The sequence below is a fragment of the Microbacterium sp. NPDC079356 genome (genome assembly GCF_049545465.1).
Taxonomy (GTDB): Bacteria; Actinomycetota; Actinomycetes; order Actinomycetales; family Microbacteriaceae; genus Microbacterium; species Microbacterium gawkjiense.
The window spans coordinates 54,976-111,525 of the sequence record NZ_JBMWDN010000004.1 but is presented as its reverse complement, the minus strand read 5'-3'; the positions used below and the strand labels follow the sequence as shown (position 1 = coordinate 111,525).

52 protein-coding genes, 1 tRNA gene and 1 pseudogene (2 of these 54 cut by a window edge) are annotated in these 56,550 nt (G+C 68.6%); 38 read left to right on the top strand and 16 right to left on the bottom strand.

The window, feature by feature from the left end; all coding sequences use genetic code 11:
* Both ACPEH0_RS10985 and ACPEH0_RS10980 read left to right on the top strand, forming a co-directional pair.
* Window positions 1–1,368: the 3' portion of an alpha/beta hydrolase family protein gene (locus ACPEH0_RS10985; protein WP_366214542.1), read on the top strand. 423 nt of this gene lie to the left of the window's left edge; the window shows 1,368 of its 1,791 coding nt (coding positions 424–1,791); the start codon falls outside the window, past its left edge; it ends in the stop codon at window positions 1,366–1,368.
* A gap of 508 nt (window positions 1,369–1,876) precedes the next feature.
* Window positions 1,877–2,182 carry a glycoside hydrolase family 66 protein gene (locus ACPEH0_RS10980; protein ID WP_366214541.1) on the top strand — a complete coding sequence of 102 codons (306 nt, stop codon included), beginning with the start codon at window positions 1,877–1,879 and terminating at the stop codon, window positions 2,180–2,182.
* A 492-nt stretch (window positions 2,183–2,674) separates the two neighbouring features.
* Here the strand turns inward: ACPEH0_RS10980 and ACPEH0_RS10975 are convergent, their stop codons facing one another.
* Window positions 2,675–3,031 carry a transposase gene (locus ACPEH0_RS10975; protein WP_366214540.1) on the bottom strand — a complete coding sequence of 119 codons (357 nt, stop codon included), beginning with the start codon at window positions 3,029–3,031 and terminating at the stop codon, window positions 2,675–2,677.
* Between the two features lie 237 nt (window positions 3,032–3,268).
* Here ACPEH0_RS10975 and ACPEH0_RS10970 point away from each other — a divergent pair, with 237 nt between their 5' ends.
* The 3 genes from ACPEH0_RS10970 to ACPEH0_RS10960 all read left to right on the top strand — a co-directional run bounded on the left by ACPEH0_RS10970 (window position 3,269) and on the right by ACPEH0_RS10960 (window position 6,160).
* Window positions 3,269–4,387, top strand: coding sequence for a tyrosine-type recombinase/integrase (locus ACPEH0_RS10970; protein WP_233486705.1), 1,119 nt, complete (start codon window positions 3,269–3,271; stop codon window positions 4,385–4,387).
* Window positions 4,347–4,724 (top strand): helix-turn-helix domain-containing protein, encoded by a 378-nt coding sequence (locus ACPEH0_RS10965; RefSeq protein ID WP_423719460.1) that lies wholly within the window; start codon window positions 4,347–4,349, stop codon window positions 4,722–4,724. The genes ACPEH0_RS10970 and ACPEH0_RS10965 overlap by 41 nt, the downstream gene beginning before the upstream one ends.
* A 341-nt stretch (window positions 4,725–5,065) precedes the next feature.
* Window positions 5,066–6,160, top strand: a complete 1,095-nt coding sequence (locus ACPEH0_RS10960) for a hypothetical protein (RefSeq protein ID WP_157543490.1) — start codon at window positions 5,066–5,068, stop codon at window positions 6,158–6,160.
* Between the two features lie 3 nt (window positions 6,161–6,163).
* Here the strand turns inward: ACPEH0_RS10960 and ACPEH0_RS10955 are convergent, their stop codons facing one another.
* Window positions 6,164–6,523 carry an ArsR/SmtB family transcription factor gene (locus ACPEH0_RS10955; protein ID WP_061015170.1) on the bottom strand — a complete coding sequence of 120 codons (360 nt, stop codon included), beginning with the start codon at window positions 6,521–6,523 and terminating at the stop codon, window positions 6,164–6,166.
* 83 nt (window positions 6,524–6,606) lie between these two features.
* Here ACPEH0_RS10955 and ACPEH0_RS10950 point away from each other — a divergent pair.
* From ACPEH0_RS10950 to ACPEH0_RS10930, 5 genes and pseudogenes are all read left to right on the top strand, one after another.
* Window positions 6,607–6,747 (top strand): annotated as a pseudogene (locus ACPEH0_RS10950) (FAD-dependent oxidoreductase); the annotation flags it as partial.
* A gap of 138 nt (window positions 6,748–6,885) precedes the next feature.
* Window positions 6,886–7,245, top strand: a complete 360-nt coding sequence (cmtR, locus tag ACPEH0_RS10945) for a Cd(II)/Pb(II)-sensing metalloregulatory transcriptional regulator CmtR (protein WP_016465417.1) — start codon at window positions 6,886–6,888, stop codon at window positions 7,243–7,245.
* On the top strand, window positions 7,242–9,155 hold the full coding sequence (locus ACPEH0_RS10940) for a heavy metal translocating P-type ATPase (protein WP_366214539.1): 1,914 nt from the start codon (window positions 7,242–7,244) through the stop codon (window positions 9,153–9,155). Before cmtR ends, ACPEH0_RS10940 begins: the two co-directional genes overlap by 4 nt.
* Entirely contained in the window at window positions 9,152–9,712 is a 561-nt protein-coding gene (gene lspA / locus ACPEH0_RS10935) for a signal peptidase II (protein ID WP_016465415.1), read from the top strand. Before ACPEH0_RS10940 ends, lspA begins: the two co-directional genes overlap by 4 nt.
* Window positions 9,709–10,023 carry a hypothetical protein gene (locus ACPEH0_RS10930; RefSeq protein WP_016465414.1) on the top strand — a complete coding sequence of 105 codons (315 nt, stop codon included), beginning with the start codon at window positions 9,709–9,711 and terminating at the stop codon, window positions 10,021–10,023. Before lspA ends, ACPEH0_RS10930 begins: the two co-directional genes overlap by 4 nt.
* Before the next feature lie 16 nt (window positions 10,024–10,039).
* Here the strand turns inward: ACPEH0_RS10930 and ACPEH0_RS10925 are convergent, their stop codons facing one another.
* Both ACPEH0_RS10925 and ACPEH0_RS10920 read right to left on the bottom strand, forming a co-directional pair.
* Window positions 10,040–11,347, bottom strand: a complete 1,308-nt coding sequence (locus ACPEH0_RS10925; protein WP_366214538.1) for an RNA-guided endonuclease InsQ/TnpB family protein — start codon at window positions 11,345–11,347, stop codon at window positions 10,040–10,042.
* 302 nt (window positions 11,348–11,649) lie between these two features.
* Window positions 11,650–12,876, bottom strand: a complete 1,227-nt coding sequence (locus ACPEH0_RS10920; protein WP_366214537.1) for a DUF2130 domain-containing protein — start codon at window positions 12,874–12,876, stop codon at window positions 11,650–11,652.
* 192 nt (window positions 12,877–13,068) lie between these two features.
* Here ACPEH0_RS10920 and ACPEH0_RS10915 point away from each other — a divergent pair, with 192 nt between their 5' ends.
* The 8 genes from ACPEH0_RS10915 to ACPEH0_RS10880 all read left to right on the top strand — a co-directional run bounded on the left by ACPEH0_RS10915 (window position 13,069) and on the right by ACPEH0_RS10880 (window position 24,818).
* Window positions 13,069–15,045, top strand: coding sequence for a hypothetical protein (locus tag ACPEH0_RS10915; protein WP_366214536.1), 1,977 nt, complete (start codon window positions 13,069–13,071; stop codon window positions 15,043–15,045).
* Window positions 15,046–15,053: 8 nt separating this feature from the next.
* Window positions 15,054–16,676 (top strand): type I restriction-modification system subunit M, encoded by a 1,623-nt coding sequence (locus ACPEH0_RS10910; RefSeq protein WP_366214535.1) that lies wholly within the window; start codon window positions 15,054–15,056, stop codon window positions 16,674–16,676.
* An 11-nt stretch (window positions 16,677–16,687) separates the two neighbouring features.
* Window positions 16,688–17,839 carry a restriction endonuclease subunit S gene (locus tag ACPEH0_RS10905; protein WP_366214534.1) on the top strand — a complete coding sequence of 384 codons (1,152 nt, stop codon included), beginning with the start codon at window positions 16,688–16,690 and terminating at the stop codon, window positions 17,837–17,839.
* Window positions 17,840–17,909: 70 nt separating this feature from the next.
* Window positions 17,910–18,524 (top strand): hypothetical protein, encoded by a 615-nt coding sequence (locus tag ACPEH0_RS10900; protein ID WP_366214533.1) that lies wholly within the window; start codon window positions 17,910–17,912, stop codon window positions 18,522–18,524.
* Between the two features lie 35 nt (window positions 18,525–18,559).
* The gene (locus tag ACPEH0_RS10895; RefSeq protein ID WP_366214532.1) at window positions 18,560–19,705 is read left to right on the top strand and encodes a hypothetical protein; all 1,146 of its coding nucleotides are present in this window, start codon (window positions 18,560–18,562) and stop codon (window positions 19,703–19,705) included.
* Entirely contained in the window at window positions 19,702–22,884 is a 3,183-nt protein-coding gene (locus ACPEH0_RS10890) for a type I restriction endonuclease subunit R (protein ID WP_366214531.1), read from the top strand. Before ACPEH0_RS10895 ends, ACPEH0_RS10890 begins: the two co-directional genes overlap by 4 nt.
* Before the next feature lie 754 nt (window positions 22,885–23,638).
* Complete coding sequence (locus ACPEH0_RS10885; protein WP_366214530.1) at window positions 23,639–23,923, top strand: hypothetical protein; 285 nt, start codon at window positions 23,639–23,641, stop codon at window positions 23,921–23,923.
* A 22-nt stretch (window positions 23,924–23,945) separates the two neighbouring features.
* The gene (locus ACPEH0_RS10880; protein WP_366214529.1) at window positions 23,946–24,818 is read left to right on the top strand and encodes a hypothetical protein; all 873 of its coding nucleotides are present in this window, start codon (window positions 23,946–23,948) and stop codon (window positions 24,816–24,818) included.
* Here ACPEH0_RS10880 and ACPEH0_RS10875 read toward each other — a convergent pair.
* Window positions 24,815–25,297, bottom strand: a complete 483-nt coding sequence (locus tag ACPEH0_RS10875; protein ID WP_366214528.1) for a helix-turn-helix domain-containing protein — start codon at window positions 25,295–25,297, stop codon at window positions 24,815–24,817. The genes ACPEH0_RS10880 and ACPEH0_RS10875 overlap by 4 nt on opposite strands.
* A 119-nt stretch (window positions 25,298–25,416) precedes the next feature.
* Here ACPEH0_RS10875 and ACPEH0_RS10870 point away from each other — a divergent pair, with 119 nt between their 5' ends.
* The 5 genes from ACPEH0_RS10870 to ACPEH0_RS10850 all read left to right on the top strand — a co-directional run bounded on the left by ACPEH0_RS10870 (window position 25,417) and on the right by ACPEH0_RS10850 (window position 31,248).
* Window positions 25,417–26,298: a hypothetical protein gene (locus tag ACPEH0_RS10870; protein WP_366214527.1), complete on the top strand. Its 882-nt coding sequence runs from the start codon at window positions 25,417–25,419 to the stop codon at window positions 26,296–26,298.
* On the top strand, window positions 26,295–28,121 hold the full coding sequence (locus ACPEH0_RS10865; protein WP_366214526.1) for a hypothetical protein: 1,827 nt from the start codon (window positions 26,295–26,297) through the stop codon (window positions 28,119–28,121). Before ACPEH0_RS10870 ends, ACPEH0_RS10865 begins: the two co-directional genes overlap by 4 nt.
* A gap of 57 nt (window positions 28,122–28,178) precedes the next feature.
* The gene (locus ACPEH0_RS10860) at window positions 28,179–28,976 is read left to right on the top strand and encodes a metallophosphoesterase family protein (RefSeq protein ID WP_366214525.1); all 798 of its coding nucleotides are present in this window, start codon (window positions 28,179–28,181) and stop codon (window positions 28,974–28,976) included.
* A gap of 207 nt (window positions 28,977–29,183) precedes the next feature.
* Window positions 29,184–30,011, top strand: coding sequence for a hypothetical protein (locus ACPEH0_RS10855; protein ID WP_366214524.1), 828 nt, complete (start codon window positions 29,184–29,186; stop codon window positions 30,009–30,011).
* 277 nt (window positions 30,012–30,288) lie between these two features.
* Complete coding sequence (locus tag ACPEH0_RS10850) at window positions 30,289–31,248, top strand: hypothetical protein (protein ID WP_366214522.1); 960 nt, start codon at window positions 30,289–30,291, stop codon at window positions 31,246–31,248.
* A gap of 198 nt (window positions 31,249–31,446) precedes the next feature.
* Here ACPEH0_RS10850 and ACPEH0_RS10845 read toward each other — a convergent pair.
* From ACPEH0_RS10845 to ACPEH0_RS10835, 3 genes are all read right to left on the bottom strand, one after another.
* Window positions 31,447–31,520 (bottom strand) — tRNA-Gly (locus tag ACPEH0_RS10845).
* Window positions 31,521–31,593: 73 nt separating this feature from the next.
* A complete protein-coding gene (locus tag ACPEH0_RS10840; protein WP_366214521.1) occupies window positions 31,594–31,914 on the bottom strand; it encodes a hypothetical protein in 321 nt (106 codons plus the stop codon).
* Window positions 31,915–31,941: 27 nt separating this feature from the next.
* Window positions 31,942–33,114 carry an MFS transporter gene (locus ACPEH0_RS10835; protein ID WP_366214520.1) on the bottom strand — a complete coding sequence of 391 codons (1,173 nt, stop codon included), beginning with the start codon at window positions 33,112–33,114 and terminating at the stop codon, window positions 31,942–31,944.
* Between the two features lie 69 nt (window positions 33,115–33,183).
* Between ACPEH0_RS10835 and ACPEH0_RS10830 the strand changes: the two genes are divergently transcribed.
* Together ACPEH0_RS10830 and ACPEH0_RS10825 are read left to right on the top strand one after the other, a co-directional pair.
* Entirely contained in the window at window positions 33,184–34,056 is an 873-nt protein-coding gene (locus tag ACPEH0_RS10830; protein ID WP_366214519.1) for a LysR family transcriptional regulator, read from the top strand.
* A gap of 53 nt (window positions 34,057–34,109) precedes the next feature.
* The gene (locus tag ACPEH0_RS10825) at window positions 34,110–35,147 is read left to right on the top strand and encodes a zinc-dependent alcohol dehydrogenase family protein (protein WP_366214518.1); all 1,038 of its coding nucleotides are present in this window, start codon (window positions 34,110–34,112) and stop codon (window positions 35,145–35,147) included.
* Here the strand turns inward: ACPEH0_RS10825 and ACPEH0_RS10820 are convergent.
* Window positions 35,128–35,736, bottom strand: coding sequence for a TetR/AcrR family transcriptional regulator (locus tag ACPEH0_RS10820; protein ID WP_366214517.1), 609 nt, complete (start codon window positions 35,734–35,736; stop codon window positions 35,128–35,130). The genes ACPEH0_RS10825 and ACPEH0_RS10820 overlap by 20 nt on opposite strands.
* A gap of 61 nt (window positions 35,737–35,797) precedes the next feature.
* Here ACPEH0_RS10820 and ACPEH0_RS10815 point away from each other — a divergent pair, with 61 nt between their 5' ends.
* Complete coding sequence (locus ACPEH0_RS10815) at window positions 35,798–37,819, top strand: beta-galactosidase (protein WP_366214516.1); 2,022 nt, start codon at window positions 35,798–35,800, stop codon at window positions 37,817–37,819.
* Window positions 37,820–37,847: 28 nt separating this feature from the next.
* Window positions 37,848–38,453, top strand: a complete 606-nt coding sequence (dcd, locus tag ACPEH0_RS10810; protein ID WP_311861183.1) for a dCTP deaminase — start codon at window positions 37,848–37,850, stop codon at window positions 38,451–38,453.
* Between the two features lie 12 nt (window positions 38,454–38,465).
* Here dcd and ACPEH0_RS10805 read toward each other — a convergent pair whose 3' ends face one another.
* Window positions 38,466–39,320 carry a helix-turn-helix transcriptional regulator gene (locus ACPEH0_RS10805; protein ID WP_366214515.1) on the bottom strand — a complete coding sequence of 285 codons (855 nt, stop codon included), beginning with the start codon at window positions 39,318–39,320 and terminating at the stop codon, window positions 38,466–38,468.
* A 110-nt stretch (window positions 39,321–39,430) separates the two neighbouring features.
* Here ACPEH0_RS10805 and ACPEH0_RS10800 point away from each other — a divergent pair, with 110 nt between their 5' ends.
* Both ACPEH0_RS10800 and ACPEH0_RS10795 read left to right on the top strand, forming a co-directional pair.
* Complete coding sequence (locus ACPEH0_RS10800; protein WP_366214514.1) at window positions 39,431–40,408, top strand: aldo/keto reductase; 978 nt, start codon at window positions 39,431–39,433, stop codon at window positions 40,406–40,408.
* Between the two features lie 35 nt (window positions 40,409–40,443).
* Window positions 40,444–41,298 carry an aldo/keto reductase gene (locus tag ACPEH0_RS10795; RefSeq protein WP_366214513.1) on the top strand — a complete coding sequence of 285 codons (855 nt, stop codon included), beginning with the start codon at window positions 40,444–40,446 and terminating at the stop codon, window positions 41,296–41,298.
* A 58-nt stretch (window positions 41,299–41,356) separates the two neighbouring features.
* Here the strand turns inward: ACPEH0_RS10795 and ACPEH0_RS10790 are convergent, their stop codons facing one another.
* Window positions 41,357–41,881 (bottom strand): hypothetical protein, encoded by a 525-nt coding sequence (locus ACPEH0_RS10790; RefSeq protein ID WP_363380063.1) that lies wholly within the window; start codon window positions 41,879–41,881, stop codon window positions 41,357–41,359.
* Window positions 41,882–42,025: 144 nt separating this feature from the next.
* Here ACPEH0_RS10790 and ACPEH0_RS10785 point away from each other — a divergent pair, with 144 nt between their 5' ends.
* Together ACPEH0_RS10785 and ACPEH0_RS10780 are read left to right on the top strand one after the other, a co-directional pair.
* Window positions 42,026–42,547, top strand: a complete 522-nt coding sequence (locus ACPEH0_RS10785) for a MarR family winged helix-turn-helix transcriptional regulator (RefSeq protein WP_366214512.1) — start codon at window positions 42,026–42,028, stop codon at window positions 42,545–42,547.
* Window positions 42,548–42,617: 70 nt separating this feature from the next.
* Entirely contained in the window at window positions 42,618–44,288 is a 1,671-nt protein-coding gene (locus ACPEH0_RS10780) for a BCCT family transporter (protein ID WP_366214511.1), read from the top strand.
* An 18-nt stretch (window positions 44,289–44,306) separates the two neighbouring features.
* On the opposite strand, the gene ACPEH0_RS10775 is transcribed toward ACPEH0_RS10780, so the two are convergent.
* Genes ACPEH0_RS10775 through ACPEH0_RS10760 form a run of 4 tightly spaced genes read right to left on the bottom strand, consistent with a single transcriptional unit; the run spans window position 44,307 to window position 47,515 of the window.
* Window positions 44,307–44,669 (bottom strand): hypothetical protein, encoded by a 363-nt coding sequence (locus ACPEH0_RS10775; protein WP_366214510.1) that lies wholly within the window; start codon window positions 44,667–44,669, stop codon window positions 44,307–44,309.
* Window positions 44,666–45,424, bottom strand: coding sequence for a glucosamine-6-phosphate deaminase (locus ACPEH0_RS10770; protein WP_366214509.1), 759 nt, complete (start codon window positions 45,422–45,424; stop codon window positions 44,666–44,668). Before ACPEH0_RS10770 ends, ACPEH0_RS10775 begins: the two co-directional genes overlap by 4 nt.
* The gene (locus ACPEH0_RS10765) at window positions 45,421–46,365 is read right to left on the bottom strand and encodes a BadF/BadG/BcrA/BcrD ATPase family protein (RefSeq protein ID WP_366214508.1); all 945 of its coding nucleotides are present in this window, start codon (window positions 46,363–46,365) and stop codon (window positions 45,421–45,423) included. The genes ACPEH0_RS10770 and ACPEH0_RS10765 overlap by 4 nt, the downstream gene beginning before the upstream one ends.
* Window positions 46,358–47,515, bottom strand: a complete 1,158-nt coding sequence (locus ACPEH0_RS10760) for an ROK family transcriptional regulator (RefSeq protein ID WP_366214507.1) — start codon at window positions 47,513–47,515, stop codon at window positions 46,358–46,360. Before ACPEH0_RS10760 ends, ACPEH0_RS10765 begins: the two co-directional genes overlap by 8 nt.
* 199 nt (window positions 47,516–47,714) lie before the next feature.
* Between ACPEH0_RS10760 and ACPEH0_RS10755 the strand changes: the two genes are divergently transcribed.
* Complete coding sequence (locus ACPEH0_RS10755) at window positions 47,715–50,063, top strand: glycosyl hydrolase family 95 catalytic domain-containing protein (protein WP_366214506.1); 2,349 nt, start codon at window positions 47,715–47,717, stop codon at window positions 50,061–50,063.
* Between the two features lie 59 nt (window positions 50,064–50,122).
* The gene (locus ACPEH0_RS10750) at window positions 50,123–50,758 is read left to right on the top strand and encodes an NADPH-dependent F420 reductase (RefSeq protein WP_366214504.1); all 636 of its coding nucleotides are present in this window, start codon (window positions 50,123–50,125) and stop codon (window positions 50,756–50,758) included.
* An 81-nt stretch (window positions 50,759–50,839) separates the two neighbouring features.
* On the opposite strand, the gene ACPEH0_RS10745 is transcribed toward ACPEH0_RS10750, so the two are convergent.
* Window positions 50,840–52,246, bottom strand: a complete 1,407-nt coding sequence (locus ACPEH0_RS10745) for an MFS transporter (protein ID WP_366214503.1) — start codon at window positions 52,244–52,246, stop codon at window positions 50,840–50,842.
* A 191-nt stretch (window positions 52,247–52,437) separates the two neighbouring features.
* Between ACPEH0_RS10745 and dnaK the strand changes: the two genes are divergently transcribed.
* From dnaK to ACPEH0_RS10720, 5 genes are all read left to right on the top strand, one after another.
* A complete protein-coding gene (dnaK, locus tag ACPEH0_RS10740) occupies window positions 52,438–54,297 on the top strand; it encodes a molecular chaperone DnaK (RefSeq protein WP_217528520.1) in 1,860 nt (619 codons plus the stop codon).
* A 2-nt stretch (window positions 54,298–54,299) separates the two neighbouring features.
* The gene (locus ACPEH0_RS10735) at window positions 54,300–54,899 is read left to right on the top strand and encodes a nucleotide exchange factor GrpE (protein ID WP_217528511.1); all 600 of its coding nucleotides are present in this window, start codon (window positions 54,300–54,302) and stop codon (window positions 54,897–54,899) included.
* A gap of 15 nt (window positions 54,900–54,914) precedes the next feature.
* Window positions 54,915–55,895 (top strand): DnaJ C-terminal domain-containing protein, encoded by a 981-nt coding sequence (locus ACPEH0_RS10730; RefSeq protein WP_064002621.1) that lies wholly within the window; start codon window positions 54,915–54,917, stop codon window positions 55,893–55,895.
* 10 nt (window positions 55,896–55,905) lie between these two features.
* The gene (locus tag ACPEH0_RS10725) at window positions 55,906–56,346 is read left to right on the top strand and encodes a heat shock protein transcriptional repressor HspR (protein ID WP_366214502.1); all 441 of its coding nucleotides are present in this window, start codon (window positions 55,906–55,908) and stop codon (window positions 56,344–56,346) included.
* 164 nt (window positions 56,347–56,510) lie between these two features.
* Window positions 56,511–56,550 carry the beginning of a hypothetical protein gene (locus ACPEH0_RS10720; RefSeq protein WP_366214501.1) on the top strand. Its footprint extends 887 nt past the window's final position, so 40 of the gene's 927 nt are visible here — the first part of the coding sequence; its start codon is at window positions 56,511–56,513; the stop codon falls past the right edge of the window.

The following is a 56,550-nucleotide window of genomic DNA, read 5'->3' as shown; positions in this document are numbered from 1 at the left end:
GACAATGAAGCCGAGACGCCCCTCATCGCCTCGGTTCTGCTCGTCGACAACGACCCCGTCTACGTCGACGACGCGGGCGCGTTCACGAACATCTACGGCAGCCGCGACACCGGCGTCATCCAGGCGCAGTACGACGAGTTCTTCTTCCGCAGCTACGACGCCGAAGGCAACGCACTGACCCCGCCGCGCGAGTACCTCTCCACCCCCAACGCGCAGTCGTTCCTGCACTTCGGGCAGGACCCGGCCGAGGCGACAGATGTGCGCGAGGCAGGCCAGGTTTACACCCAGGCCGTCGACGGGACCGAGGCGATGCGCGTCATCTGGTCGCTGCCGCAGACGCACCCGTGGTCGACGATCTCGAGCACGGCGGTGGGGCACCTGGTCGACTTCTTCGACGAGTCCCTCGGCGCACCCAACTCGCTGCCGGCGGGCGACCAGAACTGGCAGTTCAAGGAAGTCCTCACGACCTTCGGTCTCATCGGCTTCGGCATCTTCCTCGTCGCGTTCACGCGTGCGCTGCTGGCGACCCGGGCCTTTGCGGGACTGCGCGTCTCCGAGCCGATCGCGGCAGTGGCGACCACGCGCCGCGGGCTGGTCTGGTTCTGGGGAGGGCTGGTCGTCACGACGGTTTTCTCAATTCTCAGCTACGTGCTCCTCAGCCAGGCGGAGTGGGCCGGCGCGATCGCCTTCGGTTCGGTGAACCTCATCGCCCCCGGTGTCCCGTGGTTCATCGGCATCTGGGCTGCGATCAACGGTGTCGCTGGCCTGGCGATCATGGTCGTCTCGTACCTGCTGTTCGGGCGACGCAGCGGTCAGGACCTCCGGGCCGTAGGCGTCTTTCCGGGCTGGCGACGCTTCGGGCTCGGAGTGGCGCTCGCGCTGACGACGACCGTCGCCGCGTTCGGCATCGTCTTCGTGCTGGACTACTTCTTCAAGACCGACTTCCGGTTCTGGGTGCTCGCCGTGAAGGCTTTCAACCCCGAGATGATCGGGTACTCCCTGATCGTCCTGCCGCTGTTCCTCGTGTACTTCGTGGCGAACTCGGTGGCGATCAACTCGTTCAACCGATTCACGCTCCGGGGACGGGAATGGATGAACACGGCCCTGCTGGCGCTGTTCAACTCGCTCGGACCGATCGTGCTCGTCGTCGCGCAGTACACGACGTTCTTCATCACCGGTGAGACGATCGACGGCTTCGGTGGCATTTTCAGCATCTGGCTGTTCCCGGTCATCGTCATCCTGGCCGTCGCTGCGGTCATCAGTCGAAAGATCTATCGGGAGACGAACAACCCTTACATCGCCGGTTTCCTCAATGCCGCGGTCGTCACGGTCATCAGTGTCACGAACTCGCTCGTGATCGCATACTGACCGGAGTGTGTGGGTCGGCCCGCCTCGAGGCGGGCCGACCCGCGCTCGGATCTTGTGTCGCCTCACGTCGGACAGCCCAAGGGGTGTGCCCTCAGCCCGCGACGCAGCGTAGGCACGCTGACGAACAGGACGGCTTCAGCGCGTCGAGGGGATCGTGCCATAGCGGAAATCAACCAGTAAGTTCTCTCTAGTGCCCCGTGATCCAGAACGGCACAGCTCCGCTCCGGCGGCCCCACAACGGAATCTACGGTGCTGACGCGTAGCCCCGGTTGAGAACAAATCGCTGTGGCACTGGCACCGCGGCACCACTCTTCGGTCGAGTCGTGGCGAGGCTCACCGGCACGTGGGACGCTCGGGGGTCTCGCTGTTGGAGGACGGCTGCCTCGACAGTAGGGAGCGTGTCTCTGACGAGCCCGACCCCCTCACCTCCGACGATGACGAGTTCGGGGGCGGTGAGGTTCGCCAGGCCGCTACGAGCTTGCCGAAGGCCAGTCCGGCGCGCTCGAAGATGCTCCTGACCTCCGACTTCACCGGGTACATGGTGCACGTCGACGCGGGGACCACTGCGACCCAAACGGCGATCGATGTCTCCAGCACCTGGACACGATTCCCGAGGATGGGCTACCTCGGCGAATACCCCGCCGGCATGACCGCGGCTGAGCGGGAAGAGGTCGTTGCCGAGCTGTCTGAGAAGTACCACCTCAATGCGTGGACTTCTGGCACGTTGACGGAGCAGGCGCGTCACTTAGCCGATCTCGCACCCGTCCCCATCGTGACGTACGCCGTGGATGCCGCTACATGGGCAGGCATCTAACGATGCGGGTGAGGTGTTCTTGGCCGAGTTCGATGCTGGGGCGAGGAGCGGGACCTCCGCGTCTGATTTGGCAGCACCGATGATCGAGTGCTGATCGGCGCGAGTGAGGGCGCATTGCAGAGCGCTTTCGGGCAGCGTCCTCGGCGACTCATAAGGAAGACGACTTTACGGTTCGCGCGGACGCTCAGCCCGGTCGAGTGTCCGCGTTCGATGTCGGAGCCCCCGACCTAGGCGGAGCGGCGTCAGCGCGACGGCGGCTCTCCGAATTGCTCAGCCACGGTGTCACCTAGATCGAGAAAGTGACATCTTGCGCGAGAAGTCACAGTGGAGGGGTGTTCGCTTTAGTGCGAGAAGCCGCGTATTTCCGCGGCTTTTCGAGGCCCCGAAATGAGCCGATCCTCTCGCATCCTCGAGAAAATCCTCTCGGATCCTCCGAGGCGTCACGAACACTATCCACGCCCGCTGTTGCGGGCGTTCCGTCTACGGGTCCGTTCACGACGGGACCTCGTTCCGGTGGGTTCCTGCTTCGCTCGAGACCGCTCCGGCGAGCCGGAGTCTGATGCCTCGTCCACAGGCGTTTAGCCTCTCCACCTTTCCTGGGGCGAGGGCGAGAACCATGAGGTTCGTCGCGGCGTTGTAGTCGCGGTCGAGGTGGATGCCGCAGGGGCATGTCCATTGGCGCACGTCGGTGCTCCTCGGCCCGGACTTGGTGTTGCAGATGGCGCACAGCCGAGTCGACGGGAAGAACCTGTCGGCTCGGACGACGGTGCGGCCGTGTGTGGCGGCTTTGGCTTCGAGTTCGGACCAAGCAGTATCGACATCAGATGCATCACTTGCTTGCGATTGCATGGTTGATCTGGAGTTTCTCGGTCGCGGCAGGAGGCTCGGCGGGAGCTGGCCGCCGAGCCCAGGAGTGGATCACGGGCGGCGTGGCTGTCGCGTATGGTGCCGACAAGGGTGATTCGGCTACCAAGTCACCTTCTTGCCTGCTGGGGTGGTGCTTCACGAACGTGTCCAACAGCCTCTGCGGGTGAAGATCATGGAGAGTGGTTGCAACAATGATGCAACTGCTGCAACCATGGAGGGGTGCGTTCTGGTTCAGATGTTGATGGTCGCTCTTCGCTGCGGCTGACAGGAAATGTCGTCGCCCTCGATGAGGGGAAGTACGTCTTCGAGTCGATGCTGGATGGCTGGGCGAACCAGCAGACAAGTCGCGGTTTGCAGGCGACCACCATCGATTCGCGCCGGCGGTTCATCGAGGATTTCGCCGAGTTCTGCGCGGCGTACCCGTGGCAGTGGCAGCCGCGGGATCTCGAGGACTATTCAGTGCGCGTGCGACCCGGCAAGGGTCCCTTGAAGCGGTCAACGATTCGGGGGTATCAGACGAGGATCCGTCTGTTCTGCGACTTCCTCACTGACCCGCGGTACGGCTGGCAGGCGGAGTGTCTGGCTCGGTTCGGGGATGCGCCGCAGCAGATCTGCCATGACTGGAACACGATCTCGCACCTGCTCGACCATGAGGGGGATCCCGGGCGACGTGCCCTCACTTTCGATGAGCTGGAGCGGTTCTTCGATGCTGCGGATGCTCGGGTCGAGGCGATCGTACGTGCCAGGAGGAAGGGTGCGCTTGCTGCGCTCCGGAACGCGCAGATGTTCAAGACCATCTACGCCTTTGGGCTGCGGCGTTCCGAGTGCATTGGGCTCGACGTTGCCGATCTGCGGTCGAACCCGGTGGCCCCGGGGTTCGGGAGTTTCGGAGCGGTGTATGTCCGGCACGGGAAGGGCAGTCGGGGCACCGGTCCGAAGCGACGGACCGTGCTGACTCTGCCCGAGTTCGACTGGGTCGTTGACGGCCTCACCCATTGGGTGGACCAGGGCCGGCCGCGGGTGGTCGGTGATTGGGAGACGGACATCCTCTGGCCGACGGAGCGCAGGACCAGAATCGGTGGCCGCTACCTGAACGACCGTTTCGCCGAGCTGCGCGACGAAGCCGGACTTCCGGAAGAGCTGGTTCTGCACTCGCTGCGGCACACCTATGTGACGAACCTCATCGAGTGGGGCTACAGCGAGAAGTTCGTGCAGGATCAGGTGGGCCACACGTTCGCTTCGACGACGGCGATCTACACGTCTGTCGGGGACGACTATAAGAACCGGGTGCTCGCTGATGCGCTCAAGAGGAACACGGAGGACCGTGATGGGGACTGACTCGAAGGGGCCGATCGACTGGCACCTGCGTGCTCTGATGGCCGAGGCTGGGATGTTCCAGACCACGGAGCTGCTCGCGCCGCTGCGCGAGCAGGGCATCGTCTTGTCCCGCGAGCAGGTGTATCGACTGGTCACCAAAGCACCGGAGCGGTTGAACGTCGAAGTTCTTGCGGCGCTGTGCCGCATCTTCGGATGCCAGCCGAACGACCTCATCACTGTCGTGGCGCGACCGGCAGCGGCGAAGAAGACGGGCACTGGGCGGGGGCGTGACACGGCGATCGGGGACCTTCGTCCTGTGCGTGCGCGACTTCATCGTCCCGCCGATCCAGGCCGATGACGGCTACGCCGTCACAGACGTGTGACCGTTGCGGGCGTTCGAGCGCGGGCCGTTACTCGCTGCTCGGCGAGAAGATCTGCAACGTCTGCTACAGCGCGCTCCGCAGGAACCCGTCAGAGTGTCCGTTGTGCGGGAACATCCGAGTCCTCGCATTTCGCACCGATGAAGGCGTAATCACCTGTGCGATCTGCGCCGGACACCCGCCACGGTTCGCGTGCCGCACGTGCGGCAGTGAGGAGTTCCTGACCGGAACGCACTGCGGGCGATGCCGGCTGCAGGCACGACTGGACGAGCTCATCGGACCCAAGGGATCGGCTCCGATCGAGCTGACCAGGCTTCGCGTGTACCTTGCGAACGCGCCGATGGACCCGCGTTCGGTGGTGCGCTGGCTGCGGCGGCCGCACGTCACAGAGACCCTGCGCGGCATGGCCACGGGCGCGCTGCCCGTTGATCACTCGTCTCTTGATCAACTCCAGCAAAGGCCAGCAACGCGGTATTTCCGGCGTCTGCTCATCGAAGCCCAGGTGCTGCCGAACATCCACGTGCTGCAGCACGAGCTCACGCTGCACGTTGCCGCGGTGGCTGCGACTCTCGAGCGCCCGACCGGGAACAAGCTCCGCCGCTTCTACAGATGGGACGTGTTGCCCAAGCTTCACAGGCGCTATCGAGACCGCGATCGAGACCTGTCCAACGAGGCCTTCATCGGCCAGCGCGGGAAACTGGCCGCGGTCGTCCGGTTCCTGACCTGGATGGATGCTCGCGGGCTCGCCGTCAGTGACCTTGATCAACGCACGCTCGATCACTACATCGCCCGCGTCAAGACGCGAGAGCCCGTGGAGCACTTCGTGCGGTGGGCGACCAAGACGCGGCTGACGGGCGACCTCGCCACCAACGTCCGGGCTGCACGGAACACGATGTCGAACGTGACCGAGGAGGAGCTGTGGCGCGATATCGACCTTCTGCTCAACGGAGAAGATGTGGAACTGGAAGTGCGCGTGGCAGGGCTGTTCATGCTCCTCTATGCGCAGATCCTCGGACGCGCCGTCAGTATGACTCGCGACCGAGTAGACGCCACCGGGGCGCAGGTGACCGTGCGGTTCGGGGTCACGCCCGTCGTGCTCGATGACCGGGTCGGGGACATCGTCAGACGGCACCTCTCCGCCGCGCCGCGACGGGGATACGCCGCGGGGGAATCGAGCTGGCTGTTCGAGGGACTCTCGCCCGGCGCTCACATGACTGCGGCCTACATCAGGCTGCGCCTCACGGAACTCGGGATCCGTCCACGCGTGTCACGCGAGACCCGGATGAACCTGCTGAGCATGCGGATGCCCTCGGCCGTGGTTGCCGACGTCATCGGAATCGGCAACCACACGGCGGACCGGCGTAAGAGCAAAGCCGGCGGGATCTGGTCGAACTACCCAGCCGTGCGTCGATGACTACTAGTTCGCACTGCCCAGCGCGGCAGGTCGCAGCGCATCCGCGGCCGCCTCGAGCGCCCCGTCGTTGAGCGCGAAGTACGCCCACTTCCCGCGCTGTTCGCGGGTGACAAGCCCGGCGTCGGTGAGGAGCTTCATGTGGTGCGAGACCGTCCCCTGTGACAATCCGACCGGCTCGATGAGGTCGCAGATGCAGGCCTCGCCGCCTTCGGTGCCGGCGATAAGGGAGAGCAGCATCACGCGGGTCGGATCACCGATGGCCTTGAACACCCGAGCGGAACGCTCGGCCTCCTCGGGGGTGATCGATGCGGTGATGCGCGGCACGCAGCACGTGCTCTGCTCGATGGTCACGGGAAGGCTCATGCGGATAGTCTGACACGTATTGACAAACTTCGATAGGTAAGCGAGTGTTCTCGTATTGAAGTTTTTCGATCTGAGGAGATGTGATGTCTGAGCTTCCTGTCGTCGTCATCGGTGCCGGTCCGCAGGGCCTGGCTGCAGCCGCCCACCTGACCGAACGCGGCGTTGACGCCGTGGTCGTCGAGCGGGGCGGCTCGGCCGGTGCTGCCGTGTCCGAGTGGGGACACGTGCGACTGTTCTCCGGGTGGCCGGAGCTCACCGATGCCGCAGCGCGACGCCTTCTCGAGCCGACCGGCTGGACGGCGCCAGCAAGCGGCTACCCGACCGGGGCTGAGTGGGTCAGCAAGCACTGTATAAATCAGTGCATGCTGACTATTGCTTCTCGCCTCGACGTCATGAACCGGCTCGGCCGGGCCATGGCGGACCCGACGCGTTCCCGGATCCTGATGACCTTGCTCGGCGGCCCGAGCTATCCGGCCGTGCTGTCGCGCGAGTTGGAGCTGACCCGCTCGAACGTCTCGAACCACCTGACCTGTCTGCGCGACTGCGGCATCGTGGTCGCCGAGCCTGAGGGGCGGCAGACGCGCTACGAGATCGCCGACCCGCACCTCGCGGCGGCGCTCACCGCACTGGTGGACGTGACGCTTGCTGTCGACGAGCACGCTCCCTGCGTGGACTCTTCGTGCACCGTGCCGGGCTGCTGCGGGACGGGAGCAGGCGAGTGAGCGCGGCGTGCGGCTGCGAGCACGACGAGCCCGAGACTGTCATAGGCGATGAAGCCGAGGAGGCGGAGCACCCCTGGTGGCGGGACCGCGGGATCATGGTCCCGGTCTTCTCCGGCGTCGCCATCCTCACCGGCCTGGCGCTGGAGTGGTCCGGGATGGAGATCCCGGCACTGGTGGCGTTCTGGATCGGTCTGCTGCTGGGCGCGTCGACGTTCACCCCGGGCGCGATCCGGAAGCTGTTCAAGGGCAAGCTCGGCATCGGCCTGCTGATGACCATCAGCGCCGTCGGCGCGGTGATCCTCGGCTACGTCGAGGAGGCCGCCGCCCTGGCGTTCCTGTACTCGATCGCCGAGGCGCTGGAGGACAAGGCGATGGACCGTGCTCGCGGCGGGCTCCGGGCGCTGCTCAAGCTCGTCCCGGAGACCGCGACCGTCCGCCGCGACGGCGTCTCGGTGGAGGTCGCCGCGAAGGACCTGGCTGTCGGTCAGTTGATGCTGGTGCGGCCGGGCGAGCGGATCGCGACCGACGGCGTCGTCCGCACGGGACGTTCCAGCCTGGATACGTCCGCGATCACGGGGGAGTCGATCCCGGTCGAGGTCGAGCCCGGCGATGCCGTGTCGGCGGGTGCGATCAACACCGCGGGGGCGCTGGAGGTCGAGACGACCGCGGCCGGCACGGACAACTCGCTGACCACGATCGTCGACCTGGTGGAGAAGGCGCAGGCGGAGAAGGGAGACCGCGCCCGTCTCGCCGACCGCATTGCCCGCACGCTCGTGCCCGGCGTGCTGATCCTCGCCGCTCTCGTCGCGATCATCGGGTCGCTGCTCGGCGACCCGGAGCTGTGGATCACCCGCGCACTCGTCGTGCTGGTCGCGGCATCGCCCTGCGCGCTGGCGATCTCGGTCCCGCTGACCGTGGTGGCCGCCATCGGGTCAGCGAGCAAGTTCGGCGTGATCATCAAGTCCGGGGCCGTGTTCGAGCGGTTCGGCGTGATCCGCCACGTCGCGGTCGACAAGACCGGCACCCTGACCCGCAACGAGCCCGCCGTCACCGCGGTGCTCACCGCCGACGGCGTGACCGAGGCGCAGGCGCTGGCGTGGGCGGCGTCGTTGGAGCAGCACAGCACCCACCCCCTCGCGGCCGCGATCACCGCTGCAGCGCCTGAGGCCCCTGCAGCCGAGGGCGTGACCGAGCAGGCAGGTCACGGCATCGAAGGCGAGCTCGACGGCGCGCGGATCACGGTCGGCAGCCCGCGTTGGCTCGACGCCGGATTCCTCGGCGACCAGGTCGCGGGGCTGGAGGAGCAGGGCATGACGGTCGTGATCGTCCACCGCGACGGCGAGCCGGTCGCCGCGATCGGCGTCCGCGACGAGCTGCGCCCGGAGGTCCCCGAGGTCGTCCGTACCCTCGCCGCGCAGGGCATCGGGGTCACGATGCTCACCGGCGACAACGCTCGCACCGCCCGCGCCCTCGCCGCCCAAGCGGGGATCGAGGACGTCCGCGCCGAACTGCGCCCGGAGGACAAGGCCGCTGCGATCGCAGAGCTCGGTGCGAAGGGCTCGGTCGCGATGATCGGCGACGGCATCAACGACGCCCCCGCCCTGGCCGCTGCCGATATCGGCATCGCGATGGGCGCGACCGGCTCCGATGCCGCGATCGAGTCCGCCGACGTGGCCTTCACCGGCCACGACCTGCGGCTGCTGCCGCGCGCGTTCGACCACGCCCGCCGCGGACGGCACATCATCAACCAGAGCATCATCCTGTCGCTGCTGATCATCAGCGCCCTGCTCCCGCTCGCCCTCTTCGGCGTCCTCGGCCTCGCCGCCGTGGTGCTCGTGCACGAGATCGCCGAGGTCGTCGTGATCCTCAACGGTCTGCGCGCCGCCCGGACCCGGAAGACCATCGCGTGACCGTGCAGGACGTCGCCGCGACAGTCGGCGAAGACCGTACGGGCCCACGGCCGCAGGCGAGGAGAGCCCTTGGCTTCACCTTGGTCGTGGCCGTGCTCGCTGTGGTGCTCGACCAGGCCTCGAAGGCCCTCGCCGTGGCACAGCTGGCCCCGGGGGAACGGATCCCGCTGGTCGGGGACCTGTTCGGCCTGTCCCTGGTCTACAACCCCGGAGCCGCGTTCTCGCTCGGCTCCGGGGCCACCTGGATCATCACCCTCATCGGCGTACTCGCCTCCGCCGCGGTGGTCATCTTCGCCATTCGGCTGCGCGGTGCCCGCTGGGGCCTCGCGCTGGGGCTGGTCCTCGGCGGCGCGGTCGGCAACCTCATCGACCGAATCATGAACCCGCCCGCGTTCGGCCGCGGCCACGTCACCGACTTCCTCGCCTACGGCGACCTCTTCGTCGGGAACGTCGCCGACGTCTTCGTCGTGATTGGGGTCGGACTCGTCTGCCTGAACCTCCTCCTGCCGAACGCTCGCACGATGACCAACAGCGAGAGAACGGAAAGCGCCTCGTGAAAGTGGAATTGCTGCACATCGTCGACTGCCCCAACACGGACATCGCCGAAGCCAACGCACGCGCGGCGCTCGACGCTCTCGGGCTCGGGGGCGTCGCCGTCGAGCTGGTGACGATCCACACCGAGGCCGAAGCGGCAAGCCTCGGGTTCGGAGGATCGCCCACGCTCCTGGCCGACGGCGTCGACCTATTCCCGACATCTCCTGTACAGGCACTTGCGTGCCGCGTCTACACAACGGAGAACGGGTTCGCTGGGGCACCAACCACGTCCCAGATCGAACGGGCGATCCGAGCATTGCCCGAGCAGGCGTAACCGGCGGACACGATCATCACCTGGTCAACATGGAGCCCACCAAGCCGTGGTGCGAATACTGCCTCCCGAAATACTGCTCTCCACCGACAGTGACGAACTGACTCCAGCCGGCGTCGGTGATGGACTTGCCGTATCTGCCGCGGACCATGGCGCTGACACTCAACGTCTCGAGACTGATCGTTTGGTTCTCACGGATCAGCCTGGAGATGAGTTGGCGGGCGTGGTCGCGTCGCAGATTGGCGGTGCGGGCGTGGATGCGCGCCACCTCGACGCGCAGCTTCTCCCGGTTCTTACTTCCGCGCTGGGCGCGAGAGAGCTTCTTCTGAGCGCGGGCGAGCTTCCGCTCGGCTGCGCGGTAGTGCTTAGGCGCCGCGATCTTCTCGCGGGTGCCGTCGCTGTAGGCGATGGTCGCGAGGTCGGTGAGTCCGAGATCGATCCCCGCGACCCGCTCGGGGTGGGTGGGTGCCATGGGTGCGGGCACCGGCACGGAGACGACGAACGAGGCCCACCATGTTCCGTCAGCGGCTTTGATGATGGTGACGCTGGAGGGATGGCTGGGCAGAGGGCGGTGCCAGTTAACCGAGACGGTCCCGACCTTGGAGAGGTAGAGGCGTCCGCCGCCGCGCTTCGTGTTCTGCCATCCGCCACGAATGCGGAACCCGGCTTCGTAGAAGCGTGCGGTTTGGCGTGCGTGACGGCGCTGGAAGACGGGACGTCCGACTGAGCGCCCCTGTCGGCTCCCGGTCACGCTCGAGAAGAAGTTCTCGTACGCCTGGACTGCGTCCTTCAGCGCTCCGCGTAGGGCGATGGTGGGGAGCTCTTTGAGCCAAGGAGTGTCGGGGTTGGCTCGGCCCTGGGTGATGAGGGCCTTCGCGGCCTCGCCGAGGGTGGGGTGGGGATTGCCGCCGGCGAATGCGTCGCGGGCCATCGCGACGTACGAGTTGTGGATGAAGCGGCATCCGCCAAAGACCCGCATCAGTGCGGCTCGCACCGCGGGCGTCGTGTCGATCCGGTACCGGTAACGGCGCGTGACCGTTGGTCCTTTGGGTGTCGGGCCGCGTCGCGCGTCGCGCCGTTGGTGTGCGGCTGTTCGGTTCGCGAGAATGCAAGCGTCGCAGCGGCATTCCCAGTACCGGTAGCCGGCGCGGGTTGCGTGCGCGGTGTCCGGGATCGGCCCTCGCTCGGTGCTGGGGCGCCGGTAGGCGAGGTCGGCTCGGGTGCACGCATCGCAGCGGCAACCCCAATAGGTGTAGCCGCTGCGCACGCCGTGCTTGTCGGCGGGCATCGTCGCGAATCGTTCAGCGGGTGTCTTGGTGCGTCCCATGTCCTACACATGCACGGCGACGCGCCGACTTTGTCAGTTATGCCACCAGGCTCGTGAGATGGAACCCGCGACAGGCCTCGCATTGGTAGCTGCGCACCTCGCGCCTGCGCGTGGGTTGCGCGGCCTCCTCCGCTCGCAGTCGGAGCATGACGACGTTGTGGAGCGCGGTCACGGCCTCGCGGTGATCGCGGAAGCGGACCTTCCTGCAGGTACGTGTTCTGGGCCGTGCCATCAGCTTCCCTCCCTCGGGTGACGCCGGGGTGGGGAGCCCTCATGGCCGGAGGGCTCCCCACCGCGAAGTGCTAAGCGGCGTCCTGCTCGTCGGCCGCATCCAGCTCGGCGAACTTGGCCGCCATGGTCGGGTTTCCCCGGGTCAGCTTCTTGACCGTCAGCGCGGTCGCCTTGTCGTTCGCGAGGCGGAGGTTGTTCTCGGATCCGAGGAGGTTGTCCTTGACCTTCTGGAGCCGGTCGATCGCGTTGTCGATCTCTTTGATCGCAGTGTCGAACTTGCCCTTGGCGAGCTGGTAGTTGCGCCCGAACGCCGTCTTGAATCCCTCGAGCTCCGACTCGAAGTCAGTGATGTCGATGTTCTGCTTCTTGATCTGTTCCAGCTCAGCCTTGACCACGATGGTGTCCTGCGCGGCGTTGCGCAGTAGGGCGATGATCGCCAGGAAGAACTGCGGGCGGACGACGAACATCTTCGGGTACTCGTGCGAGACGTCGGTGATGCCGGCGTAGAGCTCGGAGTCCTCTTCGAGCATCGAGACGAGAACGGCGTACTCGCAGCCCTTGTCGTTGCGGTCCTTGTCGAGCTTGGCGAAGAAGTCGCTGTTCTTCTTCTTCGTGGCGGTGACGTCGGACTCGTTCTTCATCTCGAACATGATCGAGACGTACTCCACGTTGTCGTCGCTGAAGTCCCGGAAGACGTAGTCCCCCTTCGTGCCAGCTGATGTGTCGTTGTCCTTCCCGAACGTGGCGTTGGGGAAGGCGAGGGAGCGCATGCGGTTGAACTCGATCTCGCAGTGCTGTTCGAGGGTCTCGCCGAGGAGCTTCACCGAGAGCTTCGCCTTCATGTCCTTATAGCGGGCGATGAGCTCATCCTTGAGAGCGAGCTCTTTGGTGTGCGACTCCTTGAGTGCGGCGTCCTTGACCTTCTGCTCGGCCGCCTGGAGGTCGAGTTTGTTCTTCGCCTCGGTGAGGTTCTTCTCCGCCGCCGCGACCGCCTTCGCGACGGCAAGCTCCTGCTCGGTCGCCGCCGACGTGAGCGCGGAGGTGAGCTGCTGGATCTCGGTGTCCTTTGCGGCGCTCACCTTCTGCGCCTGCTGTGTTGCTTTGGCGACAGCGAGGGCGATCTCGGTGGCCTTGGTCTTCTCGGCTTCCGCGAGACGTGCGTGAAGTTCGTGCTCGAACTCCGTGGTGCGCACCTGCTGCACGATGTCGGCGTACTGCGCCTCGTCGATGGTGAAGAGGGTGCCGCAGTGCGGGCACTTGATCTCGTTCGCAGCGGTAGTCGGTGTGATGTGGGTCATGGGTTTCTCCGAAGGGGCGGGGAGTGGATCCCGCAGGCGGGGCGGCCCCCAGCAACGCCCCGCCTGCGACAGCGACGTGATGCCGCCGAACAGATCGTGAATGAAATTGCGGCAGCAGTCGCACACACAACTGATAAGCGTCCTTATCAGCAACGTCGGCAGAACATGGGGTACGCGGAGTACGTTTGCCATATGTCCACAGCGCCCCCGCTTCTCCTCGACCTCACCGGCGTCGCCCGGCTGGCCGGTGTGCAGCGTCCCGTGGCATCGATGTGGCGTTCGCGGTTCGCGTCGACGCCGGATCCCTTTCCGTCACCCATCACCGACGTGAGGGGCCGGCCGTGCTTCGAGGCGGCGCAGGTCGCCGACTGGCTGATGCGCACCAGGCATGGGAACAATCCCGAGGCACGTGAGGACGCCGCGGCCGCTGCAGCTCCCTCGGACTTCTCCTTCTCCGACGCGAGCGCGGTCGCCGAACTGCAGGCGCTCGTTGCCCTACACGCGCGGGCCGACGACCTCGACGAACTCACGCCTGCACAGATCGAAGAGGCGGCCGCCAGTGTCGACCCGCTCGATCGCGTGCTCCGACGCGAGATCTCCGCACACGTGGACCGCGGTGCGCCGTGGCTCGCCTACGCGGCACGCCTGGTCGACGCGGCATACTCGCCGTCGGCTGCGCTGGCGCTCATCGCCCGTCGCCACGCCGCATCGAACCGCGCTGCAGGGTCCGCTGGACCGCTCCTCGCCGACGCGATCGACCTGGTTGTAGATGCCACGCTCGCCCTCGCCGGCGATGACGCCACAGTGACTCTGGATGCCGGTGATGCCGCGTTGTCCTCGACGGTCGCGGGCAGGCTCGGCGACAGTGCGAGCATCGTTCTGCCCGCCGGCGCAGACTCCCGCCGGGTCCGCCGCCAACTGCTCGTCGAGGGGCATTGGATCGACGAAGCAGCGGAGCCGGCGGCACGCTCGGTCGTCGTCGCCCGTGTCCCGTCCGTTGCAGGCGAGGATGTGGCCGGCATCTTGAGAGCAGTCGACGAAGTCTCGTTGTCCCTGCGGGATTCTGACGCGGGGGTCGTGATCGGCCCCGCGCGTGCACTCGTTGACCCGCTGACCCCCACCGACGAGCGGGCCCGCACCGACATCCTTCGCTCCGGCCGCGTCAGAGGAATCGCGCGTCTGTCGGCCGGTCTCGTCGACAGCGCCGTCCGCGAATCCCTCGCGCTCTGGATTCTCGGGGAGCCAACAGTCGAGACCGCACACGCGCAACGGATCACCGCCGTTGCAGATCTCACCGGCGTGCAGCTCACTCCCGCGACGCGCGCCGACCTGATCTCGGACCTGATGGCGGGCATGGGAACCGCTCGCGATCTGCGTGCCCACCAGTTCCGGTTCGCGGCATTCGTGCGTACGGCCTCGCTCCAGGCGCGGAGCGGATCATTGGTGGCATCGGTGACGCGGAAACCCGCTGCCACAACCGAGGAGGCGGCAGAACTTCCCGCCCTCCTCGACATCGCGGCCGAGGCAGTCCGTGCCGACCTCGCCCCAATCGAGATCGCCCCGGAGCCGCACGATGTCCCGCGCGCCGCTTCCGTAGCAGAGCTGATCAGGGACGGACACGTTAGGAGGATTCAGGGCACCCGCCTCGATCCTGACCTGCTGGGCTCGGAAGGACTCGTCGTTGTGACCGCAGCCCACCTCGACCAGCCCGCGTCGATCGGCCGTGCGCGCGTGGACCAGTTCGCGTTCGCGACCCAGCATCCGTCCGCACAGCTGACACGCCCCGGCGACGTGATCTTCCGCACCAGCCCCACCGCAGCCGCCTGGGTCGACCCCGACGGCTCGAAAGTTGTCGCCTACCCGGCCCGTGTGCTGCGCATCACGGCCGCTGATCCCGGCGGCCTTGTGCCCGAGGTCGTCGCCGCAGACATCACGGGAGCGCCCGCCGGGCCCGGAGCATGGCGGCGATGGACGCTGCGTCGCGTCGCCCCGCGCACGATCGCACCGCTCCGACAGACAATCGCCGACATCACGACCGCCCGCCGAGACCTCGAGGCCCGTGCCGCGCGCCTCACCGACTATGCCGCCCTGATCGTCGCCGGTGCGACGTCGGGCGCGGTGACCATGATCGACTTGGACCACGCCGCGGACGCGGCAGACACGCAGTAAGGAACACCATGCCTCGCACACCGAAAGCCGCGCCCGCGGCGCCGTCGACCATGAAAGAGCTGAAGGACACGCTCTGGAAGGCGGCCGACAAGCTGCGCGGCTCGATGGATGCCTCGCAGTACAAGGACGTCATCCTCGGCCTCGTGTTCCTGAAGTACGTGTCCGACGCGTTCGACGAGCGCCGCGCCGGCATCCGCACCGAACTTTCCGCCGATGGGTACGACGACGGTCAGATCGCGGAGCTCATCGACGACACCGATGAGTACACCGGCCGCGGAGTGTTCTGGGTGCCCGAGCAGGCACGGTGGGGCTTTCTCGCCGAACACGCGAAGGGCGGCGCGGTCGACGGGGTCGACAAGACGATCGGGCTGCTCATCGATGAGGCGATGGATGCCGTGATGCAGGCGAACCCGCAGCTGTCGGGCACGCTGCCGCGCATCTTCAACCGCGACAACGTCGACCAGCGCCGGCTCGGCGAGTTGATCGACCTGTTCAACTCGGCGCGATTCACGACGCAGGGGCAGGGCGGGTCGGACGGGCGTCGCGCCCGCGACCTGCTCGGCGAGGTGTACGAGTACTTCCTCGAGAAGTTCGCCGCCGCCGAGGGCAAGCGGGGTGGAGAGTTCTACACGCCCGCCGGCGTCGTGCGCGTGCTCGTCGAGATGCTGCAGCCCACGCGCGGGCGCGTCTACGACCCCGCGTGCGGGTCGGGCGGCATGTTCGTGCAGGCCGAGAAGTTCATCGACGCCCACCACGGGGAAGGCTCCGACATCTCCGTCTACGGGCAGGAGCTCAACGAGCGCACCTGGCGGATGGCGAAGATGAACCTCGCCATCCACGGGCTCACGGGCAACCTCGGTCCGCGTTGGGGCGACACGTTCGCCCGCGACCTGCACCCCGACCTGCAGGCCGACTTCGTCATGGCGAACCCGCCGTTCAACATCAAGGACTGGGCGCGCAGCGAAGACGACCCGCGCTGGCGCTACGGCGTCCCCCCGGCGGGCAACGCGAACTACGCGTGGATCCAGCACATCCTCTCCAAGCTCGCTCCCGGCGGGCAGGCCGGCGTCGTCATGGCGAATGGCTCTATGTCGTCGAACTCCGGCGGCGAGGGTCAGATCCGCGCCGAGATCGTCGAGGCCGACCTGGTGTCGTGCATGGTCGCCCTGCCGACGCAGCTGTTCCGCTCCACCGGTATCCCCGTGTGCGTCTGGTTCTTCGCGAAGGACAAGGGGGCTCGGGCGGGTGAGGTGCTCTTCATCGACGCCCGCAACCTCGGCCATATGGTCGACCGCGCCGAGCGCGCGCTGTCGGATGAGGACATCGCCCGCATCGCGGGCACGTTCCACGCCTGGCGTGGACGTGCCCTCTCGGTCCCCGGGCTTGTCGAGGGGTCATCGTTGAGCTACTCGGACGTTCCGGGCTTTTGCTACTCCGCGAGCCTCGCCGAGATCAAAGCCGCGGACTACGCACTGACCCCCGGCCGCTATGTCGGCGCCCCCGAAGCGGAGGATGACGGCGAGCCGATCGAGGACAAGCTCGCCCGGCTGCGCGCCGAGCTTGAGTCGCAGTTCGCGGAGTCGGCGCGGCTGGCTGAGGTCGTACGCGAGCAGCTAGGACGCGTCTCGTGAGAAGTGTCCGATTGGGCGATGTCGCGACGATCGAGGTTGGACTCCCGTTCCGAAGTGCTGAGTTCTCGAGAGATGTCGCCGACGTTCGCCTCCTTCGTGGAGACAATGTGAGCCAGGGTCGACTCGACTGGTCGGGTGCCGTCCGCTGGCCGCTGTCCGCATCCGTCGATCCCAAGTACGACATGGCTGTTGGCGATGTTGTTCTTGCGATGGATCGACCGTGGGTCGGCGCGGGGCTGAAGCGCTCACGAGTCCGGCCCGCGGACGTTCCGTCCTACCTTGTACAGCGAGTCGCACGACTACGCGCAAACCCTGGCCTGGACCAGGGGTACCTGGCCTACGTGATCGATAGTGCGGGCTTCTCGGAATATCTGTTGTCGGTTCAGACAGGCACAGCCATCCCACACATCAGCGGGACCCAGATCGGCGGTTACCACTTCAACCTGCCCCCCCTCGCAGAGCAGCAGGCGATCGCCGAGGTGCTGGGCGCCCTCGACGACAAGATCGCCGCCAACACCGCCCTCGCCAGCCGGGCGGATGAACTCATGCGCCAAACCTTCCGGAGCCTGACCGCTGACAGTGGAGTCCCGCTGTCGGAAACGGCTGACTTCGTGAACGGCAAGGCCTTTACCAAGGGGGCGAGTGGAACTGGTCGAGTGGTGGTGAGGATCGCGGAGCTGAATGGGGGTATTGGTGGATCTACCGTCTATTCGGATGCCGAGGTCGATGACAAGCACGTGGCGCGCCCCGGGGACATCCTCTTTGCTTGGTCGGGTTCGCTGACTCTCCACCGTTGGTTTCGCTCCGAAGCGATTGTGAACCAGCACATCTTCAAAGTCGTACCCCAGCGGGGGTACCCCGCGTGGCTCGTCTACGAACTTCTGAGGCGGAAGCTTGCCGATTTCAAAGCAATCGCTGCGGACAAGGCGACGACGATGGGCCACATACAACGGCACCACCTCGATGAGGTCGTGGAGGTGCCATCCATGAGTGATATCGATCGACTGAACCCGCTGATGTCCGCACTCTGGGATTCTGCGCTCAACGCCGAACAGGAATCGCTGACCCTCGCCGCGACGCGCGACGCGCTGTTGCCGCAGCTCATGTCGGGCAAGCTCCGCGTCCGCGACGCGGAGGATCTGATTGTTCAGGCGGGCGTGTGAACGAGCACTCTCGCGCAGGCTTTAGGTTCGAAGTACCAATGCACCGTTGCATCCATCTGGGGAGATCTTCGTGAAGTTCTTTCGTGCCAAGGTTCTCATCTGGCCGTTCGTTGTTCTGTTGGCCGCCGCGTTGGCGCTCTCGATCCTCGGAGCCGTCCAGGGCTGGCGGCTGCCGAGCTTCCTGGGTGGCAGCGCGTACGATCGCGACTCGCAGGTCGTCCAGTCTGTTGAGACCAAGGAAGAAGTTGCGCTCGTAAGCCTTGGGATCCAGGGCATCAAGCGCCGCGAAACCACCGGCAATGCCTTCTGGGGGAAGATTCCGGGCGCGACGCGGGTCTCGCTTCTGCAATACGAGTTCCAAGCAAAGCTCGGCCTCGACGGCTCACGCGTCAAAGTCGTCCCCGATGGTGACGGCAGATTCACGGTGACCATCCCGGACTTCATCTTTATCGGGTATGACAAGCCGCACTTTGAGGCGGCCATTGACCAGAACGGCGCCCTGAGCTGGTTCGCTCCAGAGATCGAAGAGACAGACCTCATCAACGCGGTTCTGGGCGAAGCGTCGCAACAGGACTACTTGGTCAAGTACAAGGAAGACCTGAGGGAACAGGCGAAGGTGTTCTACACGGGCATCATCAACGCGATCGATCCCGACGTCGCCCTCGATTTCCAGTTCGCCGACTGATCCCGGAGACACTCATGAGCCAAAAGAAGGACGCCGTGGCGACAACCAAGCCCGCGATTGCGTTACCCGATGACTTCCAAGATCGCGTGTTCAAAGCAATCGCCGTGCAGCGGCCAGCGGCGACCGCTTACATCAAGGAGATCCGTCGCAAGAAGCCGAGCGCGACGCCCGCCGAGGTCATGAAGACCATCGAATCGCAGTACGTCGCGACGACGACGGCCGCGAGCGCAGCGATCGGCGCTTCGGCGTCCATCCCCGCCGTGGGTGTGCCTGTTGCCATCGGGCTCGGCGTCGGCGACTTGATCTTCTTCTACGAGACCACGGCGCTCTTCGCGCTGTGCATGGCAGAGCTTCGCGGCGTGCCGATCGATGACCCGGACCGAGCGAAGGCGATCGTGCTGGGCGCACTCCTCGGTGAGAAGAACAAGAACCAGGTCACGTCGATGGTGCTTGCCGCGCTTCCTGCGGGCGCGTCCATCGCCGGAGCGCGTGGGGCGGCGGGGCTTGTCGCATCGAACGCCGCACCGAAATGGGGTGACCTGCTGTCTCAGCAACTCCCCGACTCCGCACTCGTCCCCGTGACGATCGTGCTGGCGCGACAGGCGATCGCGCAGGGCGCCGTCATGGGCACCGTCAAGATCAGTTCCAAAGCCATCCCCGTGATCGGCGCCGCAGCCGGCGCTGCCACGAGTTTCTACTTCGGCAGCAGCGTTGTGAAATCGTGCCGAACCGGCTTCTCTGCGCCCGCTGAAGAATGGCCGGAGTGGCTGGAACTGGTCGACGAAGACGGTGACGGCATCCCCGACCCATCGAAGGCGGTGCTCGCGATGCGGGCTGCGTCCGAGTCCGCGAAGGAGTTCGGTGAGAACGTCTGGGAGCGCATGGTCGACGCGACCGAGATGTTCCGGAGTGTCGACATTGACGGCGACGGGATTCCCGACGCCCCGCGAGCCGTCACCGCGGTGAAGGACGCGGCGAACGCGGTCGGTGGTGCTGCCAGTGGAACGGCGAAGGCGGTCGGCGGTGCGGCGGTGGGTTCCGCGCGCGCGGTGGGCAACGCGGCATCCGGCACGGCGAATGCGGTCGCCGGTCTGTTCAAGCGTGACAAGAAGAAGCAGCCGTCGGACGAACCCCAGAACCTCGAGGATCACGATGTCGCCGAGGCGGGCGAGCCCGAATGACACCGCTGTCCGAGGCCGACTGGGAGAACGACGCCCTCGAGACCCTCGCCGAGCCGCTCGGCTGGCGCCCGGTTCACGGCGACCAAGTCGCGCCCGGCACCGGCGAGCGAGACACCTGGGACGACCTGCTGATCCGGCCGCGCCTGCTTGAGGCGCTTCGGCGGCTGAACCCGGGCGTCCCCGGCGAGTATCTCCAGCAGGCGGTCGCGGAGATCGCGGCGCCGAAGTCGCAGGATGCGGTCACCGAGAACCACCGCATCCACCAGTACCTCGTGAGCGGATATCCGCTGAGCTACATCGACACCGACGGCATCGAACAGAACCCGCGGCTCCGACTGCTCGGCACCGACCCGTCCGACAACGACTGGCTCGCCGTCAACCAGCTGACGCTCCGGCGTGGCGACCTGCACCGCCGGTTCGACATCGTGCTGTTCGTCAACGGGCTGCCGCTCGTCATCGTCGAGCTGAAGCGCGCCGGCTCGACATCCACCGGCGTTGCCCCGGCGCACGCGCAGCTGCAGACGTACCTGCGTGAGTTCCCGATGGTGTTCCGCTTCTGCGTGCTCACGCTCGCGACCGACGGCATCGATGCGAAGTACGGCACGCCTTTCACGCCGCTCAACCACTTCGCGCCCTGGAACGTCGACGACGACGGCGTGCCGCTCGCCCAGCCGCGAATCGAGGACGGTGTTTCCGTCGAGCCGATCGACGATGCGCTGAACGGTCTGTTCAACCAGGAGCGGTTCCTGCAACTGCTGCGCAACTTCACGGCCTTCGACGAGAATGCCGACGGCCTCACGAAACGCATCGCGAAGCCGCACCAGTACTTCGCCGTGACGAAGGCGGTCGGCTCCACGGTGCAGGCGGTCGAGACCAACGGCAAGGCGGGCGTCGTCTGGCACACGCAGGGGTCGGGCAAGTCGATGGAGATGGAGCTGTACACGAATCTCGTGTCGCGGCATCCGAAGCTCAAGAACCCCACCGTCATCGTCGTCACCGACCGCACCGAACTCGACGGGCAATTGTTCCAGACGTTCGACCAGAGCCTGCTGCTCGCCGAGAAACCCGTCCAGGTGCGTGAGCGTGCCCAGCTGCGCGACGAGCTGCGCAACCGGGTCACCGGCGGCATCTACTTCACTACCCTGCAGAAGTTCGGTCTCACCGAGGCGGAGAAGGCGGCGGGCACGCAGCATCCGCTCCTGACCGACCGCCGCAACGTGATCGTCGTGGTCGACGAGGCGCACCGCAGCCACTACGACGACCTCGACGGCTACGCCCGACACCTGCGCGACGCCCTCCCGAACGCGACGCTCATCGCTTTCACCGGCACCCCGATCTCGTTCGCCGAACGCGACACGCAAGAGGTGTTCGGCCCGTACATCGACATCTACGACCTCACCCGCGCCGTCGACGACGGCGCGACCGTCCCCGTCTACTTCGAGCCGCGACTCATCAAGGTGTCGTTCGCCGACGGCGCGACCGAGGACGACATCGACCGCGCGGCCGACGAGTACACCCTCGGACTCGACGACACCGAGCGGGCGCGCCTCGAGGCATCCGTTGCCGTCGTCAACGCCGTCTACGGGGCACCGGAGCGCATCGAGACACTCGCGGCCGACCTCGTGCAGCACTGGGAAGAGCGGCGCGAGCGGATGAAACCGTTCCTCGAATCTCCCGGCAAGGCGCTCATCGTCGGGGGCACGCGCGAGATCTGCGCGCGGCTGTTTGCCGAGATCGTGCGACTGCGGCCCGACTGGCACTCCGACGCACTGGATGCGGGCAAGATCAAGGTCGTCTACTCGGGGTCGGCATCCGACCAGCCGCCCGTTAGTGACCACGTTCGGCGGGACTCTGAGAACAAGGCGATCAAGGCGCGATTGAAGGATGCCGACGACGAGCTCGAGCTGGTCATCGTCAAGGACATGATGCTGACGGGCTTCGACGCACCGCCGCTGCACACGCTTTACCTCGATCGGCCGCTCAAGGGTGCGCTGCTCATGCAGACCCTGGCGCGCGTGAACCGCACCTTCCGCGGCAAGGAGGACGGGCTTCTCGTCGCGTACGCGCCCCTCGCCGACAACCTCGCGAACGCACTCGCGGAGTACACGACGTCAGACCGCGAGAACAAGCCGGTCGGTCGGGACGTCGACGAAGCGGTCGCCATCGCGACCGAGCTCGTCGCCCAGATCCGCGACATGCTCGTCGACTGCGACTGGCGCGCCATCGTCGCCCGCGGCGGCTCGCGTGCCTGGCGGACGGCGGCGACCACCGCCACCAACTTCCTCCGAGATCCGGCCAACCCGCTGAACAATCCTGACCTCGGCAATGACCGGCTCTCGGTGCGGTATCGGACGGCGACTGGCCAGCTGGCGCGGGCTTGGGCCCTCGCGTCTGGCCGCGACGGGCTGGCTGAACTGCACGACGAGATCGCGTTCTACGAAGAGGTCCGCGTGTGGATGGCGAAGTTCGACGCCGCCGAACGGCAGTCGCGAGACGAACCGATCCCCGAAGAGATCTCGAGGCTGCTCGGTACGCTCGTCGCCGACTCCATCGCCCCGGGTGAAGTCCTCGACATCTACGACGCGGCCGGGCTCCCGCGCCTCGCGCTGGATGACCTCGGGCCCGAGTTTCTCGCCAAGGCGCAGGCGGCGCCGAATGCGCACCTTGCGATCGAGGCGCTCCGCAAGTCGCTCACCGACGCCGGCGCGAGCGCGACACGCGGCAACCTGGTTCGCCAGCGGGCCTTCTCGGAGCGGATCGCCGAGATCATGAACCGCTACACGAACCAGCAGCTGACCTCCGCCGAGGTGATCGCGGAGCTGGTGGAGCTGGCGAAGGAGGTCTCCGCCGAGGCGTCCCGCGGCACGCACTTCTCCCCGCCGCTCACGAGCGACGAGCTCGCGTTCTACGACGCCGTCGCCACCAACGAGTCGGCGGTCGACGTGCAGGGCGAGGACGTGCTCGCACAGATCGCCCGAGAGCTCGTCGCGGTGATGCGCCGCGACGTCCGCACCGACTGGACGGTGCGCGACGACGTCCGCGCGAAGCTTCGTTCATCAATCAAGCGGCTGCTCGTGAAGTACAAGTACCCGCCCGACAAGCAGCCCGAAGCGATCAAGCTCGTCATGGACCAGATGGAGTCGATGGCGCCGCGGTATGCGGATGACCGGATGAAGTGATGCAGACCAGACCAGGACGCGGGGCGAAGCTCCACGCGGTCCTGTAGCGGCGCGGGACGCGCCCGGGGCGTCCTAGGCCGATCCGCGCACGTGAGGTCGCGAGCAGGCCGCTAACACCCCGCTCGCGAGTCGGTAGAGCGAACCCGTCGCCTGGCGCCGGCACTACCCAACCTCGACGGCACCGCCAAGAGCGAGGCGAGACGCTCCACCTGCGCTCGAGAGAGCTTGCCTTGCCGCATCCGCCGCAGTTGCCGTCCAAGCCAGTAGGCGAGGCGTCGCTCCTCGGGATCGTCGGATCGGATGCGCGGCGAGCGGCGGCTCGAGAGTCGGAAGAGCTCGAGCTCGTCAGCGCGTGCCACCCACGCGTCGTCCCGGGGGCTCCACGTCCACCCGGGCAGCGCTTCGAGCAGCCTCAACTGCAGGGCGCACAGATTGTCGCTGCGTCTCTGGTGCTCCACCCAAGCCGTCTGGATAGGGCTTAGCGGCGCTTTGGTCGAGAGGGCGTCGTCGAGATCGTCCAGGCGCTGGAGCCACGCGGTCTCCCTTCGGTATGACGCGGTGCCTCTGAGCTGAGCAGCGAGGAGGTGCCGGATCGATGCCGACTCGTCCGCGTTGAGGTCGTCTGGCGCACGAAAGAGCAACGGAATGAAGTTGCGGATGACGGACCGATCCATGTCGGGCACATGCACGGTCGCGTGGCCTCGTGTGCAGAAAGTGCGAGATCCGCCGGACGTTCGTCCATACCGTCCCGGCTATGGATGAAGCTGAAGAGAACATCGCTGTGGAAGTGAAGATCCACCTCGAGGCGACGGTCAAGGTCTGGAGCGAGACGGCCCTGTTCTTCATGGCTGCGGCAGCAACCATGGATCCTCGAATCTCCGGGGCGTCGCTTGAGACGCGACTGGAGGAGATGTCGGATGGACGGTGGACGCCGCTGCTCGAACTGATCTCCGCAGAGCGCCTCGTCGATGGGCTGCCTGGTGTGGAGTACACCGGATCGGTCAGCTGGATCGAAGGGCCAGCTTGGGATGCGGAATAGCTCCGCCTTGCCGACACCCGAGGTGGCGGATGACGAGTACCGGCCACAGATCAACCCTGTGCTTTGGGCGGACATCCGCCCGTTCGTCATCGCGACCGTGAACGCAGTCGAGCCGGCCCTCCCGTACGAGCGCATGATTCTGCTCACCGCTGTCGCCCACCATGTGGCCTGGGTTCGGCTACGCACGGGACCAGTGCTCGACTTCTCACATGTCTACTCGCGCAGCATGGTCGGCGCATCGGTCGGCGACATGCGCCCGGCCACTCCCTCAACAAAAGGGCGGCGCCGATCGATCCTGCTTCGCGTCGGCGAGGCGGTCGGTGCGATCCCGACATCCGCGACCCTGCCTCACCTGTCCGCATCCACAGCCACGACCCCGTACTCGCTCGCAGAGCGCGCCCGCCTGCGGACATGGGTGGAGCTCCAGGGCTCGGCGAGCATCAGAGCTTCTCTACGGGCGCTGCTCGCAATCGGATTCGGTGCTGGTCTGCTGACGCGTGAGCTGTGCGAGGTGCGAGCGGTCGACGTCGCGTGCGGTGCGCGCGCCATTCGTGTGCTCGGCGACCGCGCGCGGACAGTTCCCGTCGACGCCGACTGGCGGCGCGAGTTGGACTTGCTCGCGCGCGAAGCGGCATCGATGAGCGACACTCTCTTCCGCCCTGGGGTGGGCTACACCCGTAACACGGTCGTCGACATCGTGCGACGCGCTCAGGGGTCGACCGTCGTCACGACCCAGCGAATGCGTGCTTCATGGATCGTCGACAGGCTCACCGAGGGCTTGCCCATGCAGCAAATTGTCGCAGCGGCGGGAGTGAAGTCGCTCGATGCGTTTGTGCGGTACGAGCAGTACTTGCCCGCGCCCGTGTCTCCGCCGTTCGAGGTGAGGGGTGACTAGCGAGGTGTCGGCCGTGCGCGCTGTGGGGAAGAGGAGCCGGCCTCGGGCTCGCCGCGGAGCTGCTGCTCCGTCCTCGAGAGTTGCGTCTTCAGAAACCACTGGATCGTGGTCAATTGCTGACGTCTGTTCGCGGCGGCCGACTGTGGGACGCCGCGTGCCACCGCCATCCAGTCCGCTCCGATGGCTTCGAGGAGCAGGAACATGTCCTCCGGCGTCATGCGGGCATGTCCCGTCAGCAATCGAGAGAGCCGCTCGCGGCGCCATCCGATGCTGTCAGCAAGCGAGCTCTTCGCGCGCCGCGCGGACTTCAGCTCGGTTCGCACCGCGAAGGCAACCACCCAATGCAACTGAGCCGCTCTCCACCGTGCTCGCGAGGCGGCATCCGGCGGCGCTGCGCCAAGGTCGGGCGGAAGCGGTCGCCTGCCGAAGGCGGTTGGGTCGGGGAACAGGTTTCGGGGCGAGGGGACCGATTCGGGCACCGCTCCATCCTGGAGCAAATTGCGCTAGTGGCGCACGATCGCGAAGATACTTCGGGCTGAATGTGCTTGCTCAGCGCACATCCGATCGAGGGCGTGCCAGCGCCGCGCATGTGCGGGCCATGAACAGCAACATTCTCGCCTTCAAGTCGGACGTCCCCGAGTGGGATCAGATCGCAGGGTACAACCGCGCGACGGTCGAACGCTATGCCGCGGACCGGAGTCCGCGCGCGGTGCGCCAAGCAATGAGCGTCCTCACCGCCTACGTCGGATGGGTCCACCGCACCAGCGCGGCACCCATGAACGATCGCGCGTTCTCGACGCAACTCATCGACTACTACACCGTCGCCGTGCGCGCTGAAGCGATCCGTCCCGTGACGGCGGAACGTGAACGCAAGATCCTTCGCGCCATCGCTGGGGCCGCGACGGGCGTCGAGCGGCGCCAGGTTTCCACCACCGCCCATCCTGTCGCTCCCTACAGTGCCGCCGAACTCAGTCGGCTCCGCACGTGGGCCGACCTTCAGCCCGCCGCCTACCGGACCGGATGCATCGCCATCGTCACCCTCGCGGCGGCATGCGGACTCACCCGAGCCGAGATCAGCGAATCTCGCGGAACGGATGTCTTCGCCGACCTCGACGGTGCCCCGAGCGTGCAGGTCCGTGGCGGACGAGCCCGTACCGTCCCTGCCCTCGGAGGCTGGGAGTCTGAACTCGACGTGCTCGCCGGTGCCGGCGATCGTCGCCTCCTGCCCGTCGAACACGACCAGCTCTACTCCCACTACCGGGACGCGAGAGGCCAGGAGCGGCCAAGCCCGCAGCGACTGCGGGCTACGTGGCTGGTCACCCACCTCACCAACGGTGTCCAGGTGCCCGTCTTGCTTAGCGCGGCGGGGCTGTCGTCGGCCGACTCGCTCAGACGGTCAATCCCCTTCGTTCCAGCGCCACCCGAGGAGCTCCGCGTCCGAATGCTCCGCGGCGCGCGTGCGAAGGGGGTCCAGTCATGAGCATCAAAGGAACTCCTGACTCGACCGATAACCGCCCGAAAGTGCAGCGCCCCACGTACGAGGAACGTCCGCTGGCCACAGAGTACGACGTGGACCTCGCCATGCGAATCGTCGAGCGGGCCGAGCTGCGTGAGCTCTTCAGCGAATGGATTCGCGACTATCGCAGCCAGAACCCCGCCACGAAGGCGGGACGTCCGCCGACGCTGCAACCTTCAACCGTCGTCGCACTGCTGCTCGTCCTCCAGATGGAGCGTCGTCCCCTCCACCTCGTCCAGCTCGGCAGTCTTCTCTACTGCGGTCTTACCGTCGAGAGCCAGCGGCGACTGGGCATCACGGTCAACCCGATCATCTCCGCCGACAACTGGTTCGAACGTTGCCGAAGAGCATGGAACCGGCTCGAGAAGGCGATCGATCCCGACCCGCGCCCGGGCCGACAGAAGCGCGCAACGGTCGCCGGCTATGACGAAGCGAAGAAGAAGCGTAACGAGGACCTCCACGCCCCGGTGCGTGCCCTGCGTCGCGATCAGCTCGCCAATGCGCTGATCGAAGCAACTCTCTCCGAGCTTCCTGAGGCATATCGTCCGGCGGCATACACGGTCGCGTTCGACGCAACGCCGCTTCCCGAATTCGCTCGTGGAGTCGGAAGGAGCCGAAAGAACGCTCTCGGCCCGAACGAGAAGCTCTCGAGCGAACCTGAAGCCGGGTTCTACGCGCGGCACACGGAGGATCACGCGGACGATGGGTCGCAGCCCATGACGAAGGTGAAGTACGCCTTCGAGCTCGACATCCTCGTCGGCATGCACCCCGACCCGAACCGGACCAGCGACACGCCGATGCTGGCACTCGGAATCGCGCATCACACGCCGGGAGAGAAGCCGGGGGCGAATGCGCTCAAGGTGCTGGAGGGAACTCTGAAGCGAGGACACGTGATCAAGGAGTACATCGCCGACCGCGCGTACCTCCCTGGAACGAAGGTCGAGGACCTTCAACGACACCTGTTCGACCACGGCATCGCCGTCGTCATGGACTACAAGAAAGACGAGTTCGGCATCCAAGCGCAACACGAAGGAATGATTCTCGTCGACGGCCGCTGGTACTCACCTTCGATGCCGGAGGAGCTCCGCAACCTCGGCGCCGACTGGGCGGCAGCGCGAGAACGACACGACAGCCTCCTCAGCCGCGGCAAGCCCAGCACGATGCCCGATTTCACCGACCGCTTCGAGCTGCGCGCGATGTACGAATTCCGCCCGAAGGAGAAGCCTGACAAGTTGGGCAATACCCCCATGGTGTGCCCGGCGGCGCGCCCGAACTCCACGGTGTGGTGTCCCCTGAAGGCCTTCCTCCCGGCCGGCGCCAAGTTCCCGATCCAGAGCGTCCCGGTCAGCCCAGGAAAGGCCTGCACGAACAAGAGCAGCATCGCTCTGCCGCGCGACGCCGACGGCGGGAGGGCACTGAAGTACCGGCAGGACTTCGCCTACGGCACCAGGGAGTGGCAGCTCCACTACGGCCGTCGGAATCTCGTCGAGTCGTTCAACTGGAGCATCAAGGGCGAAAGCGGGATCAACCTGCATGTCGCGAGCAACCGCCGCGTACGCGGCGCGACCTCGAAGTACCTCTTCGCCGCGGTCGGCGTGGCCGTCGCGAACCTCGACAAAATCCAGAAGTTCGTCCACGAGAAGGAGCGGAACGAGATCGACAAGGTGCTCGAAAAGGTAGGCATGGCTCCTATGGCCCGCAGCGGAAAGTCCGGGAGGCACCACCAGCTGGTGCACCGGAAGCGAGTGGCGGCCCAGATCCTGCAAGCGAGTGAGCTGGTTTCCTGACCCACACACATGCACGACGCGGCTCCTCGGCCGCGTCGTGCATGTGAGGATCGTGCGATGAAGGTGTTCGAGTCAGCCGCGACGATGGCGCTACCTGACCCGCGCGTCTGGGTGTGCGGCGACTTCCACGGGAACGTCGGCTGGTTGCAAACCCTCCTGCCGGCTCTACACCGCTACGACCGCGGCATCACCACGATCCTCCACGCAGGTGATTGGTGGATGGATCCGCGCGCGGTCGACTATTGGAGCCGCCGCAGCGGTATCGAGCGGATCCTCGTAACTCTCGGAAACCACGAGCCGTACAACCAGTACACGCCCCTGCTGGATGCTCACCCCGGTCGGGCCATCCGCATATCCGAGGTCGTGTGGCTACTCCCGCGGCCGTGGCGACTCGAGATCCACGGCCGGAAGATCCTGAGCCTCGGCGGAGCGGCTTCCGTCGACCGCAAGTGGCGCACCCCCGGCGAGGACTGGTGGGAGGACGAGCGAATCCTCGACGAGCATGTAACCGCCGCGTCCGCGGGACCCGCCGACGTGATGGTCACGCACGAGAGCCCTGATGACACACCGGTTGCGGACGTTGCCGCACTTCTGCGGAGGAACCTCAACGGCTTTCCCGACGAAGCGCTCGAGGAATCAGCGGCGTCGCGCGCCCAGGTGGACAAGGTCTGGACTGCGGTAAACCCGAGGCTGCTCTTCCACGGCCACATGCATGTCGCGGGTTCCGGAACGACCACCGACGGGCGCACCGTCGTAAGCCTTGGCCGAGACGTGGCGGAGGGGAACGCCGCGCTGCTCGATCTGGTCGAGATGTCGGTGGACATCCCGTCGCTGCGGGTCTTGCGGGGTTGGTAAGTCGCGCCGCAGCGGCCCCGGCGGCGCGAACGTGAGTCCGCCTGTCGCGGCAGCCCCAGTCGTACAGGCCGGCATATTGTCGCTGGGACCGTCATCGCCAAGGCGCCTACTGGTGCTCATGACGGCCACGTCGATCACCTAGGCCGACACCCGCGACACCGTGTCGCGAGCCGAGCGTAGGCAGCGGCCTGTGGCAGTGTTGCTGACGTGACTGGGGAAGTCGTGAATCGACCGAAGTTTTCGCGCACAATATTTGCGCTTCGAATCCTCCTAGCGATAGCAGGAGCTGTCGCGGCGCTGACCGCCTTCTTGAGCTGGTCCGAACCTGACAATGCACTACCGAGGCTGATCGCAGTAGGTGCCGGCATTTTCGCGGCTGTGACTACTTTCGCTGTGTGGATCCTCGAGGAAATGCGGAAGAAGGCGCTCGAGAAGGACAAGAAGACGGTTGAAAGACTCCTGGAGGCGGAGCGCGTTCGAGTCCTCACGGTAACGAACGGTGCTTTTCTTCCAACGCTGCTCGCGTTGCAACGCCTCGCTGCAATCGAGATCGGGGATCGGAGGAACGAGATCAGCGGGTTCAGGCAGTCTGTGGTCGAACGCGTGTGTGACCTCGTTCAGAATGAACAGCCTCGCGCAGCTTACTTCCGGGTCCAAGATCTCGGGGTGAGCACGGGCGCCCGTGTGATGAAGCCGGGACTCTACATCGCACAGCGATCCCGCACCGACGAGTTCACTACCGAATTCGTTGAGGGTAGCGGGATCGAGCCTGGTGTTTGGAGTCTGATCGACTCATCGGATCAGGCGATTCGGCAAGATGAAGTCAACCTGCCGGGGAAGGCATACCATGCGTACATCTCAGCGCCGGTCAGGGCGGGCGGAATCGCGTTCGGAATGCTCACGGTGAATGTGCCCGAGGCTGGCGGCCTCTCACTGGAGGACCAGAACTTCGTCCTGGTGCTTGCGCGCCTCCTCGCGGTTGCCGAATCCATCTCGTTGTCTGCGCAACAGCGCGGGGTCCTCGCTCGTGTCTGAGGATGGACCTACACTCGACTCAGGGAGGTCTGAACATGCCCATCGCGACGCCTAGTCCTCAAGGATCGGTGTACGTCAATCCTGAGATGGAGAAGGCACACCAAGAAGCCATTCAGGCGGTTCAGCGTGAGCGGGTGGAGCCTGCGCATATCCGTGAAGCTCGTCGACAAGCGTTGCTTCGTTGGCTTGAAAAGGCCTGAACCGAGAGACGGCAGTCTCGCGTAGCCCGGCGCGCAAGACCGAAGGCCGGGATACTGCGCGATCGAAATGTTGACCTATGGGCGCGCCCGTCCTGCTCCCGGACACAAATGTCTGGGTCTACCTTGTTGATGCGGTTGCCGTCGAGAGTGTCCGGAAGGAAGCCCAACGGCTCGGCGTAACAATTGCCGCATGCCCTGCCGTGGTTTACGAGTGTCTGCGTGCACGACTAGACCCGGTGGCGAAGAAGAAGCGCATAGATGCGCTCACCCGTGGTTCTTGGAAGCGCCTCATGCCCGAGGCATACAAGGAGTCGATGGAGGCAAGGCTAGCAATCAGCCGGGTCCGACCCGAATGGATCGAGCCCGCTCCCGACCTACGTCAATGGATGCATACCAAAGCTGACTGGGAACACGGGTGGTGGACGCGCGCGCGGCGGGACACGCAGGCTGAAGCTGAGCGAATTCGGCGGATGGACGGCTCTGACCTTGAAGTCACCAGGAGCGCCGCAGCCGCACGTCGCCAAAGTGCGCGCGATGCACGTCTCACCTTCGACAACATCGATTTCGATGTGGCGGCAGTCCCCGCCTCACCGCCCGCTTGGTGGGACGGCTATCCAGTGGAACTCTGGCGCGTGGAGTTCGCGACAGTACTCCGTCATGCGTTGGGTCAGGCCAACAGCCCCTTCCGCGATTGGCTTGCGCCGTGGATCACCTTGGCTCTTATCGACGAGATCGATTGGTTTCGACTCTGGACTCGCGAGGTGACGACAGAGGAGATGCCGCTGGCGTGGCTCCGATGGGCCTTCGAGCATGTGCAGGCTACCCGCACGACCACGAATGGCACCCCCGTTGATAACCAGATCGCAACCTACCTCCCTGAGTGCGACGCCTTCGCGACGTCTGACAAGGCGTTCGCGGAATGCGTCGAGAAGGTACGGCCGCACTCGCCGGTACCCCTCGGTCGAGGGTGCAAAGTGCCTGCTAACGAAGGGGCGGCAGACGCAGTCATCGACTTGATCCGAGAACTGTCCGCATAGCGCGCCCAGCTTCCGGCGGGCTCAGAGCGCGCGAGCGCCGCTTCAGCGAGCCGACGGCTCAGGTTTTGATCGCTCGGCTGGTGAGGATCGAGGAAGCGTCGAGTATTGACCATTTGCGAAGCGAAAAACTTAGCTGATCGGGATAAAGCTGTTCGAGGACTTACGCGAACAAAATCGCGTACTTCCGCGAACAACCCGTGGAGGGGCTGACGGGAATCGAACCCGCGCTGTCTGCTTGGGAAGCAGAAGTTCTGCCATTGAACTACAGCCCCGTGCGCCCGGAGGCACCCGGCAAGCCTAGCAAGACCGGGAGCCGTTCGACCGAACGCAGATCGGGAGTGCCGGTCAGTCCGTGGCGGCGGGCGGCTGTCCCGGGCCCTGCGGCGGCTGTCCCGGGCCCTGCGGCGGCTGTCCCGGGCCCTGCGGCGGCTGTCCGGGGTGCGGCGGCTGGCCGCCCGGGTACCCGCCGCCGGGGTAGGGCGGCCCGGGGCGCGGCGCGAAGACCATGCCGCTCTCCTGCATCGCGCGCAGCATCCCGTTCTTCACCGCCGTCCGCTGGATGAGGTAGCCCACCCAGATCATGAGGGCGATGAAGCCCAGGTAGAGCACGATCATGAGGATCACGAAACCGGCGCCGAGCCCTGCGTACTGTCCGTAGCTGTCCATGCCCGCACCCTATCGGCGGGTGCGACATCAGTCACGCACGGCGAGCGAGCAGACCACGACGAGCACGCCGAGCCCCGCGACGAGCCCCGCCAGGGCGAGCCACCCACCTGCCGTCCACGCGGCAGCGCCCACCGTGCCGATGACGCTCGAGCCCACGTAGTAGGCGACGCTGTACAGCGCGACCGCGTGCTGCCTCCCCGACCCGCCGGCGCGCGCAGTGGCCGCGTTGGCGGTCGCGTGCGCGAGGAACATCCCCGCCGTGATGAGCAGGATGCCGGCCACGATCACCGGCACGGCCGGTGCGACCGTGACCGCGGCGCCGACGGCCATCGCCGCCCCACCGGCGACCAGCGGCATCCGTGTGCCCCATCGGTGGACGAGCGCGCCCGACAGGCGCGAGGTCACGGTGCCCGACAGGTACGTCAGGAACACCAGCGACACCGCCGTCGCGCTCAGGAAGTACGGCGCTGCCTCGAGGCGGAATCCGATCGCGTTGAACACGGCGACCATCGCGCCCACGACCATCGCTCCGATCGCGTACAGCGGCAGCGCCCGCACGTTGACGGCCTGACGCCCGAGCGTCCGCAGACTGCTGCGCAACGGCACGACCCGGTGCGGCGCGGTCGCCGGCAGCAGCACGGCGAACAGCACCGTGAGTGCCGCCGCCAGCACCCCCATCAGCTCGAGCGACAGCCGCCACCCGACGAGCTCGCCCACCGGCGCCGCGACCAGCCGGCCCGCCAGCCCGCCCACGCTCGTCGCCGCCACATACGCCCCCGCGGCGACGCCGGCCCGGTGCGGACCGGCGGCCTCGTGCAGGTAGGCGACGGCGAGGGCGGGGATGCCGCCGAGCGCCGCCCCGAGCAGGAACCGCCCCGCGAGCAGCCCGGCGAACCCGGGCAGCAGGGGCGACGCGACCGCGATGACCGCGGCGGCCACCGCTGCGACCTGCAGCATCCGTCGACGGCCGAACCGGTCGGCGGCCAGGGCCCACGGCACGATCGCGAGCGCGAGACCCAACGTGGCGGATGACACGACCCACGACGCGTCGGCGGCAGTCAGCCCGTAGGTTTCGGCGATGCCCGTGAGCAGTCCCTGCGGGGCGTAGAGCACTCCGAAGGTCGCGATCCCCGTCGTCCACATCGCCGCGCCGAGCCGGCGGGGCGCCGCGGTCACGATCGGGATGTCGAGAGTCGTCACCCACCCCACGGTAGGCATATTTCTCATCCGGATCCAATACCGGTGCTCGACGAGCGATACCATTGGCGCATGAGTCGCCTCGCCGCGCTGCTGCCGCACCTGCCCCTGCTCGACGCGCTCGGCCGCGACGAGCACGTCACCCGTGCGGCGCAGGCCCTCGGCGTCCCGCAGCCGAGCGTGAGCCGCGCGCTCCGGCAGCTCGAGGCGCAGCTGGGCGTCGCGCTCGTGGCGCCCGAGGGTCGCGGCATCCGTCTCACCCCCGCGGCGAAGCGGATGCTGCCCGGCGTCCGCGTCGCCCTCCGCGCCGCGCAGGACGCCATCGACTCGCTCGACGACGCGCGCGCGACCGTCTCGCTCGCCTTCCAGAACTCGCTCGGCGAGAACCTGGTGCCCCGCCTCGTCCGGCGCCTGCGCGAGGAGCGCCCCGACATCCAGATCCGCCTCTGGCAGGGCGCCCGCGACGCGTGCCTCGCCGAGCTCGCCTCGGGGCGCACCGACCTCGCGATCGTGTCGGGGGCAGCCGCGGCGGGCGAGGCATCCGTGCACCTTTACGACGAGCCGCTCGTCGCCGTCGTTCCCGCCGGGCACCGCCTCGCGACCGGCCGCCGGGTCACGCTCGCCGACGTCGTCGCCGAGACCCACGTGACCCTCAAACCGGGCTACGGCCTGCGCCGCACCCTCGAGCAGCTCGTCGCCGCCGAGGACGCCGAGCTGCGCATCGCCTTCGAGGGCGACGACCTGCGCACCCTCCACGGCCTCGTCGCGGCGGGCCTCGGCATCGCCGTCGGACCCGAAGTGCCGCATCCGCTCGACGGCTGCGTGCAGCGGCCCATCGACGATCCGCGCGCGGTGCGCGACATGGGCGCGGTTTTCCACCCCGGCACCCGGCCGCCCGCCGTCGACGACGTGCTGCAGGTGCTCATCGACGTCGCCCGCGGCTGACCCGCCCGCCCGCGGCGGCAGAATCGAGACGGACGGATGCGACGGAGGCTGCAGTGCGCGCGATGATCATGGACCGGATCGCCGGTCCCCTCACCGTCACCGAGGTGCCCGACCCGGTCGCCCCCGACGGCGGCGCGGTCATCGAGGTGCACGCCACGGGGCTGTGCCGCAGCGACTGGCACGCGTGGGTCGGTCACGACGACATCGCCCTGCCGCACGTCCCGGGCCACGAGCTCGCCGGCGTCGTGGCGGCGGTGGGGCGCGGTGTCGAGCGCTGGAACGTCGGCGACCGCGTGACGGTCCCCTTCGTCTGCGGATGCGGCCGGTGCGAGTGGTGCCTCGCCGGCGACGCGCAGGTGTGCCCGAACCAGCAGCAGCCGGGCTTCACCCACTGGGGGTCGTTCGCCGAACGCGTCGCGATCCACGCCGCCGACCGCAACCTCGTCGCCGTGCCCGAGGGGATCTCGCTCGAATCGGCTGCGGCGCTCGGATGCCGCTTCGCCACCGCCTACCGCGCTCTCACCGCGCGTGCCCGCCTGCGGGCGGGGGAGTGGGTCGTCGTCGTCGGCGCCGGCGGAGTCGGTCTCAGCGCCGTCATGATCGGGGCGGCGCTCGGCGCGCGGGTCGTCGCCGTCGACCGCTCGGCTGCCGCCCTCGACGTCGCGCGCCGTCTGGGCGCGGAGCACGTCGTCCGCGCCGACGGCTCCGACATCCCCGCCGCGGTCCACGAGGTGACCGGAGGCGGCGCGCACGTGTCGGTCGACGCCGTCGGCAGTGAGCAGACCTGCGCTGACGCCGTCCTCAGCCTGCGCCGCCGCGGCCGACACGTGCAGGTCGGGCTGCTGCCCTCGGAATCCGGTCTCTCCGCGGTGCCCATGGCCCGGGCCATCGCGTGGGAGCTCGACCTGCTCGGCAGCCACGGCATGGCAGCCGAGGACTACCCCGGGATGCTGCAGCTCATCGCCCGCGGCACGCTCCGCCCGCAGGACCTCGTCGAGCGGACGGTGTCGCTCGACGAGGCCGCCCAGCTGCTGCCTGCCATGGACACCGCGGCGCCCGCGGGGATGACGATCATCGACCCGCGGCGCTGAACGGCACCGGCAGGAGCAGCGCATCGAGCGCGACCCGCATCGCGGCGACGGGATCGGTGCCGTCGGCCAGCCAGCGCACCTGGATGCCCTCCCACATCCCGATCACGAGGTCGGCGAGTATCGCGGCATCCGTCGTCGTCGTCAGTCTGCCGAGCGACCGGTCGTACCCGATCGCCGCGGCGTACTCGGGGATGACGTCGGCGTACCGTGCGCGCAGCCAGGCGTGCGCCTCGTGGTCGGCGTGCGTGGCCTCGGCCTGCACGACCGTGAACATCCGCACGAGTTCGCGCCGACCGAGGTTGCGCTCGACGATCGCGAGGACCGTCGGGATGAAGCCGTCGCGCGCGGCGCGCTGCGAGAAGTCGGTGTCGGCGGCATCCTCCTGCGAAAGGACCGCGGCCAGCAGCGACACCTTCGTCGGGAAGTGGTGCATGACCGTCGTGAGGCTGAGGTCGAGCTGCTTCGCGATCTGGCGCAACGACCCGCCGCGGTAGCCGTGCGTGCCGAAGACGGCCGTCGCGCTCGCGATGATCTCGCTGCGCCGCGCGGCGGACTTCGCGTAGGGGCCCCGGGCGGGCGCTTCGGTCATGACGGCAGTGTAGATCGACTGAAACCGTGCAGATGCACGTTTTTGGGACTAGCGTGGTCGCGTGCAGAACTACCGCTGGGTGAAGGACGGCTCGCAGCAGCCCGGGACGATGCGCTACGGCGCCGACTACAACCCGGAGCAGTGGCCGCGCGAGGTGTGGGACGACGACGTGCGGCTCATGCGCGAGGCGGGCGTCAACATCGTCTCGCTCGGGATCTTCTCGTGGGGCCTGCTCGAACCGCGCCCCGGCGAGTACGACTTCGCGTGGCTCGACGAGATCATCGACCTGCTGCACGCGAACGGCATCGACGTCGACCTCGCGACGGCGACGGCGTCACCGCCGTCGTGGATGGCGCGCCGGCATCCCGAGATCCTTCCGCAGACCGTCGACGGGACCATCCTCTGGCCCGGAGCCCGGCAGCACTGGCGCCCGACGTCGCCCGTCTTCCGTGAGTACGCGCTGCGCCTCGTGCGCGCGCTCGCCGAGCGCTACGGTGATCACCCCGCCGTCGTCGCGTGGCACATCTCGAACGAGCTCGGATGCCACAACCTCTACGACTACTCCGATGACGCCGCCCGCGCGTTCCGCGCCTGGCTCGAAGCGCGCTACGGCACGATCGAGGCGCTCAACGACGCGTGGGGCACGGCCTTCTGGTCGCAGCACTACGAGGAGTGGGACGAGATCCTGCCGCCGCGCTCCGCGCCCACGATCCGCAACCCCGGACAGCAGCTCGACTTCGAGCGGTTCTCTTCGGATGCCGTTCGCGACCACCTGCGGGCCGAGGCCGCGGTGCTCGCCGAGGTGACCCCCGGCATCCCGCGGACGACGAACTTCATGGTCGCGCAGAACGTCCGCGACATCGACTACCCGTCGTGGGTGGGCGACGTCGACTTCGTCTCGAACGACCATTACCTGCGCCCGGGCGAGCTCGGTCGCGACGACCTGTCGTTCTGGGCGAACCTCACCGGGAACATCGCCGGCGGTCTGCCGTGGTTCCTCATGGAGCACGCGACGAGCGCCGTGAACTGGCGCGAGGTCAACCCGCCGAAGCGGTCCGGCGAGCTGGTGCGCGATGCGCTGACCCACGTCGGGCACGGCGCCGACGCGGTCTGCTACTTCCAGTGGCGGCAGTCGCGCGCCGGCGGTGAGCGGTACCACTCCGGCATGGTGCCGCACGCGGGCGAGCACAGCCGGGTGTTCCGCGACGTCGTGGCCCTCGGCGGGGCGCTGCGCGACCTCGCGCCCGTGCACGGCTCGCGGCGTGAGACCGCGCGCGTCGCGATCGTCTTCGACTACGAGTCGTGGTGGGTCAGCGGACGCGACGCCCACCCGACCGACGCGCTCGCGTACGACGCCGAGGCGCTCGCCTGGTACCGCGCGCTGCTCGACCTCGGGGTGCGCGCCGACGTGATCCCGATCGGCGCGTCGTTCGACGGCTACGAGGTGCTCATCGCCCCGATGCTGCACGTCGTCCCCGATGAGCTGCGTTCCCGTCTGACGTCGTTCGCGGATGCCGGTGGCCACCTCGTCACGACCTACTTCTCGGGCATCGTCGACCAGAACGACCGCGTCTGGCTCGGGGGATACCCCGGCGCACTGCGCGAGCTGCTCGGCGTGACGGTCGAGGAGTTCGTGCCGCTGCTGCCCGGTGAGCGCGTCGCACTCGCCTCGGGTGCCGCGGCGAGTGCCTGGACCGAGCGGATCGTGCACGTCGGCGACGACGTCGAGGCGCTCGATACCTACGCCGAGGGTGACCTGGCGGGTACGCCCGCGGTGACCCGCCGGCGGCTGCGCGCGGGTGGGTCGGCGACCTACGTCTCGGCCGACATCGGCCGGGACGGTGTGCGCGGCGTGCTGGCGGGGCTCGGGCTGGCCGCGCTCTCGGGCGACCCGCGGTCGGCCGACGGCCGGCTCGACGTCATCGAGCGCGGCGACGCCGAGGCGCGGTACGTCTTCCTCTCGAATCGCACCGACGACGAGGTCGTGGCCCCGGTGCACGGCGACGTGCTCGTCGGCGCGGCCGCGGCATCCGGAGTCCTGGTGCCGCCTCGGGGTGTGGTGGTGGTCCGCGTCGCGCGGTGAGGCGCCGGGCGGCCAGTAGGCTGGCCGCGTGCTGCTCAGCGACCGCGACATCCGACTCGAGATCGACGGTGGCCGCATCGGCCTCGACCCGTGGGACCCGGCGATGGTCCAGCCCTCGAGCGTCGACGTGCGGCTCGACCGGTACTTCCGGCTGTTCGACAACCACAAGTACCCGTTCATCGACCCCGCCGAGGACCAGCCCGAGCTGACCCGGCTGATCGAGGTCGCCCCCGACGAGCCGTTCATCCTGCACCCGGGCGAATTCGCCCTCGGCGCGACGTTCGAGCAGATCACGCTGCCCGACGACGTCGCCGCGCGTCTCGAGGGCAAGAGCTCGCTCGGCCGCCTCGGGCTCATCACCCACTCGACGGCGGGGTTCATCGACCCCGGTTTCTCGGGTCACGTGACGCTCGAACTGGCCAACGTCGCGACGCTCCCGATCAAGCTGTGGCCGGGCATGAAGATCGGGCAGTTCTGCTTCTTCCGCCTGACCTCGCCGGCAGAGAACCCCTACGGCACCGGGCCGTACAAGAACCGGTACCAGGGGCAGCGGGGGCCGACGGCATCCCGTTCGTTCCAGAACTTCCACCGCACCGACGTCGGCACCACCGACGCGGGTGCGAAGGGCAACTGACCGCGCTCGCCGTCAGGAGCGTGCGTCCGCGGCGCTCCAGCTCGCCAGCAGGCGCAGCCGGTCGGCTGTCTCCGATCCCGGCTCGGCTCCGTAGACGACGAGGTTCTGGCCCGGGTCGGCCGGCAGGGGCATCGCTTCGAACGTCAGGTGGAGTTCGCCGACGACCGGATGCCGGATGCTCTTGATCCCGGCGTCGTGGGTGCGCACGTCGTGGGACCGCCACAGCTCGCCGAACTCGGGGCTGCGGCGGTTGAGCTCGTCGACGAGCTGCTCGAGCGCTCGGTTGAGCGGGTCGGTGGCGATCTCGCGCCGGAGGTTCGCGACCAGGTTGGCGGCGGCCGTGCGCCAGTTGACGAAGAACTCCTTCGCGCCCGGCTCCAGGAACGCGTAGCGCGCGGTGTTCGGGATGCCGTCGAGCGCGGCGTCGTACAGCGGCGCGTAGACGGCCCGCCCGAGAGCGTTGGCAGCGACGAGGTTGCGCGCCGCGGTCGCGACGAACGCCGGCGAGTCGCTGAGGCCGTCGAGGATGCGCTGCACGGTGGGCCGGACCGTCGTCCGCTCGGGCTGTGCGACGGGGCGGAGGGAGGCGGTTGTGCCGGTCAGGTGGAACAGGTGATCGCGTTCGGTCGACGTGAGCTGCAACGCGCGGGCGACCGCGTCGAGGACCGAGGGGGAGACGACACCCACGGCGCCGCGCTCGAGCTTCGTGTAGTAGTCGACGCTCACCCCCGCGAGCATCGCGACCTCTTCACGCCGGAGCCCCGCGACGCGGCGATTGCCGCCGTAGGCGGGCAGCTTCGCCTGTTCGGGTGTGATCCGTGCGCGCCGGGAGACGAGGAACTCCCGCAGCTCGTTCTCGCCGTCCATGTTCCGAGGCTACGACGGAGCCCGCGCGCGAGGGTGGTTCCGCGAGAGCCTGGTTCGCTCGGCCCGGCGGGCGTTCACTGGTGTCGACCCTGCGAAGGAAGGACGACGCCATGCAGTACACACGCCTCGGGAGCTCCGGCCTCACCATCAGTCGAGTCGCCCTCGGGTGCATGAGCTTCGGCGACCCCGACAGCGGCTTCGCGACGTGGGTGCTCGACGAGGAGCAGTCGGCGCCCTTCTTCCGGCAGGCCGTCGAGCTCGGCATCACGTTCTGGGACACCGCCAACGTCTACTCGAAGGGCGCGTCGGAGGAAGTCGTCGGGCGCGCGATCGACGAGTTCTCCTCCCGCGACCAGATCGTGCTCGCGACGAAGGTCTTCTTCCCGATGCACGCCGGCCCCGGCGGCAGCGGTTTGTCGCGGAAGGCGATCATGGAGCAGGTGGATGCCTCGCTGCGCCGCCTCGGGACCGACTACATCGACCTCCTGCAGATCCACCGGTTCGACCCGTCGGTTCCCGTCGAGGAGACCATGGAGGCCCTGCACGACGTCGTGAAGGCGGGCAAGGCGCGCTACCTCGGCGCGTCGGCGATGCACGCCTGGCAGTTCGCGAAGATGCAGCACGCCGCCACCATCCACGGCTGGACGCGGTTCGTCTCGATGCAGGATCAGTACAGCCTCCTGTACCGCGAGGAGGAGCGCGAGATGTTCGGTCTCCTCGCCGATCAGGGGGTCGGCAGCATCCCCTACAGCCCGCTCGCGAAGGGGAGGGTCGCCCGCCCCTTCGGCGACAAGATCAGTGCCCGGTCGCAGAACGACCCGGTGGGGACCGCGCACTTCGCGGACCCCGACGCCGAGAAGCCGGTGATCGATGCGGTCGAGCGCATCGCCGCCGACCGCGGCGTGCCGATGGCGCACATCGCCCTCGCCTGGGTGCTGGCCAACCCCGTCGTCAGCGCCCCCATCGTCGGCGCGACCGCACCGCACCACCTCAGCGACGCGGCCGCCGCGGTCGACCTCACCCTCACCGATGCCGAGATCGACCAGCTCGGCGCCCACTACGTCGTCCGCCCGCCGGCGGGCTATTGAACCCCGCGGCGACCCGCGCGGCTGAAAGGAACACCATGGACGCGATCCCCTCCGTCACCCTGAACACCGGGGCCGGGATGCCGCTGCTCGGCTTCGGCGTCTTCCAGATCCCCGCCGACGACACCGAGCGCGCCGTGGCCGACGCGATCGCCGCCGGGTACCGGCTGATCGACACCGCGGCGAGCTACGGCAATGAGGAGGCGGTCGGTCGCGGCATCGCGGCCAGCGGCATCCCGCGTGAGGAGCTCTTCATCACCACGAAGCTGTGGATCCAGCGGCGCGGCGAGCAGGGCGCCCTCGAGGCGATCGAGACGTCGATGGCGAAGCTCGGGCTCGACTACCTCGACTTGTACCTCGTCCATCAGCCCTTCGGCGACTACTACGGCGGATGGCGGGCGATGCAGCGGATGCACGAGGAAGGGCGGCTCCGTGCGATCGGCGTCTCGAACTTCGCCCCCGACCGGCTCGTCGATCTCATCGAGTTCGGCGGGATCGTCCCGGCCGTGAACCAGCTGGAGGTCAACCCGTTCCACCAGCAGGCCGACTACCAGCGACTCCTCACCGACGAGGGGGTCGTCCTCGAGGCCTGGGCGCCCTTCGCCGAGGGCAGGAACGACCTCTTCGCGAACCCGGTGCTGACCGGGATCGGCAGCGCACACGGCAAGACCCCCGCCCAGGTCGTGCTGCGCTGGCTGCTGCAGCGCGGCGTGGTGTCGCTCGCCAAGTCGGTGCGGCGCGAGCGGATGACGGAGAACTTGGCGATGCAAGACTTCGCGCTCTCGGGCGAGGAGATGGATCGCATCGCGGCCCTCGAGGTCGGCCGGTCCCAGTTCTTCTCGCACGCCGACCCCGACATGGTGCGGCGGCTCGCTGCGCGCGCTGCCGGCTGAGAGACACGTCACCCCCGCCGCGCCGATGTCGGTGCGGCGGGGGTGCCGTGGGTGGGGATCAGTCCTGCTGCGCCTGCGCGTAGCCTCGGCTGAAGCCGCGCTCGTACGCCTCGGCGACGGCGGCGCCGCCCCGGTCGCCGCAGCCGCGACCGTGGTGGTCGTGGTGCGCGTGCCGCTCGTGGTGCCCGAACCGGCCGGGCTCTCCGTGGGCGAATCCGGGGTGGGGTGCGCCTCCGCCGAAGCCCGGGCCGAAGCGGTGGCCGAAGCCGCGTCCGAAGCCGCGCCCGAAGGGGCCGCGCTCGCGCCGGTGCTCCCGTCCGGGGCGGGACGGCATCGGCTGGGACTCGTCCCAGCCGAGTTCGCGGGCGATCGCGTCGAGAGATCGGACCAGCGTGTCGAGGTCGTCCTGCGGGACGGCGGCGGTGATCCGGTTCTGCACGTCGGCGACGATCTCATCGCGACGAGCGGATGCCTCGGGTCCGGCCTCGTGCATCCGCCGGTGCACCTCGCGGGAGAGCAGGCGGTGGACGAGCTTCAGTCGGAAGCCGAGGGGCAGGGTGTCGTTGTCGTGGGGGGTGTTCATGGGATGTCCTTCCGAGACGTCGTGTCATCGGCGGACTCTCCGCGATGACCATTGCATGTCAGTATGCAAGTACATGCAGTGTGACATGCAACCCTGATTCATGTCAAATGACATGAATCGACCGTCGGGCGGTATCGTCGAGGGGTGACCGATCCGACCGGCGATCTCGACGCCCTGCTGGCGGCCTTCGCGCAGATGCGCCCCCGCGGCGGTCCGCACCGCCACCACGGCGGCGGTCCTCACGCGCACGGGCCGCACGACGGCGGCACGCCCTGGATGCGCGGCGGCCCGGGTGGCCCGGGTTTCGGTCCGGGGATGCGGCTGGCGGGCGCGCCCGCCCGCATCCGTCTTCTGGACGCCCTCGTCCACGCCGAGCACCCGCTGTCGGTGAGTGAGATCGCCGACGCGATCGGCGTCGACCAGCCGCGCGCCTCGCGCCTCGTGCAGCAGGCGGTCGAGATGGGGCTCGCGGCCCGCGAGGCCGACCCCGACGACGCGCGCCGCACCCGTATCGCGCTGACCTCCGAGGGTCGTCGCCGCGCGGGGGACTTCCGCGGCGAGCGGCGCGAGCGGCTCTCGCGTGCGCTCGCGGACTTCACCGACGCCGAGCGCGCCGAACTCGTGCGCCTGCTGGGCAAACTCGCGGCATCCTGGCCCCGCGACTGACCCGCTAACCCGGAGACCGTCGTCGGCGCAAGAAGGTGAGCGGATGCCGGGGCCCCAGTAGCCTGGCGAGATGTCCGACAGCGCCCCCGTGTCCGAGACCGCCACCACCTCCACGATCGGCGCGCGCGCCAAGCCGAGCATCTGGGTGATCGCGCCCGCCGCGATCGTCGCCGTCGTCTTCAGCGCGTTCGCGATCGCGTTCCCGACGCAGGCGGAGGCGTTCTTCGGCACCATCCAGGGCGCCATCATCGACACGTTCAGCTGGTACTACGTCCTCATCACGGCGTTCTTCGTCGCGTTCTGCCTGTTCCTCGGCTTCAGCCGCTTCGGCGACATCCGACTCGGCAAGGACGACGACAAGCCCGAGTTCTCGACCGGTGCCTGGTTCTCACTGCTGTTCGCCGCGGGCATGGGCATCGGTCTCGTCTTCTACGGCGTGAGCGAGCCGCTCAGCCACTTCGTCGATCCGAAGCCCGGCGTCGAGGGCACGCCGGCACAGCTCGCGCAGTCGGCGCTGACGCAGACCTACCTGCATTGGGGCGTGCAGGCCTGGGCCGTCTACGTCGTCGTCGGCATCGCCCTCGCGTACGCCATCCACCGACGCGGACGTCCGCTGTCGATCCGCTGGGCCCTCGAGCCCATCCTCGGCCGCCGCGTGCGCGGCGGCTGGGGCAACGCGATCGACGCCATCGCGCTCGTCGGCACCCTCTTCGGTGTCGCCACGAGCCTCGGCCTGGGCGTCCTGCAGATCAGCTCCGGTCTCGACAGCGCGGGGATCATCTCGAACCCGGGCCTGCTCGTCCAGGTGATCATCATCGCCGTCATCACGACGGCCGTGCTCTTCTCGGTGCTGTCGGGGGTGACGAAGGGCATGAAGTGGCTGTCGTCGCTCAACCTGATCCTCGCGGGCCTCCTGCTGCTGTTCGTCCTCTTCACGAACGACACGTTCTACCTGCTGCGCGAGTGGGTGCAGTCGATCGGCTCGTACCTGCAGGACTTCATCGGCCTGAGCTTCAGCGTCAGCGCGTTCCAGGGCGCCGAGGGGCAGGCCTGGCAGGCGACCTGGACCTCGTTCTACTGGGGCTGGTGGATCTCGTGGGCCCCCTTCGTCGGCATCTTCATCGCCCGCGTGAGCCGCGGCCGCACCGTCCGCGAGTTCGTCATGGGCGTGCTCATCGTCCCCACCCTCGTGGGCGTGCTGTGGTTCGCCGTGCTCGGCGGCTCGGCGATCAAGCTCGAGCTCGACCGCCCCGGGACGATGACCCAGGCCGACGGGTCGGTGAACATCGAGGGCGCGCTGTTCCAGCTCTTCGAGAGCCTGCCCGCGCCGCTCCTGCTGACCATCGGCGCGCTCGTGCTCATCGCGCTCTTCTTCGTCACCTCGGCGGACTCGGGCGCCCTCGTCATGGGGATGATCGCGACCGGCGGCGACCCCGAGCCGAGCAAGCCCGTGCGCACCCTGTTCACCCTCATCACGGCGCTCCTCGCGATCGCCCTGCTCGTCGCGGGCGGCCTCACCGCCCTGCAGACGGCGGCCATCATCATCGCGCTGCCGTTCAGCGTCGTCATGCTGCTCATCTGCTGGGCGACGGTCGTCGCGTTCCAGCGCGAGCGACGCATCTACGAGAAGGCCGAGCGCGCGCAACTGCTCGAGCACATCGGTGAGCACTACGGACTCGAGGTCGAGTCCGAGAACGAGCGCGGCATCCGACTCCCGTGGGGCCGGAAGCGGGGCGACTGAACCGCCCCGCCCCCGGACTCAGACGGTCTCGAACAGGAGCGCGAACGACGCGTCGCGCGCCGGCAGGCGGTACCGGGGCAGCACGCCCGGGCCGCACGTCGCGGTGCTGACGCCCGACTGCGCGATGTCGATCGAGACGTGCGTCGCGGTCGGCTCGGGCACCAGCGACGCGTGCGACGTAGTGCGGCGTCGACGGTCAGCACGTCGGCGACGCGCGGCTCGCCGGTCGCGCGGGCCTCGGCCGGCAGGCCGATCCGCTCGCGCTGCCGCGGGCCGACGGCGGCCCGTCGAGCGACTGGGTGGGGGCGTCGCCGGCAGACGCGTGCGCGGGGCGACGGATCCTTCGCCGGGACCGATCCGGGCGACGTCGAAGGCGGTCATCGCGCGGCCTCCGCCGGGAGCGATGCGGGGCTCAGCCGCGACGCGGCGGCGGCGTCGAGGACGAGCGTCACGCGGTCGTGGCGCTGCAGGAAGGATGCCGGCAGGTCGGCCGTCTGCGGCCCCTCGACGGTGCGGGCGACGGCCTCGGCCTTCGACTCGCCCCACGCGATCAGGACGATCTCGCGGGCGTCGAGGATGGTGCCGATGCCCTGCGTGAGGGCGTGCGTGGGGACCTGGCCCGCGTCGCCGTCGAAGAAGCGGCTGTTGTCGGCGACGGTGCGAGGCGCCAGCTCGACGACACGCGTGCGGGAGTCGGGGGCGGAGCCGGGCTCGTTGAAGCCGATGTGCCCGTTCGCGCCGATGCCGAGGATCTGCAGGTCGACCCCGCCGGCCCCGGCGATCGCCGCCTCGTAGCGGGCGGCGGCCGCGGCCGGGTCGGCGGCCGCACCCTCGGGCACGTGGACGCGCGCGGGGTCGAGCCCGAGCGGTCCGGTGACCTCGCGGGCGATGACGGAGTGGTAGCTCTCGGGGTGGTCGACGGGCAGGCCGACGTACTCGTCGAGGGCGAACGCGGCCGCGCGCGACAGGTCGAGACCGGCTGCCACGCGTGCGGTGAGCGCGCGGTAGAGGGGCTGCGGGCTGGACCCCGTTGCCACACCGAGGACCGGGGAGGCGAGGTCGGCGACCGAGGCGGCGACGACCGCCGCGGCGACCTCGCCGGCGCCGGCCGCATCGGGGGAGAGAAGGATCCTCACGAGAGCACCTTTCGGGGGGAGAGCGAATCGCGGCGGGCGACCGCGAGGGCGACGGCGCCGACGACGGGGGGTTCGTCGAGCACGTGGAGTCGGAGCGCACCGTGACGCCGCTGCAGTTCGGTGCGCAGGAGGTCGGCGAGCACGGGCTGGGCGGTCATGACGCCGCCCGCGGCGATGACGTCGGCGCCCCGCGCGCCGCGGCCGCGGACGGCGACGACGGCGTCGGCGAGGTGGGCGGCGGAGGCTGCGACGACCTCGTGCGCGAGCGGCGAGCCCTCGGCATCCGCCGCGAAAACCCGCGGAGCGAAGCCGCCCCACGACGCCTCGCTCGCCTCGGCCTGGAACCGCAGCGCCAGGTCGACGTGGTCGACGGCGCCGAACGCGTCGAGGAAGCGCGCCGCGAGCGGGTCGGCCATCGCCGCCGCGCCGTCGCGGTCGACGGCGCGCAGCAGGGCGACGGCGGCGCGACGGGCGATCCCGGGCGCGCTCGCGTCGTCGGCGATGAGCCAGCCGTATCCGTCGGCGGTCACCGGTTCGCCCTCGCCGTCGAAGCCGACGATCACCGAGCCGGTGCCCGCGATGACGCAGACAGCGGCCTCGAGCCCCATCGCCGGGGCGAGGAGTACCGCATCGTTCACGACCTCGACGTGGCCCGACATCCGCTCGGCCAGCAGTGCCGTCGCCTGCAGTCGCTGGCGGGTGCTGTCGATGCCGTGCGCGCCGACGATCGTCACCTCGGGCGCGGTGCCGACGGTGTCGAGGACGAGGCGGGCGAGCCGGTCGAAGTTCGCCGCGTGGTCGAAGATCGCGCCCTCGCGCCACACCTCGCTCGGGACGACGCGGTCGAGGACCGTCCCGTCGACGAGCGCGCGCAGCTGGGTCTTCGTGCCGCCGACGTCGACGCCGACGACGGACCCGGTGGTCTCGGTGAGGTCAGGCAAGGTAGACCGCCCCCTTCACGTGGTCGATGATGAGCTGCCCGATGCCGACGAGGGCGGCATCCTCGCCCAGCGCGCCCACGACGACGGCGGGCGGGCGGGGGATGCGGCCCTCGAGGCGCCGGGTGACGCCGCCGACGAGCAGGTCGGTGCGCCGCGGCAGGCGGCCGGCGAGGATGACGACGCGGCAGTCGAGGATGACCGACAGGGCAACGACCGACATCGCGATGTGGTCGAGCAGACGCTCGGCGTTCGCAGAGCCCGACGCGCTCTCGTCGTCGAGGACGGCCATGGTGGATGCCTCGGTTCCGCCGGCCCCGCCGAGGGCGAGCACCCGCGTCTCGAGGTCGCCGCCGGTCGGACGCGGCTGCGAGAACGCCTGCGGGTCGGTGATGAGGTAGCCGATCTCGCCCGCGGCGGCGCCCGCGCCGCGCACGAGGCGGTCGCCCGAGACGATCCCGGCGCCCACGCCGATTCCGAACACGAGCGCCGCGAGATCGCCCGTGCCCTGTCCCGCACCGTGCGTCCACTCGCCGATCGTCACGGCGTTGGCATCGTTCTCGACGACGACGGGCAGCCCCGTGCGGGTCTGCAGCGCGTCGCGGACGGCGACGCCGTTCCAGCCGAGCTCGACCGAGTCGCTCACCGCGCCGTCCGCGTCGACGACACCCGGGACAGACAAGCCGATCCCCTGCGCCGGGCTGCCGATCTCGGCCGCGACGCGGATGAGGCGTTCGGCGAGGACGCCGACCCCCTCGAGGCGCGACGACGTCGTCAGGTGGCCGTCGGCATCCTGCAGCTGCTGGGTCTCGGTGTGACGTGTCTCGCCGTCCAGGTCGATGAGGGCGCCGCGGGCGATCGCCGAGGTGACGTCGACGGCGACGACCGTGCGGGCTTCGCCGAGGTGGCGGTAGCGGTGGGTGGGGCGGCCGACGCCGCCGGTGTCGCGTTCGACGCCGAGCAGGCCCTCCTCGACCATGCGCGCGCACAGGCGGTGGACCGTGGCCGAGGCGAGCCCCGTGGCCGCGACGAGCTCGGCGCGACCCAGGGGTCCGGCGGTGCGGAGCGCGTCGAGGATCGCGGTCCGGTTGATGCGGGTGACGTCGGCGTTGGTCGCCGTGCCCCTGTTCCCCGCTGCGCGCACGCCGTTCACGGATTCCCTTCCGGACCCTTTCGTCTTACTCTGAGATAAAAGCAGACGGATGCCGGGGGCGCAAGGTCGCACGCGGCACCGTCTATCGTCGGAACGGTGCCCTCGCGGACGCGCGTCCCGCGCGCGAGGCCCGTTGCCCGTCGCGGCCCCGCATCCCCCCGCTGCGGCATCCGGCCGTCACCGGCCGAGAGGAAACCCCATGACCGAGCACGTGCTGTGGTACCGCCGTCCCGCCGAGACCTGGAACGAGGCCCTCCCGCTGGGCAACGGCGCCCTGGGGGCCATGTGCTTCGGCGGCATCGCCGACGCGCTCCTGCGCCTCAACGACGAGACCGTCTGGTCGGGGAGCCCCGCCAGCGAGCTCGCCGCCCCCCTGGTGACGGCGGACGAGGCCCGCGACGCGCTCGCCGCCGCCCGCGAGGCCGTCGCCGACGGGCGCGAGGACGACGCCGACCTGCTCGTGCGCCGCCTGCAGCACCGTCACGCGCAGTCCTTCCTCTCCTTCGCCGACCTGCGGCTGCGGATCGACGGAGCGGATGCCGCCGAGCTCACCGGATACCGCCGCGAACTCGACCTGCGCACCGCGACCCACACGGCCGGCGGCGGACTCGACGGCAATCGCGTGCATCACCGCACGTGGATCAGCGCGCCCCACCGCGTGCTCGTCCACGAGCTCGAGAGCGACGACCCGATCGACGTGCGCGTCGAGATCGAGACGCCGCTGCGCGAGCTCGGCCGGGTCGAGAACGACGCGGCGACGACCCTGCTCGTGCAGGTGCCGTCCGACGTGACGCCCCCGCACGACGAGGTGGACGAGCCCGTCGTCTACGAGGAGGGCGCCGCCGCGGTGCGCGGCGCGCTGCACGCCCGCATCCTCACCGACGGCACCCTCGTGCGCGGCGGCCGCGTCCTGCGCGCCACCCGCGTGACCGTCGTCCTCGCGACCGCGACGACCTTCACCGGGATGGGGCGGATGCCGGAGGGCACCGAGCGTGCCGCCGCGCGGCGCGCGACCGAGCTCGTGAACGCCGCCGTGTCGGCCGGTCTCGACGAGGTGCGCACGGCGCAGCTGCGCGACCACACCCGCCTCTACGACCGGGCCGAGCTGACCCTCGCGGCGGCGCCGGAGTCGGCCCAGCTCGACACCGCGGAGCGCCTGCGCGCGCTCGGCGACGGCGGCTCCGTCGACGTGGCGCGCGACCCCGGCATGGCTGCGCTCCTGTTCCACTACGGCCGCTACCTGCTGCTCTGCTCGTCGCGGCCCGGCGGGCTGCCGGCGACCCTGCAGGGCATCTGGAACCAGGACGTGCGCCCGGAGTGGAGCTCGAACTACACGACGAACATCAACGTCGAGATGAACTACTGGGCCGCGCACACGACGAACCTCAGCGAGACCGAGGAGCCCCTGCTGGGACTGCTCGACGCCCTCGCCGACAGCGGCGCCGAGACCGCGCGGCGGCTCTACGACGCCCCGGGTTGGGTCGCCCACCACAACACGGATGCCTGGGGGTACACCCAGCCGGTCGGCGACGGCGAGCACGACGCCGCATGGGCGTTCTGGCCGATGGCGGGGCTGTGGCTGTGCCTGCACCTCGCCGAGCGCGAGGCGTTCGGGGTCACCGACCGCGCCGAACGCCTACAGGCGTTCCGGCTGCTGCGCGGTGCGACGGCGTTCGCCCTCGCCTGGACGGCGGTGTCGGACGACGGTGTGCGCGGCACCGCGCTGTCGACCTCGCCCGAGAACGTCTTCCGCACGGCGAGCGGCGCCGCGGCGTCCATCTCGGAGTCGGCGACGCTCGACGTCGTGCTGCTGCGCGCGCACCTCGACGCGTTCGTCCGCGTCGCGCACCTCGTCGGTCAGGAGGACGACCCGCTCGTCGCGCAGGCGGTCGAGGCCCGCGCCCAGCTGCCCGGGATCCCGGTCGTCGACGGGACGATCGCCGAGTGGCCCGGCGGTCGCGAGGCCGTCGACCCGCACCACCGCCACCTGTCGCCGCTCGTGTTCGTTTACCCCGGCACCGAGCCGCTGACCGAGGACCTCGCCGCCGCGGCATCCCGCTTCCTCGACCTGCGCGAGGACGAGTCCACCGGCTGGTCGCTCGCGTGGAAGATCGCCCTCCGCGCCCGCCTCGCCCAGCCCGAGCGCGTCGCCGCACTCCTCGCGCTCGTCTTCCGCGACATGTCCGTCGACCGCGGCGACCACTCGGGCGGCCTGTACGACAACATGCTCGCCGCGCACCCGCCGTTTCAGATCGACGGCAACCTCGGTTACACGGCGGGTCTCGCCGAGTGCCTGCTGCAGTCGCACGGCGACGAGATCGCGCTCCTCCCGGCGCTGCCCGTGGCGCTCGGCGCCGGATCCGTGCGCGGCCTCGTCGCCCGCCCCGGCATCGAGGTCGACCTCGCGTGGGATGCCGCCGGTGCCGTCACCTCGGCGCGGGCGCGGGCCCGCGTGGCCACCGCCGAGGGAACGCACGCGTTCCGGCACGGCGACCACCGGATGGAGGCCGTGATCGGCTCGGCGTGGAGCGTGCTCATCGGGGAGTGATCGGCATCCCCCAGCCCTCGTTCGGGAATGCCCACGGTCTCGCGGCGTTCCCTCGAGACATGACACACGTAGGAATCATCGGCGCAGGACACATCGGCTCGGCCATCGCTCGCGTGCTGGTCGGGCAGGGCCATCAGGTCGCGATCGCGAACTCGCGCGGGCCGGAGACCCTCGCAGAGCTCATCGCCGAACTCGGCGAGAACGCGCAGGCCATGACGGCAGCGGAGGCCGCCGCCTTCGGTGAGTGGGTCGTGGTGACGGTGCCGCTCAAGGCCATCGACGACCTGCCCGTCGCGGAGCTCGCCGGCAAGATCGTCGTCGACACCAACAACTACTACTGGGAGCGCGACGGCCGCATCGCCGAGCTCGACGAGAAGAAGACCACGACCTCGCGCATGCTGCAGGACCGCCTGCCGCAGTCGACCGTCGTCAAGGGCTTCAACCACATCCCCGCCGCCGACATCACGACCGACGGCGCCCCCGCGGGATCGCCGAACCGCCGCGCCCTCGCGACCGCGAGCGACTCGCAGGACGGCGTGACCTTCGTCACCAAGCTCTACGACGACTTCGGCTTCGACACCGTCAACGTCGGCGGCCTCGACGAGAGCTGGCGCGTCGAGCGCGACCAGCCCGCGTACGTCATCCGGCAGAACGCGGACGAGCTGCGCGAGAACCTCGCCCGCGCCGAGCGCTGAGCCCCGGCATCCGCTCGCGAGCCGACGCGAACGGCACTCCTCCCCGGTGGATGGATGCCGAACGCGTCGGCTCGCGGTCGTTCAGCGCAGGTGCGCGGGACGGGGGAGCTTCACGAAGAGCATCAGCACGAGTCCCAGCACGAGGACGATCGCGATGCCCAGGATGCCCCAGTAGGTCGCCCCGAAGACGGCGATGAAGAGCGTCCACATGGCCGGCGCGAGGAAGCTCACGACGCGGCCCGTCGTCGCGTAGAGCCCGAAGACCTCGCCCTGCATGTGCTCGGGTGTGACCCGGGCGAGGAGCGACCGGGTCGACGCCTGCGCGGGACCGACGAAGGCGCACAGGAGCAGCCCGAGGATCCAGAACGGCAGCTTGCCGGCGTCGTGCAGCAGGAACACCGCGAGAGCCGTCACGACGAGGCCGCCGAGCGAGGTGAGGATGATCGCCCGCGCGCCGTACCGGTCGTCGAGGCGGCCGGCGACGACCGTCGAGATTCCCGCGACGAGGTTCGCGGCGATGCCGAACAGGATCACCTCGTTCGGCGAGAACCCGAAGGCCACGGCGGCGAGGACGCCGCCGAACGCGAAGACGCCGCCGAGCCCGTCGCGGTAGACGGCGCTCGCGAGCAGGAACCACGCGGTCGGGCGGTGCGAGCGGAACAGGTTCGCGATCGAGCGGAAGAACTCGCGGAACCACGCCGCGAAGCCCAGCGGCGGCGCTCCGGCGGGAGCGGGCGGTTCGGGGACGTTGCGGAAGAGCGGGATCGCGAACACGATCGTCCACACGGCGCAGCCGACCGCGATCAGCCGGTAGGCGAGTCCGTTCGACGTGTCGAGGCCGAACCACTCGACCGCGTTCAGGACCACGACCGCGACGAGGGCCAGGATACCGCCGATGTAGCCGAGCCCCCAGCCGAGACCCGACACCTTGCCGACCGTGCGCGGGGTCGAGACGCTCACGAGCAGTGCGTTGTAGTTGACGCCGGCGATCTCGGAGGCGACGGCGCCGAGCGAGACGAGGATCGCGCCGATCCAGAAGAACGACGGGTCGGCGAAGACGAAGAACAGGCCGAACTGCAGGAGGGCCAGCAAAGCGGTCGCGATCAGCAGCCAGCGCTTCTTGCGGCCCTTCCGATCGGCGACCTGACCGAGGATCGGCGCCAGCAGCAGGATCGCGAGCCCCGCGATCGTCGAGACGAGGCCGTAGCCGCTCGACAGATCCGCGAGGGCGGACTGCTTGAGCGGGTCGTCGTCGGCGAGGGCCGCGATGTCCGCCGGCAGGAAGGTGTCGGAGACGAGGTACAGCGACACGAAGACGAAGGTCAGGATGACCGAGTTGAACGGCTGGGTCGCCCAGTCCCACATCGCCCACGACACGACGCTCTTTCGCGCGACGGGGCGCTCCTCGAGGTCCTGGAACATCACGGGCAGGGCGCCGCTGTCGGCGGTGGCGGGGATCTCGGGCGTCCCGCCGCTGGAACGCGTCATGAGGCGCACACTACCCCCGCCGCGGTACTTCCCGGTGACGTCCGCAGACCTGCAAACTTGATATGAGTCGGCTCAAGTTGGTTTGACGCTCGGCACGGGTCGGAGTAGCCTTGAGTCATCGCGGCTCAGGTTGTGGCCGGAGCCGCGGAAAGACTTCAGATCTACGCAAACGCCACACGAAGGAGAATCACATGGCACGTGCAGTGGGAATCGACCTCGGAACGACCAACTCGGTCGTCGCCGTCCTCGAAGGTGGCGAGCCGAAGGTCATCGCCAACGCCGAGGGTCTTCGCACGACCCCCTCGGTCGTCGCATTCACGAAGGACGGCGAGGTGCTCGTCGGCGAGACCGCCAAGCGCCAGGCCGTCACGAACGTCGACCGCACCCTCACCTCCGTCAAGCGCCACATGGGCACCGACTGGAAGACCCAGGCGATCGACGGCAAGAACTACACGCCGCAGGAGATCTCGGCCCGCATCCTGCAGAAGCTCAAGCGCGACGCCGAGCAGTACCTCGGTGACACGGTGACGGATGCCGTCATCACCGTCCCGGCCTACTTCAACGACGCCGAGCGCCAGGCCACGAAGGAGGCCGGTGAGATCGCGGGCCTCAACGTGCTCCGCATCATCAACGAGCCGACCGCCGCCGCGCTCGCCTACGGTCTCGACAAGGGTAAGGAGGACGAGCTCATCCTCGTCTTCGACCTCGGTGGTGGAACCTTCGACGTCTCCCTGCTCGAGGTGGGCAAGGACGACGACTTCTCCACGATCCAGGTGCGCGCCACCGCCGGTGACAACCGCCTCGGCGGCGACGACTGGGACCAGCGCATCGTCGACTACCTGATCAAGCAGTTCAAGGACACCAGCGGCGTCGACGTCTCGAGCGACAAGATCGCCCTGCAGCGTCTCAAGGAGGCCGCGGAGCAGGCGAAGAAGGAGCTCTCCAGCTCGCAGTCGACCTCGATCAACCTGCCCTACCTCTCGCTGACCGACTCGGGCCCCGTGTCGCTGTCCGAGACCCTGAGCCGCGCGAAGTTCGAGGACCTCACGAAGGACCTGCTCGACCGCACCAAGAAGCCGTTCGAGGACGTCATCCGCGAGGCCGGCATCAAGGTCGCCGACATCGACCACGTCGTGCTCGTCGGTGGGTCGACGCGTATGCCCGCCGTGAGCGAGCTCGTCAAGAAGGAAGCCGGCAAGGAGCCCAACAAGGGCGTCAACCCGGACGAGGTCGTCGCCGTCGGCGCCGCCCTGCAGGCCGGTGTCCTCAAGGGTGAGCGCAAGGACGTGCTGCTCATCGACGTCACCCCGCTGAGCCTCGGCATCGAGACCAAGGGCGGCATCATGACCAAGCTCATCGAGCGCAACACGGCCATCCCGACCAAGCGCAGCGAGACCTTCACGACCGCCGACGACAACCAGCCGTCGGTCGCCATCCAGGTCTTCCAGGGCGAGCGCGACTTCACCCGCGACAACAAGCCGCTCGGCACGTTCGAGCTCACCGGCATCGCGCCGGCACCCCGCGGCATCCCGCAGATCGAGGTCACCTTCGACATCGACGCGAACGGCATCGTGCACGTGTCCGCCAAGGACAAGGGCACGGGCAAGGAGCAGTCGATGACGATCACCGGCGGCTCGTCGCTGCCGAAGGAGGACATCGAGCGCATGGTGCGCGAGGCCGAGGAGCACGCGGCCGAGGACAAGAAGCGCCGTGAGGCCGCCGAGGTCCGCAACCAGGCCGAGACCCTCTCGTACTCGATCGAGAAGCTCCTGAACGAGAACGCCGACAAGCTGCCTGAGGACGTCAAGACCGAGGTCCAGGCCGACGTCGACGCCCTCAAGACGGCGCTCGCGGGCGACAACGACGACACCGTCAAGGACGCCTACGACAAGCTGAACTCGTCGCAGACGAAGATCGGCGAGGCGATCTACGCCGCCAGCCAGGCCGAGGCCGCACAGGCCCCGACCGACGCGCCGGCCGGTGAGCAGGCGGCATCCGATGAGGATGTCGTCGACGCCGAGGTCGTCGACGACGAGGACGAGAAGAAGTAAGCATGGCGGACAAGGACTTCGACAAGCCGGACGACGGCGACGAGGTCGTGGACTCCGGGGCTGCCGACCAGGCGGCCCCGGAGGGCGCCGCCGACGGTCCCGACACGCAGCCCGAAGAGCTGACGGTCGACGACATCCTCGGCGCCGCCCAGTCCGACGAGGCCGCGGTGGCCGATGCTCCCGCCGAGGAGCACGACCTCGTCCTCGACCTCAAGCGCGTCCAGGCCGAATACGCCAACTACCGACGCCGCACCGAGGAGCAGCGCGAGGTGGAGATCGCGCGCGCCAAGGGTTCCGTCGCGAAGGGGATGCTGCCGGTCCTCGACGACCTCGACCGTGCCGAGAAGCACGGCGACCTCGAGGAGGGCACGCCCCTCGCCGCGATCGCCGACAAGATCCGCACGGTCGTCGCCCGCCTGGGCGTCGAGCGTTACGGCGAAGCCGGTGAGGCCTTCGACCCGCAGCAGCACGAGGCGATCTTCCAGGCGCCGACTCCCGGCACCACCGAGGCGACGATCCTCGAAGTGGTCGAGGTGGGCTACCGCCTGGGCGACCTCGAGCTGCGTCCCGCCAAGGTCGTCGTCGCCGTCCCGGCCGAGTAAGGGAAGGGAGGGGCAATGGCCAGTCAGGACTGGTTCGACAAGGACTTCTACAAGGTCCTCGGTGTGTCGAAGGACGTCTCGGATGCCGAGTTGAAGAAGACGTACCGCAAGCTGGCGCGCACCTACCACCCCGACTCGAACGCGGGGGATGCCGCGGCCGAGGCGAAGTTCAAGGAGATCAGCGAGGCGTACTCGGTGCTCAGCGACAAGGAGCAGCGCGCCGAGTACGACCAGCTGCGCGCCATGGGCTCGGGAGCGCGCTTCCAGCCCGGCGCGAGCGGCGGCGGGTTCGAGGACGTGTTCAGCAGGTTCTCGACCGGAGGAGGCGGCCAGCAGGCCGACTTCGACGACCTGTTCGCGATGTTCGGGCAGCAGGGCGGGGGCCGCTTCGGCTCGGGCCGCTTCGGGCAGCCGAGCGGCGGGTTCCGCGGCTTCGGCGGTCCGCAGCGCGGTGCCGACGTCACCGCCCGCACGACCCTCGACTTCACCACGGCCGTGAAGGGCGACACGATCACCCTGCAGGGCGAGGACGGCAGGCCGATCAAGGTCAAGATCCCCGCGGGGGTCTCGGACGGCCAGAAGATCAAGCTGCGCGGGCGCGGCCGGCCCTCCCCGGACGGCGGCGAGGCGGGCGACATCGTGCTGACGGTGGGCGTGCGCCCGCATCCCGTCTTCACGCGCGAAGGGCTGAATCTCCGCATCCACGTCCCCGTGACGTTCACCGAAGCGGCCCTCGGCGCCACGATCGAGGTGCCCACGCTCGGCGGCGACGTCGTCAAGCTGCGCGTGGCCCCCGGCACCCCGTCGGGGCGTGTGCTGCGCGTCAAGGGGCGGGGCGTGCAGACCGCGAAGGGCACCGGCGACCTGCTCGCCGAGGTGCAGGTCGCGGTCCCGACGCACCTGGACGGACCGGCGCGCGAGGCGTTGGAACGCTTCCACGAGCTGGAACCCAAGGAGAACCCCCGCGCCGATCTGATGGCCAAGGCGCGCGAGTGAGGTGAGAGGCATGGCGAACGAGCAGGTCGACGAAGAGGCCCCGATCCTGGCGATCGCGGTCGCGGCCGAGCTCGCCGGCATGCACCCGCAGACCCTCCGTCAGTACGATCGGCTGGGACTCGTGGTACCGGCGCGCACCCGTGGCGGGTCGCGCCGGTACTCCCTGCGGCACGTCGCGCAGTTGCGCGAGGTGGCTCAGATGTCGGCCGACGGCGTGAGCCTGCCGGCGATCTCGCGCATCATCGAGCTCGAGAACGAGGTGCGGATGCTGCGCCGCGAGGTCACGGGACTGCAGGGTCGCCTGCGCGACGAGGTCGCCGCCCGCCGCGGTGCCCGCGTGTTCGCCGCCGGCGCGACCGGCTCGGTCGTCACGCTCCGTCAGGGAACGCGCGTGCGCCGCGCGACCGACGTCGTGCTGTGGCGCCCGCATCCGTCCCCCTCCGACGACTGACGCTTCTTCGTTCGCCGAGGGGTCGCAGATGGTCGCCCGACGGCGTCTGAAGCGACCATCTGCGACGTCTCGAGGCTTCTCCAGGGGGTCCGACGGGCGGGCGGATGTCCACAAGGGGGCGACGGGCGGGTGGGTGACGGTGATCGCGGCGGGATCGTTGGCGGATGCCGAGTGTCCTTCCCCCGGGTCTCCCCGACCGCTTCC

What these genes read in the sequence shown, in the direction of transcription:
- ACPEH0_RS10790 (WP_363380063.1), bottom strand. Translation starts at nt 41,881, where the DNA reads ATGAACACCCCCCACGACAACGACACCCTGCCCCTCGGCTTCCGACTG.
- cmtR (WP_016465417.1), top strand. Translation starts at nt 6,886, where the DNA reads ATGCTGACTATTGCTTCTCGCCTCGACGTCATGAACCGGCTCGGCCGG.
- ACPEH0_RS10775 (WP_366214510.1), bottom strand. Translation starts at nt 44,669, where the DNA reads ATGACCGCCTTCGACGTCGCCCGGATCGGTCCCGGCGAAGGATCCGTC.
- ACPEH0_RS10860 (WP_366214525.1), top strand. Translation starts at nt 28,179, where the DNA reads ATGAAGGTGTTCGAGTCAGCCGCGACGATGGCGCTACCTGACCCGCGC.
- ACPEH0_RS10735 (WP_217528511.1), top strand. Translation starts at nt 54,300, where the DNA reads ATGGCGGACAAGGACTTCGACAAGCCGGACGACGGCGACGAGGTCGTG.
- ACPEH0_RS10920 (WP_366214537.1), bottom strand. Translation starts at nt 12,876, where the DNA reads ATGACCCACATCACACCGACTACCGCTGCGAACGAGATCAAGTGCCCG.
- ACPEH0_RS10955 (WP_061015170.1), bottom strand. Translation starts at nt 6,523, where the DNA reads ATGAGCCTTCCCGTGACCATCGAGCAGAGCACGTGCTGCGTGCCGCGC.
- ACPEH0_RS10745 (WP_366214503.1), bottom strand. Translation starts at nt 52,246, where the DNA reads ATGACGCGTTCCAGCGGCGGGACGCCCGAGATCCCCGCCACCGCCGAC.
- ACPEH0_RS10850 (WP_366214522.1), top strand. Translation starts at nt 30,289, where the DNA reads ATGGGCGCGCCCGTCCTGCTCCCGGACACAAATGTCTGGGTCTACCTT.
- ACPEH0_RS10840 (WP_366214521.1), bottom strand. Translation starts at nt 31,914, where the DNA reads ATGGACAGCTACGGACAGTACGCAGGGCTCGGCGCCGGTTTCGTGATC.
- ACPEH0_RS10870 (WP_366214527.1), top strand. Translation starts at nt 25,417, where the DNA reads ATGAACAGCAACATTCTCGCCTTCAAGTCGGACGTCCCCGAGTGGGAT.
- ACPEH0_RS10890 (WP_366214531.1), top strand. Translation starts at nt 19,702, where the DNA reads ATGACACCGCTGTCCGAGGCCGACTGGGAGAACGACGCCCTCGAGACC.
- ACPEH0_RS10795 (WP_366214513.1), top strand. Translation starts at nt 40,444, where the DNA reads ATGGACGCGATCCCCTCCGTCACCCTGAACACCGGGGCCGGGATGCCG.
- ACPEH0_RS10780 (WP_366214511.1), top strand. Translation starts at nt 42,618, where the DNA reads ATGTCCGACAGCGCCCCCGTGTCCGAGACCGCCACCACCTCCACGATC.
- ACPEH0_RS10750 (WP_366214504.1), top strand. Translation starts at nt 50,123, where the DNA reads ATGACACACGTAGGAATCATCGGCGCAGGACACATCGGCTCGGCCATC.
- ACPEH0_RS10820 (WP_366214517.1), bottom strand. Translation starts at nt 35,736, where the DNA reads ATGACCGAAGCGCCCGCCCGGGGCCCCTACGCGAAGTCCGCCGCGCGG.
- ACPEH0_RS10975 (WP_366214540.1), bottom strand. Translation starts at nt 3,031, where the DNA reads ATGCAATCGCAAGCAAGTGATGCATCTGATGTCGATACTGCTTGGTCC.
- ACPEH0_RS10805 (WP_366214515.1), bottom strand. Translation starts at nt 39,320, where the DNA reads ATGGACGGCGAGAACGAGCTGCGGGAGTTCCTCGTCTCCCGGCGCGCA.
- ACPEH0_RS10725 (WP_366214502.1), top strand. Translation starts at nt 55,906, where the DNA reads ATGGCGAACGAGCAGGTCGACGAAGAGGCCCCGATCCTGGCGATCGCG.
- ACPEH0_RS10925 (WP_366214538.1), bottom strand. Translation starts at nt 11,347, where the DNA reads ATGGGACGCACCAAGACACCCGCTGAACGATTCGCGACGATGCCCGCC.
- ACPEH0_RS10755 (WP_366214506.1), top strand. Translation starts at nt 47,715, where the DNA reads ATGACCGAGCACGTGCTGTGGTACCGCCGTCCCGCCGAGACCTGGAAC.
- ACPEH0_RS10865 (WP_366214526.1), top strand. Translation starts at nt 26,295, where the DNA reads ATGAGCATCAAAGGAACTCCTGACTCGACCGATAACCGCCCGAAAGTG.
- dnaK (WP_217528520.1), top strand. Translation starts at nt 52,438, where the DNA reads ATGGCACGTGCAGTGGGAATCGACCTCGGAACGACCAACTCGGTCGTC.
- ACPEH0_RS10830 (WP_366214519.1), top strand. Translation starts at nt 33,184, where the DNA reads ATGAGTCGCCTCGCCGCGCTGCTGCCGCACCTGCCCCTGCTCGACGCG.
- ACPEH0_RS10800 (WP_366214514.1), top strand. Translation starts at nt 39,431, where the DNA reads ATGCAGTACACACGCCTCGGGAGCTCCGGCCTCACCATCAGTCGAGTC.
- ACPEH0_RS10980 (WP_366214541.1), top strand. Translation starts at nt 1,877, where the DNA reads ATGCTCCTGACCTCCGACTTCACCGGGTACATGGTGCACGTCGACGCG.
- ACPEH0_RS10910 (WP_366214535.1), top strand. Translation starts at nt 15,054, where the DNA reads ATGCCTCGCACACCGAAAGCCGCGCCCGCGGCGCCGTCGACCATGAAA.
- ACPEH0_RS10885 (WP_366214530.1), top strand. Translation starts at nt 23,639, where the DNA reads ATGGATGAAGCTGAAGAGAACATCGCTGTGGAAGTGAAGATCCACCTC.
- ACPEH0_RS10730 (WP_064002621.1), top strand. Translation starts at nt 54,915, where the DNA reads ATGGCCAGTCAGGACTGGTTCGACAAGGACTTCTACAAGGTCCTCGGT.
- ACPEH0_RS10915 (WP_366214536.1), top strand. Translation starts at nt 13,069, where the DNA reads ATGTCCACAGCGCCCCCGCTTCTCCTCGACCTCACCGGCGTCGCCCGG.
- ACPEH0_RS10965 (WP_423719460.1), top strand. Translation starts at nt 4,347, where the DNA reads ATGCGCTCAAGAGGAACACGGAGGACCGTGATGGGGACTGACTCGAAG.